Source organism: Phycicoccus sp. 3266 (assembly GCF_031456495.1).
GTDB lineage: Bacteria > Actinomycetota > Actinomycetes > Actinomycetales > Dermatophilaceae > Pedococcus.
Genome location: NZ_JAVDUW010000002.1, coordinates 115,214 through 170,710, shown reverse-complemented (window position 1 = coordinate 170,710; position 55,497 = coordinate 115,214). Strand labels below are relative to the sequence as shown.

General features: G+C 73.2%; 55 protein-coding genes (2 of these 55 only partly in view). 22 read left to right on the top strand and 33 right to left on the bottom strand.

Annotated elements, in window-relative coordinates:
* The 5 genes from radA to J2X64_RS10550 form a co-directional block, all read left to right on the top strand.
* Positions 1–1,178 carry the 3' portion of a DNA repair protein RadA gene (gene radA, locus J2X64_RS10570; RefSeq protein WP_310153622.1) on the top strand. The gene continues 205 nt to the left of window position 1, outside the view, so 1,178 of the gene's 1,383 nt are visible here — the last part of the coding sequence; its start codon lies beyond the left edge, outside the window; the stop codon is at positions 1,176–1,178.
* A gap of 43 nt (positions 1,179–1,221) precedes the next feature.
* Positions 1,222–2,298, top strand: a complete 1,077-nt coding sequence (gene disA, locus J2X64_RS10565) for a DNA integrity scanning diadenylate cyclase DisA (RefSeq protein ID WP_310153619.1) — start codon at positions 1,222–1,224, stop codon at positions 2,296–2,298.
* Entirely contained in the window at positions 2,295–3,233 is a 939-nt protein-coding gene (locus tag J2X64_RS10560) for an A/G-specific adenine glycosylase (protein WP_397444042.1), read from the top strand. The genes disA and J2X64_RS10560 overlap by 4 nt, the downstream gene beginning before the upstream one ends.
* Before the next feature lie 182 nt (positions 3,234–3,415).
* Positions 3,416–4,780 carry an MFS transporter gene (locus J2X64_RS10555; RefSeq protein WP_310153617.1) on the top strand — a complete coding sequence of 455 codons (1,365 nt, stop codon included), beginning with the start codon at positions 3,416–3,418 and terminating at the stop codon, positions 4,778–4,780.
* Positions 4,781–4,813: 33 nt separating this feature from the next.
* A complete protein-coding gene (locus J2X64_RS10550; protein ID WP_310153616.1) occupies positions 4,814–5,218 on the top strand; it encodes a VOC family protein in 405 nt (134 codons plus the stop codon).
* A 51-nt stretch (positions 5,219–5,269) separates the two neighbouring features.
* On the opposite strand, the gene J2X64_RS10545 is transcribed toward J2X64_RS10550, so the two are convergent.
* The 3 genes from J2X64_RS10545 to J2X64_RS10535 all read right to left on the bottom strand — a co-directional run bounded on the left by J2X64_RS10545 (position 5,270) and on the right by J2X64_RS10535 (position 8,373).
* On the bottom strand, positions 5,270–5,770 hold the full coding sequence (locus tag J2X64_RS10545; RefSeq protein WP_310153614.1) for an amino-acid N-acetyltransferase: 501 nt from the start codon (positions 5,768–5,770) through the stop codon (positions 5,270–5,272).
* Positions 5,763–6,932 carry an LCP family protein gene (locus J2X64_RS10540; protein ID WP_310153612.1) on the bottom strand — a complete coding sequence of 390 codons (1,170 nt, stop codon included), beginning with the start codon at positions 6,930–6,932 and terminating at the stop codon, positions 5,763–5,765. Before J2X64_RS10540 ends, J2X64_RS10545 begins: the two co-directional genes overlap by 8 nt.
* Positions 6,933–7,005: 73 nt before the next feature.
* Positions 7,006–8,373: a hypothetical protein gene (locus J2X64_RS10535; protein ID WP_310153611.1), complete on the bottom strand. Its 1,368-nt coding sequence runs from the start codon at positions 8,371–8,373 to the stop codon at positions 7,006–7,008.
* 144 nt (positions 8,374–8,517) lie between these two features.
* On the opposite strand from J2X64_RS10535, the gene J2X64_RS10530 reads away from it, so the two are divergent.
* On the top strand, positions 8,518–9,213 hold the full coding sequence (locus J2X64_RS10530; protein WP_310153609.1) for a DUF305 domain-containing protein: 696 nt from the start codon (positions 8,518–8,520) through the stop codon (positions 9,211–9,213).
* An 87-nt stretch (positions 9,214–9,300) separates the two neighbouring features.
* Here J2X64_RS10530 and J2X64_RS10525 read toward each other — a convergent pair whose 3' ends face one another.
* The gene (locus tag J2X64_RS10525; RefSeq protein ID WP_310153606.1) at positions 9,301–11,823 is read right to left on the bottom strand and encodes an ATP-dependent Clp protease ATP-binding subunit; all 2,523 of its coding nucleotides are present in this window, start codon (positions 11,821–11,823) and stop codon (positions 9,301–9,303) included.
* A gap of 309 nt (positions 11,824–12,132) precedes the next feature.
* Positions 12,133–12,645 carry a hypothetical protein gene (locus J2X64_RS10520; protein WP_310153603.1) on the bottom strand — a complete coding sequence of 171 codons (513 nt, stop codon included), beginning with the start codon at positions 12,643–12,645 and terminating at the stop codon, positions 12,133–12,135.
* 190 nt (positions 12,646–12,835) lie between these two features.
* On the opposite strand from J2X64_RS10520, the gene J2X64_RS10515 reads away from it, so the two are divergent.
* Positions 12,836–13,690, top strand: a complete 855-nt coding sequence (locus tag J2X64_RS10515) for a DUF4397 domain-containing protein (protein ID WP_310153600.1) — start codon at positions 12,836–12,838, stop codon at positions 13,688–13,690.
* Between the two features lie 52 nt (positions 13,691–13,742).
* Positions 13,743–14,417, top strand: a complete 675-nt coding sequence (locus J2X64_RS10510) for a class F sortase (protein ID WP_310153596.1) — start codon at positions 13,743–13,745, stop codon at positions 14,415–14,417.
* 103 nt (positions 14,418–14,520) lie between these two features.
* On the opposite strand, the gene paaK is transcribed toward J2X64_RS10510, so the two are convergent.
* On the bottom strand, positions 14,521–15,801 hold the full coding sequence (gene paaK / locus J2X64_RS10505; protein ID WP_310153594.1) for a phenylacetate--CoA ligase PaaK: 1,281 nt from the start codon (positions 15,799–15,801) through the stop codon (positions 14,521–14,523).
* Between the two features lie 102 nt (positions 15,802–15,903).
* On the opposite strand from paaK, the gene J2X64_RS10500 reads away from it, so the two are divergent.
* The 5 genes from J2X64_RS10500 to J2X64_RS10480 are packed head-to-tail and all read left to right on the top strand — an operon-like array spanning position 15,904 to position 20,840.
* Positions 15,904–16,767 (top strand): trypsin-like peptidase domain-containing protein, encoded by an 864-nt coding sequence (locus J2X64_RS10500; RefSeq protein WP_310153591.1) that lies wholly within the window; start codon positions 15,904–15,906, stop codon positions 16,765–16,767.
* A 54-nt stretch (positions 16,768–16,821) separates the two neighbouring features.
* The gene (locus J2X64_RS10495; RefSeq protein ID WP_310153588.1) at positions 16,822–17,856 is read left to right on the top strand and encodes a MoxR family ATPase; all 1,035 of its coding nucleotides are present in this window, start codon (positions 16,822–16,824) and stop codon (positions 17,854–17,856) included.
* Positions 17,835–18,731, top strand: coding sequence for a DUF58 domain-containing protein (locus tag J2X64_RS10490; protein WP_310153586.1), 897 nt, complete (start codon positions 17,835–17,837; stop codon positions 18,729–18,731). The genes J2X64_RS10495 and J2X64_RS10490 overlap by 22 nt, the downstream gene beginning before the upstream one ends.
* Entirely contained in the window at positions 18,728–19,711 is a 984-nt protein-coding gene (locus J2X64_RS10485; protein WP_310153583.1) for a VWA domain-containing protein, read from the top strand. The genes J2X64_RS10490 and J2X64_RS10485 overlap by 4 nt, the downstream gene beginning before the upstream one ends.
* A 1-nt stretch (position 19,712) precedes the next feature.
* Positions 19,713–20,840 carry a VWA domain-containing protein gene (locus J2X64_RS10480; protein WP_310153580.1) on the top strand — a complete coding sequence of 376 codons (1,128 nt, stop codon included), beginning with the start codon at positions 19,713–19,715 and terminating at the stop codon, positions 20,838–20,840.
* Positions 20,841–20,921: 81 nt separating this feature from the next.
* Here the strand turns inward: J2X64_RS10480 and J2X64_RS10475 are convergent, their stop codons facing one another.
* From J2X64_RS10475 to J2X64_RS10465, 3 genes are read right to left on the bottom strand one after another with little or no spacing between them, the layout of a single operon-like run.
* Positions 20,922–21,749 carry a DNA-formamidopyrimidine glycosylase family protein gene (locus J2X64_RS10475; protein ID WP_310153577.1) on the bottom strand — a complete coding sequence of 276 codons (828 nt, stop codon included), beginning with the start codon at positions 21,747–21,749 and terminating at the stop codon, positions 20,922–20,924.
* Between the two features lie 4 nt (positions 21,750–21,753).
* Complete coding sequence (locus tag J2X64_RS10470; RefSeq protein WP_310155835.1) at positions 21,754–22,146, bottom strand: nuclear transport factor 2 family protein; 393 nt, start codon at positions 22,144–22,146, stop codon at positions 21,754–21,756.
* 9 nt (positions 22,147–22,155) lie between these two features.
* Positions 22,156–23,106, bottom strand: coding sequence for a Ku protein (locus J2X64_RS10465; protein ID WP_310153570.1), 951 nt, complete (start codon positions 23,104–23,106; stop codon positions 22,156–22,158).
* An 84-nt stretch (positions 23,107–23,190) separates the two neighbouring features.
* Between J2X64_RS10465 and ligD (J2X64_RS10460) the strand changes: the two genes are divergently transcribed.
* A complete protein-coding gene (ligD, locus tag J2X64_RS10460) occupies positions 23,191–24,135 on the top strand; it encodes a non-homologous end-joining DNA ligase (RefSeq protein WP_310153567.1) in 945 nt (314 codons plus the stop codon).
* A complete protein-coding gene (gene ligD, locus J2X64_RS10455) occupies positions 24,128–25,003 on the top strand; it encodes a non-homologous end-joining DNA ligase (protein WP_310153564.1) in 876 nt (291 codons plus the stop codon). Before ligD (J2X64_RS10460) ends, ligD (J2X64_RS10455) begins: the two co-directional genes overlap by 8 nt.
* Here ligD (J2X64_RS10455) and J2X64_RS10450 read toward each other — a convergent pair.
* The 9 genes from J2X64_RS10450 to J2X64_RS10410 form a co-directional block, all read right to left on the bottom strand.
* Positions 25,000–25,458, bottom strand: coding sequence for a hypothetical protein (locus tag J2X64_RS10450; protein ID WP_310153561.1), 459 nt, complete (start codon positions 25,456–25,458; stop codon positions 25,000–25,002). The genes ligD (J2X64_RS10455) and J2X64_RS10450 overlap by 4 nt on opposite strands.
* A 212-nt stretch (positions 25,459–25,670) precedes the next feature.
* Positions 25,671–26,003: an Lsr2 family protein gene (locus tag J2X64_RS10445; protein WP_310153558.1), complete on the bottom strand. Its 333-nt coding sequence runs from the start codon at positions 26,001–26,003 to the stop codon at positions 25,671–25,673.
* 97 nt (positions 26,004–26,100) lie between these two features.
* A complete protein-coding gene (locus J2X64_RS10440; protein ID WP_310153556.1) occupies positions 26,101–26,301 on the bottom strand; it encodes a hypothetical protein in 201 nt (66 codons plus the stop codon).
* The gene (gene lysS / locus J2X64_RS10435; protein ID WP_397444041.1) at positions 26,298–27,821 is read right to left on the bottom strand and encodes a lysine--tRNA ligase; all 1,524 of its coding nucleotides are present in this window, start codon (positions 27,819–27,821) and stop codon (positions 26,298–26,300) included. The genes J2X64_RS10440 and lysS overlap by 4 nt, the downstream gene beginning before the upstream one ends.
* Before the next feature lie 44 nt (positions 27,822–27,865).
* Positions 27,866–28,753, bottom strand: a complete 888-nt coding sequence (gene nadC / locus J2X64_RS10430; RefSeq protein ID WP_310153554.1) for a carboxylating nicotinate-nucleotide diphosphorylase — start codon at positions 28,751–28,753, stop codon at positions 27,866–27,868.
* Positions 28,750–30,510, bottom strand: a complete 1,761-nt coding sequence (locus J2X64_RS10425; protein WP_310153551.1) for an L-aspartate oxidase — start codon at positions 30,508–30,510, stop codon at positions 28,750–28,752. Before J2X64_RS10425 ends, nadC begins: the two co-directional genes overlap by 4 nt.
* Positions 30,500–30,928, bottom strand: coding sequence for an aspartate 1-decarboxylase (gene panD, locus J2X64_RS10420; protein ID WP_310153550.1), 429 nt, complete (start codon positions 30,926–30,928; stop codon positions 30,500–30,502). Before panD ends, J2X64_RS10425 begins: the two co-directional genes overlap by 11 nt.
* A gap of 35 nt (positions 30,929–30,963) precedes the next feature.
* Positions 30,964–31,905 (bottom strand): pantoate--beta-alanine ligase, encoded by a 942-nt coding sequence (panC, locus tag J2X64_RS10415; protein ID WP_310153547.1) that lies wholly within the window; start codon positions 31,903–31,905, stop codon positions 30,964–30,966.
* Positions 31,902–32,798, bottom strand: coding sequence for a Rossmann-like and DUF2520 domain-containing protein (locus J2X64_RS10410; protein ID WP_397444040.1), 897 nt, complete (start codon positions 32,796–32,798; stop codon positions 31,902–31,904). The genes panC and J2X64_RS10410 overlap by 4 nt, the downstream gene beginning before the upstream one ends.
* Before the next feature lie 115 nt (positions 32,799–32,913).
* Between J2X64_RS10410 and J2X64_RS10405 the strand changes: the two genes are divergently transcribed.
* Positions 32,914–33,876 (top strand): SAM-dependent methyltransferase, encoded by a 963-nt coding sequence (locus tag J2X64_RS10405; protein WP_310153542.1) that lies wholly within the window; start codon positions 32,914–32,916, stop codon positions 33,874–33,876.
* On the opposite strand, the gene J2X64_RS10400 is transcribed toward J2X64_RS10405, so the two are convergent.
* A complete protein-coding gene (locus J2X64_RS10400; RefSeq protein WP_310153539.1) occupies positions 33,860–35,065 on the bottom strand; it encodes a cytochrome P450 in 1,206 nt (401 codons plus the stop codon). The genes J2X64_RS10405 and J2X64_RS10400 overlap by 17 nt on opposite strands.
* A 125-nt stretch (positions 35,066–35,190) precedes the next feature.
* On the opposite strand from J2X64_RS10400, the gene J2X64_RS10395 reads away from it, so the two are divergent.
* Both J2X64_RS10395 and J2X64_RS10390 read left to right on the top strand, forming a co-directional pair.
* Positions 35,191–35,748 carry a hypothetical protein gene (locus J2X64_RS10395; protein WP_310153537.1) on the top strand — a complete coding sequence of 186 codons (558 nt, stop codon included), beginning with the start codon at positions 35,191–35,193 and terminating at the stop codon, positions 35,746–35,748.
* 54 nt (positions 35,749–35,802) lie between these two features.
* Positions 35,803–36,975 carry an NADH-quinone oxidoreductase subunit D gene (locus tag J2X64_RS10390; protein ID WP_310153534.1) on the top strand — a complete coding sequence of 391 codons (1,173 nt, stop codon included), beginning with the start codon at positions 35,803–35,805 and terminating at the stop codon, positions 36,973–36,975.
* A gap of 6 nt (positions 36,976–36,981) precedes the next feature.
* Here J2X64_RS10390 and J2X64_RS10385 read toward each other — a convergent pair whose 3' ends face one another.
* From J2X64_RS10385 to J2X64_RS10340, 10 genes are all read right to left on the bottom strand, one after another.
* Positions 36,982–37,467: a DUF3180 domain-containing protein gene (locus J2X64_RS10385; protein WP_310153531.1), complete on the bottom strand. Its 486-nt coding sequence runs from the start codon at positions 37,465–37,467 to the stop codon at positions 36,982–36,984.
* Positions 37,464–38,348, bottom strand: a complete 885-nt coding sequence (gene folK / locus J2X64_RS10380; protein WP_310153529.1) for a 2-amino-4-hydroxy-6-hydroxymethyldihydropteridine diphosphokinase — start codon at positions 38,346–38,348, stop codon at positions 37,464–37,466. Before folK ends, J2X64_RS10385 begins: the two co-directional genes overlap by 4 nt.
* A gap of 58 nt (positions 38,349–38,406) precedes the next feature.
* Entirely contained in the window at positions 38,407–39,204 is a 798-nt protein-coding gene (gene folP / locus J2X64_RS10375) for a dihydropteroate synthase (RefSeq protein WP_310155830.1), read from the bottom strand.
* 53 nt (positions 39,205–39,257) lie between these two features.
* The gene (locus J2X64_RS10370; protein WP_310153526.1) at positions 39,258–41,000 is read right to left on the bottom strand and encodes a phosphatidylglycerol lysyltransferase domain-containing protein; all 1,743 of its coding nucleotides are present in this window, start codon (positions 40,998–41,000) and stop codon (positions 39,258–39,260) included.
* Positions 40,997–41,590, bottom strand: a complete 594-nt coding sequence (gene folE, locus J2X64_RS10365) for a GTP cyclohydrolase I FolE (protein ID WP_310153524.1) — start codon at positions 41,588–41,590, stop codon at positions 40,997–40,999. The genes J2X64_RS10370 and folE overlap by 4 nt, the downstream gene beginning before the upstream one ends.
* A 12-nt stretch (positions 41,591–41,602) precedes the next feature.
* A complete protein-coding gene (gene ftsH / locus J2X64_RS10360) occupies positions 41,603–43,702 on the bottom strand; it encodes an ATP-dependent zinc metalloprotease FtsH (RefSeq protein WP_310153521.1) in 2,100 nt (699 codons plus the stop codon).
* A gap of 177 nt (positions 43,703–43,879) precedes the next feature.
* Positions 43,880–44,416: a hypoxanthine phosphoribosyltransferase gene (hpt, locus tag J2X64_RS10355; protein ID WP_397444039.1), complete on the bottom strand. Its 537-nt coding sequence runs from the start codon at positions 44,414–44,416 to the stop codon at positions 43,880–43,882.
* Between the two features lie 79 nt (positions 44,417–44,495).
* Complete coding sequence (gene tilS, locus J2X64_RS10350; RefSeq protein ID WP_310153515.1) at positions 44,496–45,476, bottom strand: tRNA lysidine(34) synthetase TilS; 981 nt, start codon at positions 45,474–45,476, stop codon at positions 44,496–44,498.
* Between the two features lie 7 nt (positions 45,477–45,483).
* On the bottom strand, positions 45,484–46,545 hold the full coding sequence (locus J2X64_RS10345) for a zinc-dependent metalloprotease (protein ID WP_310153512.1): 1,062 nt from the start codon (positions 46,543–46,545) through the stop codon (positions 45,484–45,486).
* Between the two features lie 68 nt (positions 46,546–46,613).
* The gene (locus J2X64_RS10340) at positions 46,614–48,047 is read right to left on the bottom strand and encodes a D-alanyl-D-alanine carboxypeptidase (RefSeq protein ID WP_310153509.1); all 1,434 of its coding nucleotides are present in this window, start codon (positions 48,045–48,047) and stop codon (positions 46,614–46,616) included.
* Positions 48,048–48,141: 94 nt separating this feature from the next.
* Here J2X64_RS10340 and J2X64_RS10335 point away from each other — a divergent pair, with 94 nt between their 5' ends.
* Positions 48,142–48,693, top strand: coding sequence for an inorganic diphosphatase (locus J2X64_RS10335; protein WP_310153507.1), 552 nt, complete (start codon positions 48,142–48,144; stop codon positions 48,691–48,693).
* A gap of 113 nt (positions 48,694–48,806) precedes the next feature.
* On the opposite strand, the gene J2X64_RS10330 is transcribed toward J2X64_RS10335, so the two are convergent.
* Together J2X64_RS10330 and J2X64_RS10325 are read right to left on the bottom strand one after the other, a co-directional pair.
* Positions 48,807–50,186 (bottom strand): C40 family peptidase, encoded by a 1,380-nt coding sequence (locus J2X64_RS10330; protein WP_310153505.1) that lies wholly within the window; start codon positions 50,184–50,186, stop codon positions 48,807–48,809.
* A 213-nt stretch (positions 50,187–50,399) separates the two neighbouring features.
* On the bottom strand, positions 50,400–51,767 hold the full coding sequence (locus tag J2X64_RS10325; RefSeq protein ID WP_397444038.1) for a nitrate/nitrite transporter: 1,368 nt from the start codon (positions 51,765–51,767) through the stop codon (positions 50,400–50,402).
* Between the two features lie 47 nt (positions 51,768–51,814).
* Between J2X64_RS10325 and J2X64_RS10320 the strand changes: the two genes are divergently transcribed.
* Genes J2X64_RS10320 through J2X64_RS10310 form a run of 3 tightly spaced genes read left to right on the top strand, consistent with a single transcriptional unit; the run spans position 51,815 to position 54,652 of the window.
* Positions 51,815–52,726 (top strand): alpha/beta fold hydrolase, encoded by a 912-nt coding sequence (locus J2X64_RS10320; RefSeq protein ID WP_310153500.1) that lies wholly within the window; start codon positions 51,815–51,817, stop codon positions 52,724–52,726.
* The gene (locus J2X64_RS10315) at positions 52,719–53,108 is read left to right on the top strand and encodes a VOC family protein (RefSeq protein WP_310153497.1); all 390 of its coding nucleotides are present in this window, start codon (positions 52,719–52,721) and stop codon (positions 53,106–53,108) included. The genes J2X64_RS10320 and J2X64_RS10315 overlap by 8 nt, the downstream gene beginning before the upstream one ends.
* Complete coding sequence (locus J2X64_RS10310; protein WP_310155827.1) at positions 53,105–54,652, top strand: LLM class flavin-dependent oxidoreductase; 1,548 nt, start codon at positions 53,105–53,107, stop codon at positions 54,650–54,652. The genes J2X64_RS10315 and J2X64_RS10310 overlap by 4 nt, the downstream gene beginning before the upstream one ends.
* Positions 54,653–54,771: 119 nt before the next feature.
* Here J2X64_RS10310 and J2X64_RS10305 read toward each other — a convergent pair whose 3' ends face one another.
* Complete coding sequence (locus J2X64_RS10305) at positions 54,772–55,356, bottom strand: ATP/GTP-binding protein (protein WP_310153492.1); 585 nt, start codon at positions 55,354–55,356, stop codon at positions 54,772–54,774.
* Positions 55,337–55,497, bottom strand: the 3' end of a protein-coding gene (locus J2X64_RS10300; RefSeq protein ID WP_310153489.1) for a DUF742 domain-containing protein. Its footprint extends 211 nt past the window's final position; only the last 161 of its 372 coding nucleotides appear in the window; its start codon lies off the right edge, out of view; its stop codon occupies positions 55,337–55,339. Before J2X64_RS10300 ends, J2X64_RS10305 begins: the two co-directional genes overlap by 20 nt.

Below are 55,497 nucleotides of genomic sequence, written 5' to 3'. Positions count from 1 at the left end.
CGCGCCCCACCGGGGTCGGCGAGTTCGACCGGGTCCTCGGTGGCGGACTCGTCCCCGGCGCCGTGGTCCTCGTGGCCGGCGAGCCCGGCATCGGCAAGTCCACCCTCCTGCTCGACGTCGCGGCCCGCGCCGCCCGGCAGGAGACGGGCCGGACCGTCCTCTACGTCACCGGTGAGGAGTCGGCCGCGCAGGTGCGCATGCGCGCCGAGCGGATCGAGGCGATGGCCTCGACGCTCTTCCTCGCCTCCGAGACCGACCTCGCCACCGTGCTGGGGCAGGTCGAGGCGGTGCAGCCCGACCTGCTCGTCGTCGACTCGGTCCAGACCATCGCGAGCGGCGAGGTCGAGGGTGCCGCCGGCAACGTCAGCCAGGTCCGCGAGGTGACGGCATCGCTCATCGCGGTGGCCAAGGCCCGCGGCATCGCCACCCTGCTCGTCGGCCATGTCACCAAGGACGGCTCCATCGCAGGTCCGCGGGTGCTCGAGCACCTGGTCGACGTCGTCGTGCAGTTCGAGGGCGACCGGCACTCCCGGCTGCGCCTCGTGCGTGCGGTGAAGAACCGCTACGGCCCCACCGACGAGGTCGGGTGCTTCGACCTCTCCGACGTGGGGATCGTCGGGCTCTCCGACCCCAGCGGCCTCTTCCTGTCGCGCAACACGCTCTCCGTGCCCGGCACCTGCGTCACGGTCACCCTCGAGGGCCGGCGACCGCTCATGACCGAGGTCCAGGCGCTCGTGGCGAAGTCGGAGATCCCCACGCCGCGACGGGCCACCAGCGGCCTGGACTCCGCCCGGGTGTCGATGATCGTGGCGGTCATCGCCAAGCGCGCCGGCGCCCCGATCGGCGGCAGCGACGTCTACCTGTCGACCGTGGGTGGCGTCCGGCTCACCGAGCCCGCGTCGGACCTGGCCGTCGCGCTGGCGATGGCGAGCGCGGTGAAGGACCAGCCGCTGCCGCCGGATGCGGTCGCGTTCGGCGAGCTCGGGCTCGCCGGGGAGCTGCGCCCGGTCACCGGCATACCGCGCCGGCTGGCCGAGGCGGCGCGCCTGGGGTTCCGGACGGCGTACGTGCCGGCCGGCACGGCGGGCAACGGCCCGGCGCCCGAGGGGATGACCGTCGTGGAGTGCCCCGACATCCGCTCCGCGGTGCGCTCCGCACTGCAGTCCCCACCCGGTTAGACTCCCGCCAGACCGACCGGCAGAAACACAAGGGGCCCTGAGAGTGGAACTTCGCGAGGACGATGCGCTGCGCGCCACCCTCGCCGCCGTGGCACCCGGCACCGAGCTGCGGGACGGCCTCGAGCGGATCCTGCGTGGGCGCACCGGCGCCCTGATCGTGCTGGGCCACGACCGCGTGGTCGAGAGCCTGTCGACCGGCGGCTTCCCGCTCGACGTCGAGTTCTCGGCGACGCGGCTGCGCGAGCTCGCCAAGATGGACGGCGGCATCGTCCTGGACCGCGAGGCGTCGCGGATCCTGCGCGCCGCCACCCAGCTCGTCCCCGACCCCTCGATCGAGACGAGCGAGTCCGGCACCCGGCACCGCACCGCCGAGCGCGTGGCCAAGCAGACCGGGTACCCCGTGATCTCGGTGAGCCAGTCGATGCGGATCGTCGCGCTCTACGTCGACGGGCGCCGGCACGTGCTCGAGGACTCCAGCGCCATCCTGTCGCGCGCCAACCAGGCCCTGCAGACGCTCGAGCGGTACAAGGCCCGGCTCGACGAGGTCACCGGCACGCTGTCGGCCCTCGAGATCGAGGACCTCGTCACCGTGCGCGACGTCGCCAGCGTCCTGCAGCGCCTGGAGATGGTGCGCCGGATCCGCGACGAGATCTCCGGCTACGTCGTCGAGCTCGGGGTCGACGGCCGCCTGCTCACGCTCCAGCTCGAGGAGCTCACCGGCGGCCTCGGCAACGACCGCGAGCTCGTGATCCGCGACTACCTGCCCGAGGCGCGCGCCGAGCTAACCCTCGACCAGGCCATGGAGGCCCTCGAGGCGCTCACCTCCACCGAGCTGCTCGACCTGTCCGCCGGCGCCAAGGCGGTCGGGTTCACCATCGGCGGCGACGCCCTCGACTCCGCCGTCAGCCCGTGCGGGTACCGCCTGCTCAGCAAGGTGCCGCGCCTGCCCGGTGCCATCGTCGACCGCCTCGTCGACCACTTCGGGAGCCTGCAGAAGCTGCTCGCCGCCAACCTCGAGGAGCTCATGGACGTCGAGGGCGTCGGCGAGGGCCGCGCCCGGGCCGTCCGCGAGGGCCTGTCGCGCCTCGCCGAGTCGAGCATCCTCGAACGCTACGTGTGACCCGTTCGGCGGCTCCCGGGCTGCTGCACGCCCCTGAGCTGCTGCACGCCCCTGAGCTGCTGCACGAGCGGGTCCTGCCCTGGTACGCCTCCGCCACCCGAGACCTGCCCTGGCGCCGTGACGACGCCACCCCGTGGGGGATCTTCGTCTCGGAGGTCATGCTCCAGCAGACCCCGGTGGTGCGCGTCCTGCCCGTCTGGCAGGAGTGGGTGCAGCGGTGGCCCACGCCGGCGGACCTCGCCGCCGAGGCCCCTGGCGAGGCGGTGCGGGCGTGGGGCCGGCTGGGCTACCCCCGACGGGCCCTGCGACTGCACGCCGCGGCGACGGCCATGGTCTCGCGCTTCGACGGCGCCGTGCCGGGCACTGAGGCCGAGCTGCTGACCCTGCCGGGGGTGGGGACCTACACGGCCGCTGCGGTCGCGACCTTCGCGTTCGGGGAGCGCACCACCGTGGTCGACACCAACGTCCGCCGGGTGCTCGCGCGGGCCGTGGAGGGCATTGAGTACCCCGCCACCTCACCAACGCGGGCCGAGATGACCCGCGCCGAGTCGCTCGTGCCCGTCGCCCCTCGGGAGGCGCGCACCTGGAGTGTGGCCGTGATGGAGCTCGGCGCCCTCGTCTGCACCGCCCGGACGGCCAGGTGCGACCAGTGCCCGCTCGTGGACGTGTGCGCCTGGCGACTCGCAGGCCACCCACCCCACGCCGGCCCGGCGCGGCGCGGGCAGTCCTGGCACGGCACCGACCGGCAGCTGCGCGGCAGGCTGCTCGCCGCCCTGCGGCACAGCACCGAACCCGTCCACCGGTCCACTCTCGAGGCGCTGTCGGACGACGTGGTCCAGCGAGAGCGCTGCCTGGACTCGCTCGTGGCCGACGGCCTGGTCGAGCCCCTCGACGACGACCTCTTCGCCCTGCCCGGCGGGAGCCCCTCGACATGACCGACGGGCCCGGCGCGACCGGTCAGCAGCCCCCCGGACCCCGGAACCACCGGGGTGGCGCCGGCTCCCGCGAGCACCGTGGCGGGGACGGCTCCCGGGCGCAGGCCGGCGGGAGCGGTGGGGCCGGCTCCCCGGCCTCCGAGGGTTCCCGGAGGGGTGCCGGATCGTTCCGCCACCGGGCGGTGCGGACCGGTCGCGCCATCGGCCGGGGAACGGTTGCCGGTGCGCGGCTGGCCGGGCGGGGTGGCCGTGCCGGGGCCCAGCGGGCACGCGCCTACACCGCGTCCGCGGGCGCCGGCGAGACCGGGCTGGCCCGGCTCATCGAGCTGCACTTCGTCAACCTCATGGGCGACGCCGCGCTCACCGTCTCCCTCGCCGGCACGATCTTCGCGATCCCGACCGACGAGGCCCGCGGCCAGGTCGCGCAGTTCCTCGCGCTGACGATGGCGCCGTTCGCCCTCCTGGCGCCGTTCATCGGGCCGCTGCTCGACCGCTTCCGCCACGGCCGCCGCTGGGCCATCGGGACCACCCTGGCCCTGCGCGCGTTTCTGTGCTGGGTGCTCGCCGGCGCGGTCGCCGACCACTCGGCCTGGCTCTTCCCGGCGGCGCTGGGGTGCCTCGTGGCGTCCAAGGCCTACGGCGTCACGCGGGCGGCTGCCGTGCCCCGCCTGCTCCCGGCCGGCTTCAGCCTCGTCAACGCCAACTCCCGCAGCGCCCTGGCCGGCGTGGCTGGGATGGCGATCGGTGGCGGCCTGGCGGGCGCTGCCGCCCGGATCGGGCCGCAGTGGTCGCTGCGGCTGGCGTTCCTCATCTACGTCGTGGCGACCATCCAGGCGATCCGGCTGCCTGCCCGTGTCGACTCCAGCGCCGGCGAGCACGACATCGCCGACACGGTGCCCCTGCACCTGCCGCGCACGGCCACCCACGAGCAGCGCGCCGGCTTCCTGTCTCGGATCCGGGCCCGGGTCGCCGCCCTCCCCCCGACGGTTCTCGCTGCCGTGTGCAGCGCCATCGGTGCACGGCTGCTCACGGGTTTCCTCACCCTGTTCATGGCCTTCCTCATGCGCGAGCACCCCATCCCCGGCCACAACGGGACCGTCGTGCTCGGCCTCGTCGTGGGCGCCGCGGGAGCCGGCAACGCCCTGGGCACGGTCGTCGGGAACGCGCTGCGCAGCCACCGGCCGGACGTCATCGTCGCGGTGGCGCTCATCGCCGAGGTCCTCGCCGCCCTGGCCGCCGCGGTCTTCTACTCCCTCGGCACCCTGCTCGCCCTCGGCCTGTGCGCCGGTCTCACCGCGCAGCTCATCAAGCTCAGCAGCGACGCGGTGGTGCAGCGCGACATCGAGGAGTCGGTGCGCACACGGGTCTTCGCCTGGTCCGAGACGGTGCTGCAGATCGCCTGGGTCATCGGCGGCGGCATCGGGATCGCGCTGCCGCTCGTGCCCCAGCTCGGCTTCGGCGTGGTCAGCGGGCTGCTGGTGCTGGTGTTGGCGGCGACGGTGCGGATCCGCCTCTCCGCGCGACGGGCGCGTGTCGGCGGCTCCTGAGACGGTGGTGGGCCCCGACCGAGGAGGTATGCCGTGACCGACGGCCGCACGCCCGCACCCCGCCCCCACCTCACCGGGTGGCTCGGCACCGTGCTCGACAGCCCGGACCCGCAGGCACTCGCCCGGTTCTACCGGGAGCTGCTGGGCTGGCCGCTCGACACCGACACCCCGCAGTGGTGCACGATCCCCGTCCCGGGCGCGAGGGCCAACCTCGCGTTCCAGCGGGAGGACGACTACCACCGGCCGGTGTGGCCGGGCCGTCCCGGCGAACAGCGGATGATGTCCCACCTCGACGTAGGCGCCCGGGACCTGGCTGCGGCCGTGGCCCACGCCGAGGCCGCCGGGGCGACGCTTGCGGCCCACCAGCCGCAGGACGACGTCAGGGTGATGCTGGACCCCGACGGCCACCCCTTCTGCCTGTACGTCGACGCGGGCTGAGCCCCCGCCCGTACGCGCTGGTGACGCTCTCGGTGCGCGCCGGCCTCCGCCTCAGAGGGTCCGCAGCATGCGGGTGTTGCCGAGGGTGTTGGGCTTGACCCGCTCGAGGTCGAGGAACTCGGCCACGCCCTCGTCGTACGAGCGCACCAGCTCGGCATACACCTCGGGGTCCACGGCCCGGCCCTCGATGACCTCGAAGCCGTGGCGGGCGAAGAAGTCGACCTCGAAGGTGAGGCAGAACAACCGGCTCAGCCCCAGCGCCCTCGCGTCCTCGACCAGCGCGTCGAGCAGCCGGCCGCCGACGCCGGACCCCTTGGCCTCCGGACGGACGGCGAGCGTGCGGATCTCGGCGAGGTCCTCCCACATGACGTGCAGGGCGCCACAGCCGACGACGAGGCCGTCGAGCTCGGCGACCCGGAACTCCTGGAGCGCCTCGTAGTAGGTGACCGCGTCCTTGGAGACGAGCACCCGCGACTCGGCGAGGGGGCGGACGATCTCGCGGATCGTCCGGATGTCCGCCGCCCGCGCCGGCCGGACGACGACGTCAGGCACGGAGGTGGCCGTCGCGCATGTCGGCGAAGATCGACTTCGCGCCGCCGCCGAGCAGGACGACCGACTGGCCGTCGCGGGTGCCGACGTCACCCGGCACGACCTTGTTGGGGATCTTCGCGGCCGGCGAGAGGTACAGGCTCGCCGACAGGTTGAGGACCTCCTCGACCGTCAGGTCGGTCTGCAGGTGAGGACCCATGCGGGACAGCAGCTTCGCGAGCTGGGCGGCCCCGGCCTTCTGCGCCATGGCGACGCCGGACTTGATGAGGACCCCCTGGTTGGCCGACCGGCCGAAGTCGCCGTTGGGCAGGTGCTTGCGCTCGCGGGCGAAGGCGAGGGCGTGCTTGGCGTCGAGGCGGTTGGTGCCCGGCTTGACGATCCGGAACCCGTCGACGCTCGTCAGCGACTTGCTCGCCACGACGACGACGCCGCCAAGGGCCGAGATCATGGCCCGGAAGCCCTTGAAGCCGGTGATGACGTACCCGTCGATCTGGACCCCGGAGACCCGGGAGACCGAGTGCACCATCCCGGAGACGCCGCCGAAGACGAGGGAGGCGTTGATCTTGGCGTTGCCGCCGCTGGCCAGCGGGACCCACGAGTCACGCGGGATGCCGACGATGCCGCCGACCCCCTTGGCCGGGTCGACGCCGATGATGTGCAGGGCGTCGCCGCGGCACTTGGTCACCGGCTGGGGGTTGCGGGCGTCGGAGCCGATGGCGAGCACCCGCATCGTCTTCGACGCCGGCCGGCCCACCGCGAGCGATGGCCACCAGCCGCCGACGACCGACCAGCCCTTGCCGCGCTTGACCAGCAGGGTGAGGTCCTTGCCGGTCGTCACCGTGGCGATGGGCGTGCCCTTCCACGTCCCGGTGGTGCCGACGACCTTCGGGGGCGCGGCCACCGGCTTGCGCCTGCCGAGTGCCGTCGCCACCGCGCCCGAGGCAGGGACGGTCCCACCGAGGTAGAGCGCGGTCAGGGCGGTGAGCAGGTCGGCCGGCAGGCCGGCACCGGTCACCCGCGGCTTGGGCGGGGCGGTCGTGGTCGTCGTGGAGGAGGTGCTGGGGGCGGCGGGCTTGGGCTTCGCCTTGGAGCAGGCAGCCAGCACCAGCGAGGCTGCGGCACCACCCAGGACCACGGAGCGACGGGGAAGGTTCTCGAAACGCACGGTCTCCAGAGTAGGGGGACGCGTCGGCGGCCCGGACCACGAGGGTCCGGGCCGCCGTCGTCGTGTCGTGCGCCTACTTCACCTGGTAGACGGGCTGGCTCTGCACGTTGAGCCGGCTCATCTTCACCTGCGAGGCCTTCTTCAGGTCCTTGTCGGTGATCCGCAGGACGTCGAACCCCTTGCCGAGGTCGGAGGAGTAGACGGTGCCGTTGTAGTAGTACGACGACCACGTGCCACCCCCGTCGCGGGCGCCGGCGGCGACAGGTCCGCGCTCGAAGTAGCCGATCTCGTGCGGGTTGCCGGAGTCGGTGAACTCCCAGAAGCTCGTCCCGCCCATGTACCAGGACTGGACCATGACGTCGCGGCCCTCGCCCGGGATCAGCGACCCGTTGTGGGCGACGCAGTTCTCGCTGTCGAACTGGTGCCGGGGGATCTTGTAGTACGACCGGAAGGTCAGCTTGTTGTCCTTGCTGAGGTCGTAGATCCCGTTGGCGCCGCGGTTCGGGCCGATCGCCGCGTTGCAGGTCGCCGCCCCGCCGCCGCCGAGCTCGTCGGTGAAGACGACCTTGGTGGCGTCCTGGTTGAAGGTCGCCGAGTGCCAGAACGCGAAGTTCTCGGTGTCGCGCACGCGGTCGAGCACCTTCGGGGCCACCGGGTTCGCGATGTCGAGGATGATCCCGTCACCCATGCACGCTCCCGCCGCGATCTTGCGCGACGGCAGGACGGTGATGTCGTGGCAGCCCGTGGTGTTGGTGTAGCCGCCGTCGGGGAACAGGTTCGGCTCGGCCACGACCCGGGCCGTCGTCGGCGCCTTCCTCGGCACCTCGACGATCGAGATGGAGTCGTGCGGCGGCTGGCAGTCGGGGTAGGACGCGCTCGGCGAGTAGCTCGACACGTAGAGGTAGTCGCTCTTGGCGCCCGGCAGGAGCGTGTGCGTGTGCGAACCGCACGACGTCTCGACCGACTTGATGTACCGCGGGTTCGACACGTCGGAGATGTCGAAGATCTTGATGCCCTCCCACGAGGACTCGATCGTGGCCGACTGCGGTGTCGACCGGCACGAGTCGTCCGAGCGCGAGGAGTCGGTCGACAGGTAGAGCAGGTCGCCCGACACGCTGACGTCGTTCTGCGAGCCGGGGCAGCTCACCTGGGCGACCATCCGGGGCTTCTTGGGGTTGGTGACGTCGTAGACGACGAACCCGTTGTAGTTGCCCACGAACGCCATGTCGTCCTGGAACGCCATGTCGGTGCCGGTCGCCCCGGCGAGGGGACCGCTGCTGGGGATGTTGACGAGGTGCTCGACGTTCTGGCTGCGCCCGACCTGGTCCGTTCCCAGCTGGGTGCCGGACATGCCGACACCGTCCGCGGCCCACGCCGCGGTTGCTGGGACGCTCAGGGCGAGGGCGGCCAGGGTGGCGAGCACCGTGGAACGCGTTCTCATGCGGAGGCTCCTGCCGTCGCACCCGTTCCGGCACCCCTTCAGTGCCGGACTCGGGCGTGCCACCCACCCTCGTCAGGCGCTGTTCCGGGTCACAAGAGGGGTTTGCCCTGTATCCGGTAAAAAGTCACGCGTTAGGGTGCATTCGTGTTGACTTGCCTCCGCACGCGTCGTCGACCGCTGGCCCTCGTGCTCCCGCTGCTCGCCGCCACCGCCGTGGCCGGCTGCTCGGGGCAGCAGGACCCCACGCCCTCCTCGACCGCGACCTCCCCCACCGCCCCCGTCCTGCAACCGGGCCGCCCCGGCGCGCCGAACGCGTCGCTGACCGGCTCTGCCGCACTGCCGTCCGCGACCGGGAAGCCCGACGCCGACGACGTGAGCTTCATGCAGGACATGATCGTCCACCACGCCCAGGCCATCGTCATGGTCGAGCTCGCCCGCGACCACCTCGCCGACACCCAGGTGAAGGCGCTGGCGGACCGCATCGCCGACGAGCAGCGGCCCGAGATCGACGCCATGGCGCGCTGGCTGCGCGACCGGGGCCAGTCCGTGCCGCTGCAGGCCACGGACCCCCGGCGCGGGTCCGGCATGCACGACCACGCAGGCATGCCGGGGATGGCGAGCCAGGACCAGCTCGACGAGCTCTCGAGGGCCCGTGGTGCTTCCGCGGACCGGCTGTGGCTGCAGCTCATGACCCGCCACCACGAGGGCGCACTGGCGATGGTGGTGACCCAGCACCGCGACGGCCGCGACGACGTCGCCACCCAGATGGGCGACGAGATCCACGTGACCCAGTCGGTGCAGGTCGGCTACATGCGGGACATGCTCCAGCGGCTGGTCTGACCCGAACACGACGAAGGGGCGGCACCCGTTCGGGTGCCGCCCCTTCGTGCGGTTCCGGTATGCCGCGCGGCACACCGGCTCTGTGGCTCAGCCCTCGCTGGCGTCGCCCACGGTCTGCACGACCGGGAGGTCGAGGCTGCCGGGGTGCGGGGTGCCGGTGAAGGTGAACGTCTCCGCCTTGCCCTCGCCCTCGGTCTTGACCAGGACCAGCTCGCCGGCCTTGAGCTCGCCGTAGAGGATCTTCTCGGACAGGACGTCCTCGATCTCGCGCTGGATCGTGCGCCGCAGCGGGCGGGCGCCGAGGACCGGGTCGTAGCCCTTCTTCGCCAGGAGGTTCTTGGCGTCGATGGTGAGCTCGATGCCCATGTCCTTGTCCTTGAGCCGCTTGTCGAGCTTGGCGATCTCGAGGTCGACGATGGCGACGATCTCGGCCTGCGTGAGCTGCGGGAAGACGATGGTGTCGTCGACCCGGTTGAGGAACTCGGGGCGGAAGTGCTGCTTCAGCTCGTCCGTCACCTTGTTCTTCATCCGCTCGTAGTCGCTGCGGGAGTCGGGGCCGGCCGAGAAGCCGAGCGAGACGCCCTTGGCGATGTCACGGGTGCCGAGGTTCGTGGTCATGATGATCACGGTGTTCTTGAAGTCGACCATCCGACCCTGGGAGTCGGTGAGGCGGCCGTCCTCGAGCACCTGCAGCAGGCTGTTGAAGATGTCCGGGTGGGCCTTCTCGACCTCGTCGAACAGCACCACCGAGAACGGCTTGCGCCGCACCTTCTCGGTGAGCTGGCCGCCCTCCTCGTAGCCGACGTAGCCGGGAGGCGAGCCGAACAGCCGCGAGACGGTGTGCTTCTCGGAGAACTCGCTCATGTCGAGCTGGATCAGGCTGTCCTCGTCGCCGAAGAGGAACTCGGCGAGCGTCTTGGCCAGCTCGGTCTTACCGACACCGGTCGGGCCGGCGAAGATGAACGAGCCACCGGGACGACGCGGGTCCTTCAGGCCGGCGCGGGTGCGGCGGATCGCCTGGGACAGCGCCCTGATGGCGTCGTCCATGCCGACGATGCGCTTGTGCAGCTCGTCCTCCATGTGGAGCAGCCGCGAGGACTCCTCCTCGGTGAGCTTGAAGACCGGGATGCCCGTCGAGGCAGCCAGCACCTCGGCGATGAGCTCCTCGTCGACCTCGGCCACGACGTCCATGTCGCCGGACTTCCACTGCGACTCGCGCTCGGCCTTCTGGGCGAGCAGCTTCTTCTCGTCGTCGCGCAGGCGGGCGGCCTTCTCGAAGTCCTGGCCGTCGATGGCCGACTCCTTCTCGAGCCGCACGGAGGCGATCTTCTCGTCGAACTCGCGCAGGTCCGGCGGTGCGGTCATCCGGCGGATGCGCAGTCGCGCGCCCGCCTCGTCGATGAGGTCGATCGCCTTGTCCGGCAGGAACCGGTCGTTGATGTACCGGTCGGCGAGGTTGGCCGCGGAGACCAGCGCGGCGTCCGTGATGGACACGCGGTGGTGCGCCTCGTAGCGGTCGCGCAGGCCCTTGAGGATCTCGATCGCGTGGCTGAGCGTGGGCTCGGCGACCTGGATCGGCTGGAACCGGCGCTCGAGCGCCGAGTCCTTCTCGATGTGCTTGCGGTACTCGTCCAGGGTGGTGGCACCGATGGTCTGGAGCTCGCCGCGGGCCAGCATCGGCTTGAGGATGCTGGCGGCGTCGATCGCGCCCTCGGCGGCACCCGCACCCACGAGGGTGTGGATCTCGTCGATGAACAGGATGATGTCGCCGCGGGTGCGGATCTCCTTGAGGACCTTCTTCAGCCGCTCCTCGAAGTCACCGCGGTAGCGGCTGCCGGCGACGAGCGCGCCGAGGTCGAGGGTGTAGAGCTGCTTGTCCTTGAGGGTCTCGGGGACCTCGCCCTTGACGATGTCCTGGGCCAGGCCCTCGACGACCGCCGTCTTGCCGACACCGGGCTCGCCGATGAGGACGGGGTTGTTCTTGGTGCGGCGGGACAGCACCTGCATGACCCGCTCGATCTCCTTCTCGCGCCCGATGACCGGGTCGAGCTTGCCCTCGCGGGCGGCCATGGTGAGGTTGCGGCCGAACTGGTCGAGCACCAGCGAGCCGGCAGGAGTGCCCTCCTGCTGGACGCCCGCGCCGACGCCGGCGGTCGCGCCGCCCTCCTTGCCCTGGTAGCCGGAGATGAGCTGGATGACCTGCTGGCGCACGCGGTTGAGGTCCGCGCCCAGCTTGACGAGGACCTGGGCGGCGACGCCCTCACCCTCGCGGATGAGCCCGAGCAGGATGTGCTCGGTGCCGATGTAGTTGTGGCCGAGCTGCAGCGCCTCGCGCAGGCTCAGCTCGAGGACCTTCTTCGCACGCGGCGTGAAGGGGATGTGGCCGCTCGGGGCCTGCTGCCCCTGGCCGATGATCTCCTGGACCTGCTCGCGGACCGACTCCAGCGAGATGCCAAGGCTCTCAAGGGCCTTGGAGGCGACACCCTCACCCTCGTGGATGAGGCCGAGCAGGATGTGCTCGGTCCCGATGTAGTTGTGGTTGAGCATGCGCGCCTCTTCCTGCGCGAGCACGACCACCCTCCGGGCCCGATCGGTGAACCGTTCAAACATCTCTTCTGCTCCTGCCTATCGAGATCATCTCGATGCTATCCGTGCTGCCTGACCGTGGCGCGTCCCATTCGGCGACCGATACGCGATCGGGACGAACGGGCCACCCCTCCCACGTCCGTACTGCGGGCCGGTCAGGTGGCTCACCGTGCGCAACGCGGCGGTTCCCCACCCTGTTCCCGGCCCTGAGTCGAGTCGGCTCAATTCCGCCGTGGGCGGACAAAGGGCTCCGTCGCCGTGGGCGGACGAAGGGCTCCGTCGCCGTGGGCGGACATAGGGCTCCGTCGCCGTGGGCGGACGACGGCGATGCCGTCACGCGGCGGGGCCCTTCCTGCGGACCTCCTCCACCTGCTCCATGGCGGCGCGCAGCTCGCCGAGCCAGGTGTCGGACCGCTCGCCGACGAGCTTGACGCACCACGCGAGGGCGTCCGCCCTCGACCGGGCGACACCGGCGTCGACGAGCGTGTCGAGCACCCGCCGCTCGGGCTGGCGCAGCCGGGTCATCACGGGTGCCGCGAGGTGGGTGAACAGCGACTCGTGGCCGCCGACCCGCACCCCCCAGCTCACCTTGCGGCCGGACAGGTGCTCGAGCTCGCGGGCGATCTCGATGCGGCGCTCGCGGGTCTCCTCGCGGAAGGTCTTGGCCCGGCCGCGGGCCGCGACCTCGCGGTCGGCGTCGTCGGCGTCGTCGGGCAGGTCGGGGGCGGCGAGGTCCCCCCAGATGATGAGCTCGTCGCGGTCGCGGCTGACCTCGACGGGGCCGGTGAACCAGTCCTGCGGGAGGCGGCCGGCCAGCCATGCCTCGGCAGTGGTGCGTGTTGTCATGTAATCATGATTACTGAGCTGCACGGCATGCGGAAGAGCTATCGCGTCCGCCCACGGTGAACACGTCTCAGGGGACAAACTTGTTCACCGCCAAACTTTCGTGAAGAGGTTCCAATCCGGCCCCTGGCCGGGCGCGAATCCGGGGCAAGAGGCACCCGCCGGGGGCTGCCTCGTCCGGAAAGGAACCGTCATGAGCGCTACCAGGACCACGACCGTCCGAGCCGTGCTGGCCGCCGGGGCCGTCGCCGCCGTCACCGCCGGGCTGGCCGCCCTCCCCGCGTCGGCCGCCTCCACCGCCACCGTCACGGTGGTGCACGGCATCCCGAAGACGCCGGTGGACGTGTACGTCGACGGGAAGAAGGCACTGTCCGACTTCCAGTTCAAGACCGTCACGAACCCGATCAGCCTGCCGGCCGGCTCGCACCAGATCGCCGTCCGCCCGGCCGGTGCCGCCAGCACCTCCAAGCCCATCCTCACCCTCGCCCCGACCCTGCCGGCCGGTGCCAACGCGACGGTCGTGGCCTACCTGACGGCCGACGGCAAGCCCGCCCTCAAGCCGTTCATCAACCCCACGACCGCCGTGCCCGCAGGCATGGGCCGGCTCGTCGTGCGGCACACCGCGGCGGCTCCCGCCGTCGACGTCCTCGCCGGCGGCAAGCCGATCATCACCAAGCTCACCAATCCGAACGAGAAGATGCTCATGGTGCCGGCCGGCACCGTGTCGGCCTCGGTGGCGGCCGCCGGCACCACCAAGCCGGTCATCGGCCCGGTCGACCTGCCCGTGACCTCCGGGAGGACGCTGGTGGTCTACGCGATCGGCAGCCTCCAGGACGGCAGCCTCACCGCCGTGACGCAGAGCTACGCGAGCGGCGGCGGCGCCGCCCCGAGCTCGGTCAACGCCGGCACGGGCGGCCAGGCGGCCGACCGTGGTCCCGCGACCGCCCTGCTGGCGCTCTCCGGCCTGGCCGGCGCCGCGCTCGTCGCCGGTGGCACGCGGACGGCCGCGCGACCGCGACCGTCCGTCGCTGACGCACGCAGGACCTGACAGGGACATGTCGGACACCGGGCGCCGGTCACGGCGGGGCACCGTCCCCGTCGTGGCCGGCGTCCTGCTGCTCGCGGCCACCGGTCTCGGGGTCGCCGTCAAGGTTTTCGACCAGCCGCTCCCCGACGCAGGAGCCCTCCCCGCTCCCGCCGTCACCGCCACGCCCCCACCGGAGAGCGCCGGACCGAGGACCACCGGCTCGCCCACCGCGTCGCCGCAGGCGTCGACCGGCTCGACCGGCTCGACCGGCTCGACCGGGCCGACCATCGCGACCGACCGGTCGTTCGAACCCACCATGGTCCGGGTCCCGGCTATCGGCGTCTCGGCCCCCGTCGTGCCCACGTCGGTGGACGGTCGCGGGGCGCTCGGCATCCCCGAGGACCCGCGCGAGGTCGGGTGGTGGTCCGGCGGCGCGGCACCGGGGTCGCCGTACGGCACGACGCTGCTCGCGGGCCACGTCGACTCGGCGAGCAAGGGGCTCGGCAGCCTCGTCGACCTCGGCCGGGCGCCCATCGGGGCCCGGGTCACGGTGACCGGAGCGGACGGCAGCTCCCAGTCCTACCGGGTCGTCGCCCGCCGGTCCTACCCCAAGGCGACGCTCCCGACCCGCGAGCTGTTCCGCCAGGACGTCCCGGCCCGGCTGCTGCTCGTCACCTGCGGCGGGCAGTTCGACCGGAGCACCGGCCACTACGAGCGCAACGTCGTCGTCGTCGCCGTCCCCGCCTGAGGCTCGGGCCGTCGGCGGTCAGGACCGCCGGGCGGCCAGCTGCCCGACCCGCCGCCCCCTCAGGTCCGACCCGCCGCCCCCTCAGGTCCGACCCGCCGCACCCTCAGCGCAGGTGGCGCTGGTCGCTGATCCGCTTGGCCTTGCCGAGGGACCGCTCGAGGCTGTGCGGGTCGAGCACCTCGACCCGCACGGTCACCCCGACCCGGTCCTTGACCCGGGTGGCGAGCTCGCGCGCCATACCGGCACGCTCGTCCGGACCCGAGGAGGAGGACGCGGCCTCCACCTGCACGGTGAGCTCGTCCATCCGCCCCGGGCGGGTGAGGACGCACAGGTAGTGCGGGGTCAGCCCCTCGATCGTCAGCAGGTGCTCCTCGATCTGGGAGGGGAACACGTTGACGCCGCGCACGATCATCATGTCGTCGGTGCGGCCGGTGATCTTGGCCATCCGCCGGAACTGCGGGTGCGCGGTGCCCGGCATCAGCGTCGTGAGGTCGCGGGTCCGATAGCGCACCACCGGCATGGCCTGCTTGGTGAGCGAGGTGAAGACCAGCTCCCCCTCCTGGCCGTCGGGCAGCACCTCGCCCGTGATCGGGTCGACCACCTCCGGGTAGAAGTGGTCCTCCCAGATGTGCAGGCCGTCCTGGGTCTCGCCCGACTCCTGCGAGACACCCGGGCCCATGACCTCGGACAGGCCGTAGATGTCGACGGCCCGGATGTTCGAGCGGCGCTGCACCTCCTCGCGCATCGCCTCGGTCCACGGCTCCGCGCCGAAGATGCCGATCTCGAGCGAGGTGTCCTTGGGGTCGACCCCCTGCGCCTCCATCTCGTCGAGGATCGCCAGGAAGTACGACGGCGTCACCATGATCACGCGCGGCCGGAAGTCGACGATGAGCTGGACCTGCCGCTCGGTCATGCCGCCGCTGACCGGGACGACGGTGCATCCGAGTCGCTCGGCTCCGTAGTGCGCGCCGAGCCCACCGGTGAACAGCCCGTAGCCGTAGACCACGTGCAGCACGTCGCCCGGCCGGCCTCCCGCCGACTCGATCGAGCGCGCCATCACCTGCGCCCACGTGTCGATGTCGTCCTTGGTGTAGCCGACGACGGTGGGGCGACCCGTCGTGCCGCTGGAGGCGTGGATGCGCACCACCTGCTCCCGCGGGACCGCGAACATCCCGAACGGGTAGTTGTCGCGCAGGTCCGCCTTGGCGGTGAAGGGGAAGCGGGCGAGGTCGGACAGCTCACGCAGGTCGTCCGGGTGCACGCCGGCGTCGTCGAAGGCCTTGCGGTAGTGCGGCACGTTCCCGTACGCGTGGGCGAGGCTCCAGCGCAGCCGGTCCAGCTGGAGGGCGCGCAGCTCTTCGACGGTGGAGACGACGGTGTCCATGGCCGCATCCTCGCACCGGCCGGCGCCCTGCGAACCTGAGAACTTCCCGTGAAAGGGCTGCACCCGTGTCGCGCGGGGAGGTTCGGACGTACGCTCGCAAGGGTGGACCGGCTGGGGCTCCCTGCGGTCGACCGGGAGCCCAGGGGGGAGACGGTCGACGTCCCCGCACGCCGCCCCTGGTGGGACCGGCTGCCCCGCCTCCACGGCCGTGCCCTCGTGGCCGCCGTCGTGCTCCTCGTCGCCCTCCTGGCCGTCGGCACCTGGGCCCTCACCCGCGGTCCGGGCACGCCGCCGCTGACCAAGGCCGACGTCAACGCCGCGGTGCGCAGCGGCATCGCCGACGCGGAGAAGCGGGCACGGCAGGCACCGCCCGACGCGGCCACGGCATACGACACCGCCCGGCCGTCCCTCGTCACGGTCGAGGGCAGGCTCGCGGACGGCACGTCCACGGGCGCGGGCACCGTCATCGCGCAGGACGGCACGGTGCTCACCGCCCTGCACGTCGTCGCGAAGGCCTCGAGCGTCGAGGTGACGTTCGCCGACGGCACCCGCTCGCCGGCCACGGTCGAGAAGCAGGACGCGGCCTCCGACATCGCCGTGCTCATGCCCAGCCGGCTGCCGCAGGTGCTCGTCCCGGCGGTCCTCGGCGGCGGGGTCCAGGTCGGCGACCCCGTCTTCGCGCTCGGCAACCCGCTGGGGCTCACGCACTCGCTGTCCGCGGGCGTGGTGTCGGCCACCGGTCGCACCGTCGAGGTGGAGCAGGGACGCACCCTCAAGGACCTCATCCAGTTCGACGCGGCCGTCAACCCCGGCAACTCCGGTGGCCCGCTGCTCGACCGGGACGGGCAGGTCGTCGGCGTCGTCACCGGCCTGGCCAACCCCTCGCGCCAGAGCTTCTTCGTCGGCATCGGCTTCGCCGTGCCCATCGCCACCGCCGGCGGCACCGCCGGAGCCCCGCCCCAGTGACGACAGCGCCCGCCCGACCGTGACGACCCCGTCGTGAACCCCGAGGAGCACCGCATGGACCCGCACCGACCCGAGCCCGGCCGGCAGCACCCGCTCGAGCAGGCGCTCTACGAGGTGAAGAAGACCATCGTCGGGCAGGACCAGCTGCTGGAGCGGATGCTCGTCGCGCTGCTCGCCCGGGGGCACCTGCTGGTCGAGGGCGTGCCGGGCCTGGCCAAGACGATGGCGGTCAAGACGCTGGCGCAGGCCGTGGGCGGGCAGTTCCAGCGGATCCAGTTCACCCCGGACCTCGTGCCCGCCGACGTGGTCGGTACGCGCATCTGGAACCAGAAGGAGGGCGACTTCCAGGTCTCGCTGGGCCCGGTGTTCGCCAACCTCGTCCTCGCCGACGAGATCAACCGGGCGCCGGCGAAGGTGCAGAGCGCGCTGCTCGAGGTGATGCAGGAGCGGCAGGTGACCATCGGGCGCGAGACCTACCAGGCGCCCGACCCGTTCCTCGTCATGGCGACCCAGAACCCGATCGAGTCCGAGGGCACCTACGCCCTGCCGGAGGCCCAGGTCGACCGGTTCATGCTCAAGGTCCTCATCGGGTACCCCACTGCCGCAGAGGAGTTCGTCGTCGTCGAGCGGATGACGACGACGTTCGAGAAGGCCCAGCAGGTGCTGACGACCGAGCAGCTGGTGGAGTACCAGCGCCGCACCGACCGCGTCTACGTCGACCCCGCGGTGATCGAGTACGCCGTGCGGCTCGCGAGTGCGACGCGTGCGCCCGCCGAGGTGGGGCTGGGCGAGCTCGCCCGGTTCATCTCCTTCGGTGCCAGCCCGCGCGCGTCGATCAACCTGGTGCTGGCCGGCAAGGCGCTGGCCTTCCTGCGCGGGCGCGACTTCGCCCGGCCGCAGGACGTGCGCGACCTCGCCCGCGACGTGATGCGCCACCGCCTGGTCCTGTCGTACGAGGCGCTGGCCGAGGGCATCTCCGCCGACGACCTGCTCGGGCCGGTCCTCGACGCGGTCGGTATGCCGGACGTGCCGCTGCGCGACCGCCGCCACCACACCAGCGAGGCACCGTGGACACCGCAGCCACGCTGACCCCGGAGAGCCTGCTGCGCCGGCTGCAGTGGCGGGTCGTGCGGCGCCTCGACGGGCGACTGCAGGGCGACTACCGCACGCTCTTCCGGGGCAGCGGCCTGGACTTCACCGACCTGCGCGAGTACGAGGCCGGGGACGACCTGCGGCACATCGACTGGAACGTCACGGCGCGCATGGACACCCCGTACGTCCGCGAGTACGTCGAGGACCGCGAGGTCACCGCCTGGCTGCTGCTGGACCGCTCCGCCTCGATGTCGTTCGGCCCGGTGGACCGGCAGAAGTCCCTCGTGACGGCGGAGGTCGCCACCACGCTCGCCTACCTGCTCGCCCGCGGCGGCAACCGGATCGGCGCGCTGCTGCTGGACTCCGGGGTGCGGACCATCCCACCGGGCTCCGGGCGCAACCAGGTGCTGCGCATCTCCCGGGCGCTGCTCGAGCCGCCGCGCGAGCCGGCCGACCGCGCCACCACCGACCTCGGGGTGCTGCTCCACGCCGGCCTCGGCGTCGCGCGGCGGCGCTCGCTCGTCGTGGTGGTCTCCGACTTCATCAGCCAGCCCGGGTGGGAGCGCCCGCTGTCGCTGCTCACCCGGCGGCACGACGTCGTGGCGCTGCAGGTCGCCGACCCCCGCGAGACCGACCTGCCGGCGGTGGGCATGGTCTACGTCGAGGACGCCGAGACCGGTGAGCAGATCTTCGTCGACACCAGCGACCCCGTGTTCCGCCGCCGCCTCGCCGAGGTGGCCGCGCAGCGCCAGGAGGACCTGGTGTCCACTGCCCGCAGGGCGGGCACCGACCTGCACCGCGTGGCCACCGACGACGACCTCGTGCGCTCGCTCGCGCGGATCTCCGAGCTGCGTCGCCGGAGGCGCGGATGACGTTCGTCTGGCCGCTCGCCCTGCTGGCCCTGCTCGTGGTCCCCGTCCTCGTCGTGGCGTACCGGGGCCAGGAGCGTCGGCGCGCCGCGGGGCGGGCCCGCCTGACCGAGCAGGGCTTCGTCGTGCCGGAGACCTCGCAGCCCGGGCGCGGGCGGCACGTCGCCCCCGCCCTGCTGCTGGCGGCCCTGACCCTGCTGCTGCTGTCGCTCGCGCGCCCCGAGGCAACGATCACCGAGCCGCACCGCGAGGGCACGGTCATCCTTGCCTTCGACGTCTCGACGAGCATGGGCGCCAAGGACGTCACCCCGACCCGGCTCGAGGCGGCCAAGGCCGCCGCGACCTCGTTCGTGCGCCGCCAGCCCAGCGGCATACGCCTGGGGGTCGTGGCGTTCGGGGACAGCGCGGTCGTGGCCCAGCAACCCACCGACGACCGGACCATGGTGCTCGCCGCGATCGACCGGCTCAGCCCCCAGGGTGGGACGTCGCTGGGGCAGGGCATCGTCGCCGCCCTGGGCGCCATCGCGGGCAAGCCCATCACCGTCCCGCAGACCGACGACGGCTCGCTCGACGGCGTCGACATCGGCTACGACGGGTCGGCGGCGATGGTGTTGCTGTCGGACGGCGAGAACACCACCCCGCCCGACCCGCTCGCGGCCGCCGACCTCGCGTCCGCCGCCGGCGTGCGCGTCTACCCGGTGGGGCTGGGCAGCCCGCAGGGCACGGTCCTGCAGGTGGACGGGTTCTCCATCTCGACCGCGCTCGACGAGGCCACGCTGCAGCAGATCGCACAGCGGACCGACGGGCAGTACCGGTCGGCCACGGACGCGGCCGCGCTGGCGAAGGTCTACGACTCGATCCACCTGGCCTGGACGGCGCGCAGCGAGAAGCGCGAGGTCACCTCGTGGTTCGCCGCCGCTGCGGCGGTGCTGCTGCTCGCCGGAGCGGCCCTGTCCGTCCTGCGGTCGGGGCGGGTGGTCTGACATGCGCATCGGGCTTCCCTACGCACTGCTGGCGCTGCTCGCGGTACCGGCACTCGCCGCGGCACACGTGTGGCAGCTGCGCCGCCGCCGGCGCCAGGCGATCCTGTTCTCCAGCGTCTCCCTCCTGCGGACGGCGCTGCCGCGGCAGCGCCGGTGGCGCCGCCACGTCCCGGTCGCGCTCGTGCTGGCCGCGCTGGCCCTCCTCGCGGTCGCCGGGTCGCGGCCCCAGGTCCGGGCGCAGGTGCCGGTGTCGAGCTCGGCGGTCATCCTCGCCATCGACGTCTCGGGGTCGATGTGCTCGACCGACGTGCGCCCCAACCGGCTGACCGCCGCCCAGCAGGCGGTCCGTCAGTTCATCGACCGGCAGGACGGCGACCTGCGCATCGGGCTCGTCGTCTTCTCCGGGTTCTCCGAGCTCGCCGTCGCACCCACGACCGACCACGACCAGCTCCGCCAGGCCGTCGACGCGCTCACGACCGGCCGCGGCACGGCGATCGGCTCGGCCATCCTGAAGTCGATCGACGCCATCGCCGAGATCAACCCCGAGGTCGCACCGTCCGACCCGACGGCCGCGATGCCGCAGACCGACCCGGCGCAGCCGGTGCCCACCGAGCCCGCGCCCGGCTCGCCGACGCCCGGGCCACCCAGCGGCGTGCGCACCGCGCCGGAGATCGTCGTGCTGCTCACCGACGGCGCCAACACCCGTGGCGTGACGCCCGCCGCGGCGGCGCAGCAGGCGGCCCAGCGGGGCGTGCGGGTCTTCCCCATCGGGTTCGGCACGACCCAGCCGACCCAGATGGTCTGCACCCGCCAGCAGCTCGGCGGGGGCGCGCTCGACGGCCCGCCGGGAGGCTTCGGGGGCGGCTTCGGCGGAGCGGTCGGTCCCGGTGGGCGCAACTTCCTCGTCGTCGACGAGGCCGCGCTCAAGAACGTCGCCGACACCACCGGCGGCCGCTACTTCAAGGCGGAGGACGCCGGCCAGCTGCAGGACGTCCTCAAGGACCTGCCCGCCCAGGTGGACCGGCAGGAGCGGACCGTCGACATCAGCGTCGGGTTCGCCGCACTCGCGGCCCTGGTGCTGGTCCTGGGGCTCGCCCTCGGGGGCAGGTGGGCCGCCCACCCGCAGTGAGTGGCGGCGGCCGGCGCCGTCGCGCGGACGACGGGTGTGTCTCTCGACGGCGTCGCCGGGCGGCAGCTGCTGGGGCGATGCTCAGCGGCGGCGCTGGCAGCGGCCGCACCAGAACAGGTTCCGGCCGGCCACGACCTGCGTGCGGACCCTCGAGCCACAGACGCGGCACGGCTCGCCCTGGCGGCGGTAGACGTAGGACGTGCGCTCGAGGAGCGGGGTCGCGGATCCGCCGGCCAGCTCGGCCCGGACCTGCTCGACCTGCTCCTCGACGGTGACGATGCGACCGGTCGCCACCCCCATCGGGAGCAGGTCGACGAGGTCGCGCCAGATGGCGTCCCAGGTGGTGCGGCGGATCTCGCGCCCGGGGCGGAAGGGGTCGACCCGCTGCCGGAACAGGACCTCGCAGCGGTAGACGTTGCCGACCCCGGCGAGCACCGACTGGTCCATGAGCAGCTCGGCGATCGTCTTGCCGCTGCGGCTGATCCGGCGCCAGGCGATGTCCGGGTCGGGCTCGGGCCGCAGCGGATCCGGGCCGAGGCGGGAGGTGACCGCCTCGACCTGCTCGGGCGTGATGACGGCGCAGAGGTTGGGCCCGCGCAGGTCCGCGACGTGCTGGTCGGTCTGCAGCCGCAGCCGCACCTGTCCGGTGACCGGTGTCGCGCCGGCGTACTCGTGTCCGTCGACGGAGAACTTCCCGATCAGCCCGAGGTGGACGTGCAGCCACGCATCGCCCTCGAACTCCACGAACAGGTGCTTGCCCCACGAGGTGGCGTGCACGAGCTCGCGGCCGGACAGCAGCGCGGCCCCCGCGGCGAACCGCCCCTGCGGGCTGGTCGCCTCCGGGTGGGTGCCTGCGAAGGCGCGGTCGAGGTCACGCGCGAGGGCGTGGAGCGTGTGGCCTTCGGGCATCGACTCACACGTCCGCGGCGACTGGCGGTACGTCGGGGGCCGGGACCGGCGTGCCCTGGTGGTGCAGGAGCTGCCAGCGCCCGTCCCGCCGCACCCACACCGACGACCGGTGGGCGCGCCCGTTCGCGGACACGGAGATGTAGGTCAGCAGCACGACGCCCGGTGCCAGGGCCGTCGGCACCAGTTCCTCGGCGCGGATGGCGACCGGGCCGGCATGGGCCTCGGCCTCCATCAGGTCCAGGACCGAGTCGCGGTCCCAGACCCTCCCCGACTGCCCGACCTCGCGGAAGTCGGGGTGCAGCAGCAGCCCGGCGCTGAGCCGGTCACCGCGCACCGACCCGGTGAGCAGGGCACGTTCGCAGTCCTCGACGACGGACAGGTCGTCGGCGGTGGGCATCGCGCTCACTCAGCTGGCCTTCTTCGCCGTCTTCTTGGCGGCCGTCCTCGACCCGCTCTTCGCCGTGGTCTTCTTCGCCGCCGTCGACTTCGCAGCGCTCGTGGAGGACGTCGCCTTCTTCGTGGCCGACCGCGACGCGGCGGTCTTCTTCGCCGCTGTCTTCTGCGGGGCGGGCGACTCGCCGCGCGACGCCTTGGCCTTGTCGACGGACCGCTTGAGCGCGGCGAGCAGGTCGACCACCTCGCCCGACTCGTCCTTGGTCTCCGGCGTGAACTGCACCTCACCGCCCTCGACCTTGGCCTTGACCAGGGCCTGCAGCGCGGCCGCGTAGTCGTCCTCGTACTCGTCCGGCTCGTAGTCCCCGGCGAGCTGCTCGATGAGCAGGTCGGCCATCGCGAGCTCCTGCTTGGTCGCCTTCTGGTCGTCGTCGAGGGTGGCGAAGTCGGGCTTGCGGATCTCGTCCGGCCACAACATCGTCTGCATGACGATGACGCCCTCGTGCACCCGCAGCACCGCCATCGTCATCCGGGTGCGGATCGAGACGGTGACGACCGCCATGCGGTTCTCGCGCTCGAGCGCGTCGCGCAGCAGGACGTAGGGCTTGGTCGCCGCCTTGTCCGGCTCGAGGTAGTACGACTTGTCGAACAGCATCGGGTCGATCTGCTCGGCCGGCACGAACTTCTCGACCGAGATCTCCTTGCTGCTGGTCGCCGGCAGGTCCTTGAAGTCCTCGTCGGTGAGGACGACCATCTCGCCGTCCTCGGTCTCGTAGCCCTTGGCGATGTCGTCGTAGGACACCACCTCGCCGTCGATCGAGCAGATCCGCTGGTACTTGATCCGCCCGCCGTCCTCGCGGTGCACCTGGCGGAACTGCACGTCGTGGTTCTCGGTGGCGGAGTACAGCCGGATGGGCACGTTGACCAGCCCGAACGACACCGCGCCCTTCCAGATGGCTCGCATACCGACGATCTTCGCGTATGCCGCGTGGCGGCGCCACGTCCCTTTTCCGCAGCTCCCCGGTGACTGCGCTGACAGAATGACCGGATGCGTCCCATGCTGGCCACCCCGGCCACGGCCCTCCCCACGGGGGAGGACTGGCTGCACGAGGTGAAGTGGGACGGCATGCGCGTGCTCGCCGACGTCCGCGACGGCCGGCTGACGCTCACCTCGCGTGCGGGGAACGACGCCACCGCCAGCTTCCCCGAGCTGGCCGGCCTGGCCGACCTCTACGACGACATGCTGCTCGACGGCGAGGTCGTCGCGCTCGACGGCGGGCGGCCCTCCTTCGGCGCCCTCGCCGAGCGGATGCACGTGCGCGACCGCCGCAAGGCCGAGCGGCTGGCGGCGACGCGCCCGGTCACCTTCATGGTGTTCGACCTGCTGCGGCTGTACGGGTCCGACCTCACCGGCCAGCCGCTGTCGGCCCGGCGCGAGCTGCTCGAGCGCCTCGACCTCGACGGCCGGCACTGGCAGGTGCCGCCGGTCTACGACGACGGGCAGGAGCTGTTCGACGCGACCCTGGAGCAGGGGCTCGAGGGTGTGGTGAGCAAGCGGCGGTCCTCCCCCTACCTGCCCGGGCGACGGTCGGCCGACTGGCTCAAGTCCCCGCACCGGGCCACGCACTCCGTCGTCGTCGGCGGCTGGCGCCCGGAGCAGACCAACGACTCTGGCCGGCTCGGGGCGATCCTCGTCGGCACCCCCGACGGCGCCGGCGGCTGGTCCTTCCTCGGCCGGGTCGGCAGCGGCATCGCCGGCCGCGCGGCCACGTTGCTGGCCGAGGAGATCGGCACCGGGACGATCCCGTCGTCACCGTTCTCCACGCCGGTCCCCCGGGTCGACGCCGTCGGCACGACCTGGGTCGAGCCGCGCGTCGTCGTCGAGGTGCGCGCGCTCGAGGTGACGAAGGACGGCCGGCTGCGCCAGCCGGCATACCTCGGGGTGCGCCCGGACCTCACGCCCGCGGACCTGCAGGAGGTGGACGGTGCCTGAGGGGGAGGTGACCCGCGTCGAGGTGGCCGGGCGGCGGCTCAGGCTCACCAGCCTGGACAAGCTGCTCTACCCGCACACGGAGACCACCAAGGGCGAGGTGCTCAACTACTACGCCCAGGTGGCCGACGTGATCCTGCCCCACCTGTCGGGGCGCCCGGTGACGCGGGTGCGCTGGCCGCACGGCACGTCCGACCAGAGCTTCTTCGAGAAGAACCTCCCCTCGGGGGCGCCGTCGTGGCTGCCGCGGGTGCAGGTCGACGACGTGACCTACCCGATGGTGGAGGACCTGTCGCACCTGACCTACCTGGTCAACCTCAACTCCATCGAGCTGCACGTGCCGCAGTGGCGCGTGGACGCCGACGGCACGCGGCTGCACCCCGACCGGCTGGTCGTCGACCTCGACCCGGGGGCCCCTGCGGGGCTGGCCGAGTGCGCCCGGGTGGCGCTGCTGGTGCGTGAGCGGCTCGGCGAGCTGGGCCTCGAGCTCTACCCGGTGACGAGCGGCAGCAAGGGGATGCAGCTCTACGCGACGATGCCGGGCGACCTCACGTCGGACCAGACGCGCGACCTCGCCCAGCAGCTCGCGCAGGAGCTGACCAAGAAGCACCCGGACCTGGTCGTCTGGAAGATGACCAAGTCGCTGCGCCCGGGGAAGGTGTTCCTCGACTGGAGCCAGAACGTCGCGGCCAAGACGACCATCTGCCCGTACTCGCTGCGCGGCAAGGACGCCCCCACCGTCGCCGCGCCCCGCACGTGGGACGAGGTCGAGCAGGGCGCCGAGGGCGGGAAGTTCGAGCAGCTCGACCTCGAGGAGGTCCTCGAACGGCTGGACTCCGACGGCGACCTGATCGAGGACCTGCTGGCCTAGCCGGCCGCGTGCCGGGCCGGCGACGGCGGTCGGCGACGCAGTCGCGGGCAGCCGGTGCACTCGTGCGTCCCCGGCAGGACGTACAGGTAGCAGCAGGACCCGCGCTGCGGGGGCCGCTGCCCGCGGGCCCGCGCCAGCGCCATCGCCCAGACGTCGCGCACCATCTCGAGCCGCTGGTGGGTCCCGAGGTGCACCCCCGGCCGGTACGTCAGCGCGAGCTCGGTGGCCGCCGAGAGGTATGCCGCGCGCGCGGCCTCGAGCCGCTCGTCGAGCAGCATCGGGGTCACCGGGGCCTCGCGCAGCTGGACCACGACGGGGTACAGCTGCCGCGGCTCGAGGGCGAAGCTGAGCCCGGCCCGGAGCGGGTCGAGCACGTGGGCGGTGTGCGCGGCCGCGTGGGCGGCAGGCACTGCGGCGACCTCGAGCAGCCACTGCAGGACGAACGCCGCCGGCATGGCGGGCGGGGTCGCGGCGGCGTACTGGCGGGCGGTCGACGCGGACAGGGCCGCACGCCAGGGGCCGGTGGGGTCCTCGCCCGCGCGCTGGCCGGCGAGGACGTCCGCCCAGCGCCACGGCAGGTCCGGGTCGTCCGGACCTGCCGCGCGCAGGGTGGGGTGGGACAGGACCGGCCGGAGCCGGTCGACGAGGGAACGGGCGGAGATGGCGGTCAGTGCGCCTTGTCGTACGCCGCCTGGATCTCGGCGGAGATGCGGCCACGGTCGCTGACCTGGTGGCCGTTGGCGCGCGCCCACTCGCGGACGTCGGCGAGGTCGCGCTTGGCGCCGCCCGACCGGCTCGCGGTGGATCGGGCGGGGGCCCGGCGGCCCGACGCACGGCGGGCGTGCCCGACGTAGGGCGCGAGGGCGTCGCGCAGCTTCGCCGCGTTCGCGGCACTGAGGTCGATCTCGTAGGTCGTGCCGTCGAGGGCGAACGACACCGTCTCGTCGGCCTCGCTGCCGTCGAGGTCGTCCTCGAGGACGATGTTCACACGCTGGGCCATCTGGGTTCCTCTCAGGGGAAAAGGAAATCCGTACGAGAGAAAGATAGCCGGGAAAAGGGCGACCGCAAAAGCAGGACGGTGATTTCCCGGGTTTTACTCAGTCGTTTTCCGGCGGGGCCGTGGAATTGTCCGTCGCCTTTTCCCGGGATTGTTCCTTTTCGTGCTCGCGGTCCCACTGGGAATGCGCGAGTCGTTCCTTGCGGTCGCCCTCGATCATGTTCTTGATGACCACCCAGAAAAGGAATCCGACGCCCGCGGACGGGATGATCGCCGCGATGTACGGCCAGACCCCGCTCACCGCGCCACCTCGGGCTTCAGGTGCGGGAACAGGATGGTCTCGCGGATGTTGGCGCCGGTGAACAGCATGATCATCCGGTCGATGCCCAGGCCCAAGCCACCCATGGGCGGTGCGCCGTACTCCAGCGCCCGCAGGAAGTCCTCGTCGAGCTGCATCGCCTCGTGGTCGCCGCCGGCGGCCTTGACCGACTGGGCGGTGAGGACCTCGCGCTGCACGACGGGGTCGACGAGCTCGGAGAAGCCGGTGCCGCGCTCGACGCCGGCGATGATGAGGTCCCACGCCTCGATGTGACCGGGCTTGGAGCGGTGCGGCCGGGCGAGCGGCTGGGCGACCGCCGGGTAGTCGCACAGGAACGTCGGCTGCAGCAGCGTGGGCTCCACGAGCTCGCCGAGCAGCTCGAGGAAGACCTTGTCCTTGTCCCACGCGGGGTCGACCGGCACGTCGTGCTTCGCGGCATACCCGCGCAGCGTCTCGAGGTCGGTGTCGATGTCGACGGTCTCGCCGAGGACCTCGCTGACCGCGTCGTAGACCGGCAGCCAGCGCCACTCGGCGTCGAGGTCGACGGTGCCGCGCTCCGTCTGGACCGTGCGCGAGCCGAGGGCGTCGGCGACACCGAGGTAGAGGTCACGCATGAGGGCGCCGATGGTGGTCTGGTCGCCGTACGCCTGGTAGGCCTCGAGCATCGTGAACTCGGGGCTGTGGGTCGCGTCGACGCCCTCGTTGCGGAAGATGCGGCCCATCTCGTAGACGCGGTCGACACCGCCGACGACGGCCTTCTTGAGGTTGAGCTCCAGGGCGATGCGCAGCGTCATGTCCTGGTCGAAGGCGTTCATGTGGGTCCGGAACGGGCGAGCAGCCGCGCCGCCGTGGACCAGCTGGATGATCGGCGTCTCGACCTCGAGGTAGCCCTGCCTGTCCAGCACTCCACGGATCGCCGACAGCGCGCGCGCCTTGGTGCGCACCATGTCCCGGGACTCCTGGCGCACGATGAGGTCGGCGTACCGCTGGCGGACCCGCGCCTCCTCGGACAGGTCGTGGTGCAGCACCGGCAGCGGGCGCAGCGCCTTGGAGGCCATCTGCCACGTCTTCGCCATGACCGAGAGCTCGCCACGCTTGGAGGAGATGACGCGGCCCTCGACGAAGACGTGGTCGCCGAGGTCGACGTCGGCCTTCCACGCCGCGAGCGACTCCTCACCCACCTCGGCGAGGCTGAGCATCACCTGCAGGCGGGTCCCGATGCCCTCCTGGAGGGTCGCGAAGGCGAGCTTGCCGGTGTTGCGGATGAAGATGACGCGGCCCGCGACGCCGACGAGGTCGTCGGTCTCCTCGCCGGCCTCGAGGTGGCCCCACTGCTCACGGACCTCGCCGAGGGTGTGGGTGCGGTCGACCCAGACCGGGTAGGCGTCACGGCCCTCGGCGAGCAGGCGGTCGCGCTTGTCCCGCCGGACCTTCATCTGCTCGGGCAGGTCGGTCTCGGGGGTGGCGACGGTCGTCTGGCCGGGGGTCTGGGTCACCCGCAAAGGGTACCCAGCGCTCCTGCGCCGCCCTCATCCGCGGGTCGGGGTCAGTCGTCCTCGTCGTCCACGAGGTCGAGGGCGAGGTCGAGGATCGGGCTGGAGTGCGTGAGCCCACCGACCGAGAGGTAGTCGACGCCGGTCTCGGCGTACTCGCGCGCCTCCCCCAGCGTCAGGCCGCCGGTGGCCTCGAGCTCGACGTGCTCGCCCGTGGCACGGACGGCCTCGACCGTCTCGCGCAGCAGCGCTGGAGTCATGTTGTCGCAGAGCAGGAACCGGGCACCCGCGTCCACGGCCTCGACCGCCTCCGCCACGGTGGTGACCTCGACCTGCACGGGGACGTTCGGGTGGGTGGCGCGCACCGCGGCATACGCCTTGGACAGCGAGCCGGCGGCGAGCTTGTGGTTGTCCTTGATCATCGCCACGTCGAACAGGCCCATGCGCTTGTTGGTGCCCCCGCCGGCGCGGACGGCGTACTTCTCCAGCGCGCGCAGACCGGGGGTGGTCTTGCGGGTGTCGAGGACGGTGGCGCCGGTGCCCTGCAGCCGCTGCGCCCAGTCCCACGTGTGGCTGGCGACACCGGACATCCGGCACACGATGTTGAGCATGGTCCGCTCGCCGACGAGCAGGACGCGGGTCGAGCCGCGCAGCACCGCGACGACGTCGCCGGCGCCGACGAGGTCGCCGTCCTGGTGCGGGCAGTCGACCTCGAGCGGGTCCGCGCCGAGGCGCCGGGCCACCTCCTCGAAGACGAGGGCGACCGCCGGGGTGCCCGCGAGGACGCCGTCGGCGCGGGCGACCAGGTGCGCGGTGCTCACCTGGTCGGCCGGGATGGTGGCGTCGGTCGTGACGTCGACGCCCTGCGGGCCGAGGTCCTCCTCGAGCGCGGTGCGGACGACCGCGAGCGCGGCCTCGCGGGGGAACTGCAGGTCGGTCACGCCGGTGCCTCCGTCTGGACGGGTTCGTAGGTGGTGGTCACGACGCCGTCCCGTCCGCGGGAGGCCACGGTGTGGCCGCGCCAGCGGGCGTCGTCGAGGTCGGGGAAGTCGCCGCGCACATGGCCGCCGCGGGTCTCCTCGCGCAGGGCCGCGACGGTCGCAAGGAGCTGGCCGACGTGCAGCAGGTTGGTCGTCTCCCAGGACTGCGGGCCGGGCTCGGCGGTGCCGTCCTGCAGGGACTCCTCGGCCAGCCGCGCGAGGTCCGCGGTGGTCGCGGCGAGCGAGTCGGCGGTCCGCACGGCTCCCGCACCCGTGGTCATGGCCGTCTGCAGCCGGACGCGGGCGACCTCGTCGAGCAGGGCCGCGGCACCCGGGGGGCGACCCGCCTGGCCGGCCGGCACCGGCGGCAGCTCGCCGGCGGCGAGCCGCGTGGTGAGGTCGTCGGCGATGCGCGAGGCGAAGACCAGCCCCTCGAGCAGGGAGTTGGACGCGAGCCGGTTGGCCCCGTGCACACCGGTGCACGAGACCTCGCCGCAGGCGTACAGGCCCTCGACCGACGTGCGGCCGTGCAGGTCCGTGCGCACGCCGCCCGACGCGTAGTGCTGGGCGGGTGCGACGGGCAGCAGGTCGGTGGCGGGGTCGAAGCCGAGCTCACGGCACCGCGCCACGATCGAGGGGAACCGGCGCTCGAGGAACTCGCGGCCGAGGTGGCGGGCGTCGAGGTAGACGTGGTCACTGCCCGTGTCGCGCATGCGCTGCACGATCGCGCGCGCCACCACGTCGCGGGGTGCGAGGTCGGCCAGCGGGTGCAGCCCCTGCATGAAGGGCACGCCGTCGCGGTCGACCAGGACTGCACCCTCGCCGCGCACGGCCTCGGAGATGAGCGGTTGCTGCCCGCTCGCGCCCGGGCCGAGCCACAGCACCGTCGGGTGGAACTGCACGAACTCGACGTCGGCCACCGCGGCGCCCGCCCGCAGGGCGGCGGCGAGGCCGTCGCCGGTGGCCACCGAGGGGTTCGTCGTCGCGGCATACACCTGGCCCAGGCCACCGGTCGCGAGGACGACGGCACGCGCCCGGGCGGCGCCGACGCCGTCGCGCTGGCCCTCGCCGATGACGTGCAGGGTGACCCCGCACGCCCGCCCGTCGGCGTCGAGCAGCAGGTCGAGGACGAGCGCGTGCTCGATGACCTCGATGCCCGGGTCGTCCACCACCTGGTGCAGGGCGGCGATGAGCGCCCGCGAGATCTCCTTGCCGGTGGCGTCGCCGCCGGCGTGCGCGATGCGGTCGCGGTGGTGCCCGCCCTCGCGGGTCAGCTTGAGCTCACCGGCCTCGTCGAGGTCGAACTCGGCGCCGAGCGCCACGAGCTCCCGCACCCGCTGCGGCCCCTCGGTGACGAGCGCCCGCACGGCCCCGACGTCGCAGATCCCCACCCCGGCGACGAGGGTGTCGTGCAGGTGCTCCTCCGGGGAGTCGGCCGGGTCGAGCGCGGCCGCGATGCCGCCCTGGGCCCACTGGGTCGAGCCCTCGGAGAGCACGGTCTTGGTGACGAGCAGCACGTGGTCGACCCGCTGGCGCAGGCGCAGGGCCGCCGTGAGGCCGGCGATGCCGGAGCCCACGACGATGACGTCGGCCTGGGCGGTCCAGCCCGGTTGGGGAGCGCGCAGACGGCCGGGGACGCGCAGTGTGCCGCGGGGCTCGGTGCCGGCGGGCACGGGGCCCGGCACGTCGCCCGGCACCTCGCCGGCCTCAGGCGCCATGGCCGCGGTGCGTGACGGCCGAGGTGTGCAGCCCGAACCCGTCGGGCACGTCGCCGGCGTCGTGCCCGACCTCGACGATGCGGTTCTGCCGGTCCACGAAGACGACCTGCGGCTCGAACGTCCGCGCCTCGGTGTCGTCCATCGCGGCGTACGCGATGATGATGACGGTGTCGCCGGGCGAGATCAGCCGGGCTGCCGCGCCGTTGATGCAGACGATGCCCGAGCCGCGCTCCCCCTCGATCGCGTAGGTGGTGAGCCGGTTGCCGTTGTGGACGTCCACGACGTCCACCTGCTCCCCCGGGAGCAGCCCCGCCGCGTCCATGAGGTCGCGGTCGATGGTGAGCGACCCGACGTAGTGCAGGTCGGCCTGCGTGACGGTGGCGCGGTGGATCTTGGCGTAGAGCATGAAGCGCTGCATGTCGGGTCCTCGGGAAGTGCCGGCCGTGGTCGCCGTCAGGCCGGTGTGGCCGAGTCGACGTCGGAGAAGACGTCGAGCGCGCCCCCACCGGGGCCGACGGAGATGGGCATGTTGTCGATGAGCCGGGTGGTGCCGACCCGTCCGGCGACCGCCAGGAGCGCCTCGCCGCGGTACCACTCGGGCACGTCCTCCAGTGTCGTCGGGTGGACCAGGACGAGGTAGTCGATGAGGGCCAGCGGCTCGCGCACCAGCACCGCCCTGGCTGCGCGGCGCACCGCCGACGGGCCCTCCGGCGCGGCAGCCGCTCCCGCCTTGAGCGCCTTCGACAGGCACAGCGCGACCTCGCGGTCGGTCTCGGTGAGGTAGGCGTTGCGGCTGCTCATGGCCAGCCCGTCGGGCTCGCGCACCGTCGGGACCGAGACGACCCGGACCGGGAAGTCGAGGTCGCGCACCATCCGCCGGATGAGCAGGAGCTGCTGGGCGTCCTTCTGCCCGAAGTAGGCGCTGTCGGCCGCCGTGAGGTGGAACAGCTTGGCGACGACGGTCAGCATCCCGTCGAAGTGCCCCGGCCGCGCCTGCCCCTCGAGGACGGTGCCGAGCGGGCCCGCCGAGATGCGCACGCCCGGGTCGCCGTCCTGGTAGACGACGTCGGGCGTGGGCGCGAAGACGAGGTCGACCCCGGCGCTGCGGCAGATCTCCATGTCGGCGTCGAAGGTCCGCGGGTAGCGCGAGAGGTCCTCCTTGGGCCCGAACTGCAGCGGGTTGAGGAAGATCGTGACGATGACGTGCGCCGCCTCCTGGCGGGCCAGGCGGATCAGGGTGGCGTGGCCGTCGTGCAGGGCGCCCATGGTCATGACCACGGCGACGTCTCCGTCACCGAGCCGGGACCGGGCGGCGCGCAGCTCGTCGCGGGTCCGCGCCACCACCGGGGCGGGGAGCTCCTCGGTGGCCCGGGGTGCGGTGTCCTGGTCGGTCATGGGCGCTCCTCGTCGCGCGCGAGGATCTCCAGCAGGGGCTCCGCGGCGTGGGGTCGTAGCCGTCCGGACGCCAGGGCGCGCTCGGCGGTGGCCCGCGCGAGCGCGACGTACGTCGGACGGACGTCGGGGGTCAGGGTTCGCAGCTGTCTCAGGTGCTCGGCAACCGTACCGGCGTCGCCCCGGGCCACCGGGCCGGTGAGAGCGGCGTCACCACGGCGCAGGGTGTTGTCCAGCGCCGCCTCCACGAGCGGGCCCAGCATCCGGTCCGGCGCCTCCACACCGGCGGCCCGCAGTGCCTGCAGCGCCTGGGAGACGAGGGTGACGAGGTGGTTGGCGCCGTGGGCGAGGGCCGCGTGGTACATCGGCCGGGCCGCCTCGTCGATCCACACGGGCTCGGAGCCGACCTCGACGACCAGCGCCTCGGCGACCGCGCGCAGCGGCTCGGGGGCGGTGATGCCGAAGCAGCAGTCGACGAGGCGGTCGAGGTCGAGCGCGGAGCCGGTGAAGGTCATCGCCGGGTGCAGGGCCATCCCGAGGACCGCCTGTCCCGCCGGCCCGAACACCTCGAGCCCGTGCCGCCCCGAGGTGTGCACCACGAGCTGGCCCGGCCGCCAGGCGTCCGTCGCCGCGAGCCCGGCGACGAGGTCGGCGAGCGCGTCGTCGGGGACCGCGAGGACGACCAGCTCGGCCCTGCGCACCACCTCGTCCGGGGGCAGGACCGGGACGTCGGGCAGCAGCTCGGCGGCCCGCGCGAGCGAAGCCTCGCTCACGGCCGACACGGCCACGACGTGGTGACCGGCCCGCGCCAGCGCCGCGCCGAGGACGGAACCGACGCGGCCGGCGCCGACGACACCGACCGTCAGGCGCGCCGGGCGCTCGTCGCTGCTGGTCACGCGGCCCAACCTATCCCCGCCGGCGCACCGTGCGGGCCCGGCCCCCGACGACGCCGAGGCGTGGGTCGGACGCCCCTCGACCCCACGTCCGCGACCGCGGCCCTAGGTTGGGGCCGTGGTGCGGACCTGGGCGGCGGCGTGGCAGGACGCGCTCTACGGGCCGGACGGCTTCTACCGCGCCGGCGGCGGCCCCGCCGCCCACTTCACGACCGCCACCCACGGCCCGACGGGCCGGGTCCTCGCGCGGGCGCTGCTGCGGCTCGCCGACGAGCACGGGCTCACCGGCGTCGTCGACGTGGGGTGCGGGGGTGGCGAGCTGCTGCACCACCTGTATGCCGTGGGGCAGCGCGAGCGACCGTCGGCAGCGCCGATGCAGCTCACCGGCGTCGACGTGGGCCCGCGCCCGGACGGCCTGCCGGAGGACGTGCGGTGGCTCGTCTCGCCCGGCGGGCCCGCCCTGCCCGACGAGCTCGACGACCTGCGGGACGTCCTCGTCGTGGCGCACGAGTGGCTCGACGTGGTCCCGTGCACCGTCGCGGAGGTCGACGACGGCGGCACCCTGCGCGAACGGCTCGTCGACCCGGCAAGCGGGGCCGAGTCGTGGGGCGACCCCCTGGCCGGAGAGGAGCTGGCCTGGGCCGAGTGGCACTGGCCCACAGCCGCGCCCGGCGACCGGGTGGAGGTGGGACTCTCCCGCGACCGCGCCTGGGCCGGGCTGCTGGGACGCGTCGGCAGCGGGCTGGCCCTCGCGGTCGACTACGGGCACACGGCCGCCACCCGGCCCACGCACGGCACGCTCACGGCATACCGGCAGGGGCACCTGGTCGACCCGGTGCCGGACGGGACCTGCGACCTCACCGCGCACGTCGCCATGGACTCCCTCGCGCACAACGACCTCGTCGACCAGCGCACCGCGCTGACGCGGCTCGGCGTCGACGGGCGGACACCGCCGGTCGAGCTGGCGCGGACCGATCCGGCCGGGTACCTGCAGGCGCTGCAGGAGTCGAGTGCGGCCGCCCGGCTCACCGCGCGCGGTGGGTTCGGCGACTTCCTCTGGGCGTTCAGCCGGCGGGGCTGACGACCAGCCGCTCGAACCCGCGCAGCACGAACGTCGGCCGCTGCACCGCCTCGACGAGCTCGAGCCGCGGGTGCCGGGCCAGGAGCGTGCGCAGCGAGATCGCGAGCTCGAGCCGGGCCAGCGGCGCGCCGATGCAGAAGTGGATGCCTGCGCCGAACGCCAGGTGCGGGTTCGGGTCGCGCGTGGGGTCGAACCGGTCGGGGTCGGCGAAGACCTTCGGGTCGCGGTTGGCGGCGCCGAGCAGGGCGGCCACCTTCTCGCCCGGCTCGAGGTCGACGCCCGCGACGGACGCCGGCTCCTTGGCCGTCCGCTCGAACAGGTGCAGCGGGCTGTCGTGGCGCAGGAACTCCTCGACGAGCCGCTCGACCGCGGCGTCGTCCCGGGGGTCGACCTGCGGCCGGTCCGGCGCGGTCAGCCAGGAGTGCAGGCCGTTGCCGAAGCCGTTGACGCTCGCCTCGTGACCGGCGTTGAGGAGCAGGACCGCCGTCGCCACGAGCTCGTGGGCCGACAGCCGGTCCGAGCCGTCGCGCGCCTGGACGAGGTCGGTGAGCAGGTCCTCACCGGGCGCCTTGGCGCGCTCGGTCGCGAGCTCCTCGACGTATGCCGCGAAGGCCGCCGCGGCGTCGCGCGCCGCCTGCTCCTCCGCGGGCGTGCGGTCGACCTCGTACATGCGCACGATCGCCTGCGACCACGGCCGCAGGTGGTGCCGGTCGGCCTCGGGCACCCCGAGCAGCTCGGCGATCACGAGCACCGGCAGCGGCTCGGCATACTCCTCGATCACGTCGAACGGCCCGCTCTCCGGGAGCTCGGCGAGCAGCCCTGCCGAGAGCTCCTCGATGCGCGGCGCGAGCCGCTGCACGTGCCCACGGCCGAAGGCGCCGGCCACGAGCCGGCGCAGGCGGGTGTGCTTGGGCGGCTCGCTGTCGAGGATCGAGTCGGCGTGCAGCCAGTTGAAGGTGTCCCAGTCGTCCTCGGGCGTGCGCGGGCCGAAGACGCGGCCCAGCCGACGGTCGCGCAGGACGGCCCCGGCCTCGGCGTGGCCGGTCGCCAGCCAGGTGCCCATCCGGCTGTGCCAGGCGATCGGCGCCCGCTCCCGCAGGGCGGCCATCGCGGGGTAGGGGTTCGCGACGACCGACGGGTCGCCGAGGTCGAGCAGGTCGGCGGCGTCGAGCGAGGACTTCGTGGGCACGGGAGCAGCCTGCCCCAGCGGCTGGCGCGATGTCAGCCCGGGGCCACCACCTGCACGTTTTGGGCCGATCCCGCTGTCCACGGCACACTGGATCGCTGCTGAACCTCGAAAGGACCCCCGTCCCCATGACCTTCCAGCACCGTGCCCGCGTGGTCGCCGGCCTCGCTGCCGTCGCCTCGTTCGCCCTCGCCGGCTGCGGCGGTTCGCCGAAGAACGCCGACGTGACCGTGACCGTCACCCCGACCGTCACCGCCAGGGCCGCAACGGCGACGAAGACGCCGGCCCCGAAGGCCACCAGCGACGTCAAGGGCCGCGCCTTCGACTACGGCACCGTCACCAAGGTCGGGACGGTGGCCGGCACGACCGTCATCGAGCTCGACCGCTGGACCTGGAAGGGCCTGGACGACGGCAAGCTCGCGCAGCAGGGCGTCCCGACGAAGCCGTTCAGGGGCAAGGTCCCGTACGAGAACCAGAACGACAAGCTGACCTACTCGATCCCCGTGGTCGACGGCGCCAGGATCCTCGTCCACCACTGCATCGCCGCCGACCAGCCGCTGCAGACCAAGTCCGCCGACGCGGCCGCGCTGGCGAGCCTGCCCGACCGCGAGAACACCGTCCTGGTCAAGCTCGACGACCAGGGCCGCATGGTCGCCGCCGACAACATCCCCGGCTGCCCCGGCTAGCAATCCCGGGCCGCCCCGGGCTGGCACCCCTCGCGGCGGACTAGCCTGCAGGGCATGAGCACCACCGGCGACCAGCGCGAGCTCACCGTCGGCATGGGGGCGGGCGGCCTGGCCACCGCCGACATGGTGCTCAACATCGGCCCGCAGCACCCGGCGACCCACGGGGTGCTGAGGCTGCGGATCGTGGTCGACGGCGAGCGCATCGTCAGCGCCGACCCGATCGTCGGGTACATGCACCGCGGGGCCGAGAAGCTGTTCGAGGTCCGCGACTACCGGCAGATCGTCGTGCTCGCGAACCGGCACGACTGGCTCTCGGCGTTCGCCAACGAGCTCGGCGTCGTCCTCGGGGTCGAGCGGATGCTCGGCATGGAGGTCCCCGAGCGGGCGGTCTGGGCGCGCACGCTGCTCGCCGAGCTCAACCGGGTGCTCAACCACCTGATGTTCCTCGGCTCCTACCCGTTGGAGCTCGGCGCCATCACCCCGATCTTCTACGCGTTCCGCGAGCGCGAGGAGCTGCAGGCGGTCATGGAGGAGGCGTCCGGCGGCCGGATGCACTACATGTTCAACCGTGTCGGCGGCCTCAAGGAGGACCTGCCGGCCGGCTGGCTCGACCGGGTCGACCGGGCCGTGGCCGCCGTGCGGCGCCGCCTGCCCGACCTGGAGTCGATGCTCGTCGGCAACGAGATCCTCGAGGCGCGCACCCGCGGGGTGGGCGTCCTCACGCCCGGGACCATCGCGGCACACGGCGTCTCGGGGCCCATCGCGCGGGCGTCCGGCGTCGACGTGGACCTGCGCCGCGACGAGCCCTACCTGGCGTATGCCGAGCTGTTCGCCGAGGGCGGGCCGGGCCGGGTCGTGACCCGCGCCGACGGCGACTGCCTGGCGCGCCTGGAGGTGCTGCTCGAGCAGGTGCACGTCAGCCTGGACCTCGCCGAGGCGTGCCTCGACCGGCTGCGGTCGCTCCCCCGCGGGCCGGTCAACGTCCGGCTGCCCAAGGTGCTCAAGGTCCCCGAGGGCGACCTCTACACCGCCACCGAGAACCCGCTGGGCTTCAACGGCTACTACCTGGTGTCGCGCGGGGAGAAGACGCCGTGGCGGCTCAAGCTGCGGTCGGCGTCGTTCAACAACGTGTCGGTGCTCGGCGAGGTGCTGCCGGGCAACCTCGTCTCCGACATGGTCGCGATCCTCGGCTCGATGTTCTTCGTCGTCGGCGACGTCGACAAGTAGCGCCGGTCAGTCGTCGCTGCGGCCCTCGCGGCGGCGACCCTCGTCCCCGTCGTCGATGCGGCACATGCGCTGCGTCAGCATGCCGGCGACCGCGAGCAGGGCGGCGGCCACGCAGACCGTCAGCAGCCGCCAGAGCGCGTCGCGGTACCCCGGCAGGTCGAGGTCGGCGACGGCGTGCGGGACCAGCCCGGCGTACCACCCGAGCACGGCCGACCCGGTGAGCCCCGCGGCCTGCGCCAGCACGAGCGTCCGCGCGGCCCGGATCGGGCTGAGCGTCTTGGTCGCCCGCCCCCGCAGGAAGCGGCGCACGGGGAGCCCGGCGGCCAGGACGAGGACGGCCATGATGACCAGCAGCACGGCCGACACCCACGAGGGGGCGGACAGCAGGTGCCCGCGCCCGAGGTAGACCCGCCACCCCACGAACGACACGAGCCCGACGACGAGCGCGATCGCCACGAGCTGCGACCAGCGCAGCCCCGTGCCCGAGTTCACCACGGGCCCTCCAGCAGGTCGACGTCCGGTCCGGGACGCACGCCAGAGGTGTCGAGGCCGGCCACGACGTCGCCCACCCGGCGCACCTGCCCGTCCACGCGCAGGACCGCCTCGGGGTCGGCCTGCAGCCACGGCACGAGCACGAACGCCCGCTCGTGCGCCCGGGGGTGCGGCAGCGTCAGCGTCGCGGAGTCCATGACCACGTCGGTGTCGAACACCGGGTCGCCGTACTGCACGAGGTCGAGGTCGAGCGTCCGCGGCCCCCAGCGCACCTCGCGGGTGCGGCCGTGTTCGCGCTCGATGTCGTGCAGGCCGGCCAGCAGGCTGGACGGCGCGAGGTGCGTGGTGCCCGTGACGACCGCGTTGAGGTATGCCGGCTGCTCCGGCCCGCCGACGGGGTCCGTCTCGACGAGGCGCGAGACCGCCGTGACGTCGAGCAGGCCGTGCAGCGCGACGGCGGCGTCCTGGAGCGTGTCGACCGAGTCCCCGACGTTGGAGCCGAGGGCGACCACGACAGGAGTGCACCGCTCGCGGCTCACGACCACCTGCACGTCGGTGAACGGGACCCCCACGGGCGCCTCGGGCTTGTGCACGGTGACCTCGACCGCCTCGACCAGCGGCCGGGCCAGGACGCGGTCGGCGATGCGGGCCGCGAGCGCCTCGATCAGCTCCAGCGGCTCGCCCTCGACGAGGGCCACGACGTCGGCTGCGACCTCGGCGTAGTTCACCGTGTCGGCGAGGTCGTCGCTCGACCCGGCGGGGGCCAGGTCCACGTCCATCGTCACGTCGACGACGAAGACCTGGCCGTCGCGCTTCTCGAAGTCCAGGACCCCGTGGTGCCCGCGCGCGGAGATCCCCTTGAGGACGATCTGGTCACTCATCATGACTCCCGCGAGATGTCGGAGCGACGAAGGAGCGGACAGCTTCGTGGGGTGATGTTCATCGTGCCTCCTCGATGGCCCGGGCGACGCGCATCGCGTCGAGGGTGGACGGCACGTGGTGGACGCGCACCCCCCACGCCCCGAGCCGGGCTGCGTGCATGGACGTGGCGGCGGTCGCCACGTCGCGGTCCAGCGGTTCGCGCGGCGCGCCACCCTCGGGCACGCCGAGCCGGCCCAGGAACGTCTTGCGCGACGTCCCGACGAGCACGGGGTGGCCCAGGCCGAGGAGCTCCTCGAGCCGCGCCAGGAGGGCCCAGTTGTGCGCCGAGAGCTTGGCGAACCCGAACCCGGGGTCGAGGACCAGCCGGTCCTCGCGCACCCCCTGCGAGGTGAGGGCGTCGACCCGGGCGAGCAGCTCGTCGCGGACGTCGCCGACCACGTCCCCGTAGACGGCGCGGGACTGCATGTCGGCGCTGTGGCCGCGCCAGTGCATGACGACGAACGGCGCACCGGCGTCCGCGACGACGGCGGCCATGCCGTCGTCCGCGAGACCGCCGCTGACGTCGTTGACCAGAGCCGCCCCGGCCTCGAGCGCGGCGGCCGCGACCTCGGCCCGCATGGTGTCGACCGAGACGACGGCACCGTCCCGGACGAGGGCCCGCACGACGGGAAGCACCCTCCGCAGCTCCTCCTCGACCGAGGGGCGCTGCGCGCCGGGTCGGGTCGACTCGCCCCCGACGTCGAGGACGTCGGCGCCCTGTGCGAGGAGCTCGTGCCCGTGGGCGACGGCCGCCTCCGGCTCGAACCACTGGCCACCGTCGCTGAAGGAGTCGGGGGTCACGTTGACGACTCCCATGACGACGGGCAGGCCGTCGGTACGCCGCAGCGGCCAGTCCTCGCGCGTCAGGCTCACCTGGCCCCCACGGCCTCACGGGCACCGTTGAGGCGCCCGAGCTTCGGCCAGACGAGGAACGCCTCGGCCTCCAGGGAGGCGAGCGCCACCCGGGGCAGGTCCCCCGCTGCCGGGTAGACGAGGAAGCGGGGCTGCCACTGGGGCTGGAACTTGGCGTTGAACCGGTACAGGCTCTCGATCTGCAGCCAGCGCGAGGCGAACAGCAGCACCCGCCGCCACAGTCGCAGCACCGGCCCGGCACCGAGCCGCTCACCCCGCTCCAGGGCCGAGCGGAACGCGGCGAAGTTGAGCGAGACCCGCCGCACGCCGAGCTCGGGCGCCCGCTGCAGGGCGGTCGCGATCATGAGCTCGTTGACGCCGGCCTCGGCGGTCGAGTCGCGCCGCATGACGTCGAGGGACATGCCGTCGTCGCCCCACGGCACGAACTGCAGGAACGCGCGCACGACCCCCTCGTGCCGCGCGGTCACGAAGACGCAGTCCGGGTCGGCGACCGGGTCGACGAGCCGTCCGAGGGCCATCGAGAAACCGCGCTCGGTGTCCGAGGAGCGCCACGCCGACGCGTCCTTCATCGCCTCGTCGCGCACCACCGGGTCGACGTCGCGAACGCGGGTGACGTCCACGGCATACCCGGCGCGCTCGATCCGGCCCACCATCTGGCGCACGTTGCGCATGGGCCGGCCCTGGAGGGTGAAGGTCGTCGTGTCGACGACGGCCTCGTCGCCGAGCTCGAGCGCGGTGAAGCCGGTCTCGCGGACCCACACGGTGCCGGCCTGCTCGGAGCAGCCGAGGACCGCGGGGGTCCACGCGTGGTTGCGCGCCTCCTCCAGGAACGCCTCGATCGCGCCGGGCCAGGCCTCGGGGTCGCCGAGCGGGTCACCGCTGGCGAGCATGACGCCGCTGACGACGCGGTAGGCGACCGCGGCCTTGCCGGTCGGCGACCACACGACGGACTTGTCGCGGCGGGTGTTGAAGTACGCGAGGGAGTCGGCGTGCCGCTGCATGAGCATGCGCAGCCGCTCGTCGTCGTCGTCGGTCAGCTCGGGGCGCGGCTCCGCCGGCCGCAGCGCGAGGTAGATCGTCGTGAACGCCGTCATGAGGCCGAGGCCGAGCAGCAGCGAGCCGAGGATGTCGTCCTCCCGGTGGTGGGTGAACTGCAACGGCCCGCTCACCCCCACGGCGCCGTAGAGCAGCTCGCGGACCAGGTCGGGGAAGGATGGGAAGCCACCGACGATGTGGCGGCGGTTCATCCAGATCGCGGCGGTCCCGGCCAGGAACGACACGGTGCCGAGCACGAGGAACGCGCGCACCGCGCGCCAGCGGGTGCTGGGGTCGCCGAGGGCGAAGAACTCGCGCCGGTTGCGCACGAGGAGCGCGAGCGCGGACAGCGAGACCAGGGTCGACACCGGCTCGACCTTGGCCGCGTGCAGGACCACGGAGATCCCGAGGAGCGCGACCGCGGCGCGCCAGGCCCGTCGCTTGCGGCGCTTGAGCGAGTGGCCCAGGACGAACAGCAGGACCCCGGACACGACGGTCGCGGCCGCGGCGGCGTCGGACAGGGCGCCCGGGAGCACCTCGGTGAGCTCGAGCAGCCGGTGCCGCCAGCTGTGCAGCAGGCCGGTCAGCAGGTCGAGCAGGCCGATGAGGTACGTGAGGTTGCCGAGGAGGGCCGGCGCCTTGCTGGGCGTCAGGATGCCGGGGAGCCGGGTGGTGGTGGTGTGGGTGCTCTCGCGACCGCTCACCGCTTGCCCCCGAGCAGGAGCGACATCGCCTCTGCCCGCGTGGCGGGGTCGCGCAGCTGGCCACGCACGGCCGAGGTGATGGTGCGGGACCCGGGCTTGCGGATGCCGCGCATCGACATGCACAGGTGCTCGCACTCGACGACGACGATCACGCCCTGGGCCCCGAGGTGGGTGACGAGCGCGTCGGCGACCTGGGTCGTGAGCCGCTCCTGCACCTGGGGGCGCCGGGCGTACATCTCCACCAGGCGCGCCAGCTTGGACAGGCCGGTGACGCGGCCGTCCTTGGCCGGGATGTACCCGACGTGGGCGACTCCGTGGAACGGCACGAGGTGGTGCTCGCACATGGAGTACACCTCGATGTCGCGCACCAGGATCATCTCCTCGTGCTCGATCTCGAAGGTCTTGCTCAGGACCTCGGCCGGGTCGAGGGCGAGGCCGGCGAAGAACTCGCCGTACGCGCGCGCGACCCGGGCCGGGGTCTCCACGAGGCCCTCGCGGTCCGGGTCCTCACCGATGGCGATGAGCAGCTCGCGGACCGCGGCCTCGGCACGGGCCTGGTCGACCACGTGCCGTGGCGTGTCTGGGGACATCGGACCGGCGCCTCAGTGCTGCCCGGAGCCCGGGTCGACCGGGTCGCTCCCGGGCGTCTCGATGACCTGGGTGGGCGGGTGCTCCTCGGACGACTTGACCGCACCCGCCTCGGCGGCGCGGTCGATGGCGACGGCCGTGTGCCGGTCGCTGCCCGCGGACTCGAGTCCGCTGCTGCCGTTCTGCGCGGCCCGCTCGGCCGGCGTCAGCACCGGGGGCTGGTCGGACAGGAACCGGGTCTCGCTCGACAGCCACGTCGGGCGCAGCGGGCGCTTGCGCACCGGCGAGAACAGCTCGGCGAGCTCCTTGGCGTTGAGCGTCTCGTGCTCGAGCAGCTCGAGGACGAGGTGGTCGAGGATGTCGCGGTTGTCGTTGATGACGTGCCACGCCTCGTCGTGCGCGTTCTCGATGAGCTTGCGCACCTCCTCGTCGACGACGCTGGCGATCTCCTCGGAGTAGTCGCGCTCGTGGCCCATGTCGCGGCCGAGGAAGACCTCGCCCTGGCTCTGGCCGAGCTTGATCGCGCCGATCCGCTCGCTCATGCCGTACTCGGTGACCATCTTGCGGGCCATGCCGGTGGCCTTCTCGATGTCGTTCGCCGCACCGGTGGTCGGGTCGTGGAAGACGACCTCCTCGGCGACGCGGCCGCCGAGGGCGTACGCGAGCTGGTCGAGGATCTCGTTGCGGGTGGTGGAGTACTTGTCGTCGGTCGGCATGACCATCGTGTACCCGAGCGCCCGGCCGCGCGGCAGGATCGTCACCTTGGTGACCGGGTCGAGGTGGTTCATCGCCGCGGCGACCAGGGCATGGCCGCCCTCGTGGTACGCCGTGATCTTGCGCTCCTTGGCGGACATGATCCGGGTGCGCTTCTGCGGACCGGCGATGACGCGGTCGATGGCCTCGTCGAGGGCGTGGTCGTCGATGAGCTTCTTGTCGCTGCGGGCCGTGAGCAGGGCGGCCTCGTTGAGGACGTTGGCCAGGTCGGCACCGGTGAAGCCCGGGGTGCGGCGGGCGACGGCGAGCAGGTCGACGCCGGTGGCCATCGGCTTGCCCTGGGAGTGCACCTCGAGGATGCGGTGGCGGCCGATCATGTCGGGCGCCTCGACCGCGATCTGGCGGTCGAACCGGCCCGGGCGCAGCAGCGCCGGGTCGAGGATGTCGGGGCGGTTGGTCGCCGCGATGAGGATGACGTTGGTCTTGACGTCGAAGCCGTCCATCTCGACGAGCAGCTGGTTGAGCGTCTGCTCGCGCTCGTCGTGGCCACCGCCGAGGCCGGCGCCGCGGTGGCGGCCGACCGCGTCGATCTCGTCGACGAAGACGATGGCGGGGGCGTTGGCCTTGGCCTGCTCGAACAGGTCGCGGACGCGGGAGGCGCCGACACCGACGAACATCTCGACGAAGTCCGAGCCGGAGATCGAGTAGAACGGGACGCCGGCCTCACCGGCGACCGCGCGGGCGAGCAGCGTCTTGCCGGTGCCGGGCGGGCCGTAGAGCAGGACGCCCTTGGGGATCTTGGCGCCGACCGCGAGGAACTTGGCGGGCTCGGACAGGAACTCCTTGATCTCGTGGAGCTCCTCGACCGCCTCGTCGACACCGGCGACGTCGGCGAAGGTGACCTTGGGCGTGTCCTTGGTCGCGAGCTTGGCGCGGGACTTGCCGAACTGCATGACGCGCGAGCCGCCGCCCTGCATCTGGTTCATGAGGAACCAGAAGATCGCCAGCAGGATGATGATCGGCAGCAGGGAGCCGAGCAGGGCCAGGACCGGGTTGGTGTCCTTGATCTGCTGGTCGACACCACCGGGCGGCGGGTTGTCCTTGAGCAGCTGGATGATGCCCGGGCCGGCCGCGTCGACGTACTGGGTGCGGACCTTGGTTGCGTCCTTGACGTTCTTGCCGTCGGAGTACGTCTGCCCCTTCTTGAGGTCGATGTCGACGACCTCGTTGTTGGTGACGACGACGCGCTCGACCTTCTTGTCGGAGATGAGCTGCTGCGCGGCCGAGGTGTCGATCCGGGTGTAGCCACCCGCATCGCTGAAGCTGAACACCGTCAGGGTGATCGCGACGACTGCCACGACCCAGAACAACGGGGCTCGAAGGATGCGCTTGAAGTCCATGTGTGTAGCGGGGCCGGCGGCCCCGTGCCTCCTGCTCGGTCACGCTTCGTGCCGTCACCCTGCTGGGCGCGGCGTCACCACGACGGTACTACGCGGTACCCCCGTGGTTCGTGCTGGTCAACGACCCGGATGGCGGTGGTGTTCCGACGTCCGGCACGGGTCCACGGCGCGTTCGCCTCAGGCGTACACGTGCGGGGCGAGGGTGCCCACGACCCGCAGGTTGCGGTACTGCTCGGCGTAGTCGAGGCCGTAGCCGACGACGAACTCGTTGGGGATGTCGAAGCCCACCCACTTGACGTCGATCTCGACCTTGGCCGCGTCCGGCTTGCGCAGCAGCGTGCAGATCTCGACCGAGGCGGGCGAGCGGGACTCGAGGTTCGAGCGGATCCACGACAGGGTCAGGCCCGAGTCGACGATGTCCTCGACGATGAGGACGTGCTTGCCCGAGATGTCGGTGTCGAGGTCCTTGAGGATCCGCACGACGCCGGAGGACTTGGTGCCCGATCCGTAGGACGAGACGGCCATCCAGTCCACGGGCGCGGTCCCCGGGAGGGCGCGGGACAGGTCGGCCATCACCATGACGGCGCCCTTGAGCACGCCGACGAGGAGCAGGTCCTTGCCCTGGTACTCGGCCCAGATCTCCGCGGCCAGCTCCTCGAGCCGGGCCTGGATCTCCTCCTCGGTGATGAGGACCTTCTCCAGATCTGCTCCCATGTGGGCAGCGTCCACGGCTCTTCTCCTGGGGTGTCAGCGACGCGGGTGTCGTGCGGGATGTCGTGCGGGGATGCCCGGCCTATTCAACCGGAGCCCGCGCGGCGATGGATACCCGACCACCGGATCGGGTGACCTGCAGCGGTCCGGGCGCGCTCACGGGGCCCTGTCCGTGCCAGTGGGTGAGCAGCGCGTCGCACGCGTCGGTGTGCCGGCTGCCGAGCTGGCCGGCCGGCGCACCGGCTGCCAGCAGCAGGCGCCGCCACACGCGGGTGCGGACCGGACGGGCGAGGGCGGCGAGCTCGGCGACGTCCCAGGGCCCCGGCCCCAGCTGCGCCACCGCCTCGTCGGCGAGGCCGTCGAGCAGGTCGGCGTCCTCGCGCAGCTGGTCGGCCGACCGCGCCAGTGCGGCGGCGACCCCGGGGCCCAGGTCGCGCTCGAGGTCCACGAGGGCGCGCCGGGCCCGCACCCGGGTGTATGCCGGGTCGTCGTTCATCGGGTCCTCCCACCACTGCAGCCCCTCGGCACGGCAGGACGCCCGGGTCTGCTGGCGGGTGACGCCCAGGAGCGGACGGCGCAGGAGGCCGCGGGCACGCGGCATACCGGCGAGGGATCGGGCGCCGGCGCCCCGGGTGAGCCCGAGCAGCACCTGCTCCGCCTGGTCGTCCAGCGTGTGGCCCAGGAGCACCAGCCGCGCACCTTCGCTGGCAGCGGCCGCGGCCAGCGCGTCGTACCGGGCGCCACGGGCGGCGGCCTCCACGCCCTCGCTGCCACGGGGGACGTCCACCCGCACCCAGGAGACCGGGGCCAGGCCGAGGCCGTCACAGGCCGCCGCGGCCTGCCGGGCCACCTCGGCGGAGCCGGGCTGCAGGCCGTGGTCGACGACGACCGCTCCCCCGCGCACGCCCAGCCTCGGCGCCTCGAACGCGAGCGCCGCGGCGAGGGCGAGGGAGTCCGCCCCGCCGCTCACGGCGGCCAGGACGACGTCGCCCGGGTCGCACTCGCACAGCGCGCCGCGGACGGCGACACGGACCGCAGCGGTGGCGGGGTGAGGGCCGCTCACGACCGGGTCAGGCGTGGACGCGGGCGACCCACGCGGCCGGGTCGTCGATCTCCTCGGGCCGTGGCAGCGTCTCGGGCGAGTCCCAGATGCGGTTGAAGCCCTCGACCCCGACCGTGTCGACGACGCCGCGCACGAACGCCGCACCGTCGCGGTACTGGCGCATCTTCGCCTCGAGGCCGAGCAGGCGGCGCAGCAGCCGGTCGACCGCGCCGGCGCCCTTGCGACGGGCGTCGAAGCGGCTGCGGATGTGGGCGACCGAGGGGATGACCTGGGGGCCGACCTCGTCCATGACGACGTCGGCGTGGCCCTCGAGCAGGGACATCACGGCGGTCACCTCGGCGAGCGCGCGGCGCTGCTCGGGGGTGGCGACGAGGTCGACGAGGCCGGTGCCGCCGGCCTTCACGGCGTCGGGCAGCGACGTCGCGAGCCGCGAGAGGGTCTCCTGGAGCGACTCGGGGTCGGGCACGAGGTCGACCGCGAGCGTGCGGACGCGCTCGACCATGTGGTCGCGCAGCCACGGCACGGCCGTGAACTGCACGCGGTGGGTCTCCTCGTGCATGCAGACCCAGAGCCGGAAGTCGTGCGGGTCGAGGCCGAGCTCGCGCTCGACCTGGACGATGTTGGGCGCGACCAGCATGAGCGCGGGGGTGCCGTCGGGCGCGAGGTCGTACTGGCCGAGGACCTTGCCGGCCATGAAGGCGAGCAGCGCACCCGCCTCGCCGCCGCTGACCTTGCCGGTGATGGCGCGGGCGGTCTCGCCCGGGACCCGCTTCTGGGACGCGGCGATCTTGCTCATCACCGGGTCCATGAGCGCGGCCATCGAGTCGGCGTTGAGGCTGATCCACGTCGAGCGGTCGACCACGACCGGGGCGGGTGCGTCGCCGGGGGCGTGCAGCCGTGCGGTCTCGGCCACGGGGGCCTGCGCCCTGGCGGCGCTGGCGCGCACCGAGGCGACGACGTCCGCGGCCTCGCCGGGCGTGACCCGGGGGCCCGCGGCCACGAGCCGCCGACCGGTCGCCTTGGCGAACTCCCAGTCGACGTACCGCGTCGTCGGTGTCTGCACGCTCATCCCCTCACCGTAGTCGTGGGTGCGCGACCCGGCCCGCGTCCTGCGGGAACGGTGGTCGGCGACCGGGGTCAGCGACAGCCGCAGGTGGCGAGCCGTGTCACGAAGCGGTCCAACGCGGCCCGCGCCTCCAGCGTTCCGACGCCCGGGCGCAGCCCGTCGGCGAGCACGACGTACGACAGCACCCGGCCGTCGGCGTCGATGACGGTGCCGGCGATCGCACTCGCCCCGGTCAGCGTCCCGGTCTTCGCGCGGGCGATGCCGGCCACGACGTGCGTGGTCTTCGTGGTGAACCGGTCGTGCAGGGTGCCGCTGAGGCCGGCGACGGGCAGCTGGGCCACGACGTCCTGCATCCCGGGCACCGAGCCGTCCGCGCCGCGCTGCAGGACGTCGGAGATCACCCGGGGAGGGATGGCCTGGCCCGAGGTGAGGCCGCAGGTGTCCTTGAGCGTCACCTCGGTGAGGTCGATCCCGAGGTCGGTGTCGGTCTTGCGGACGAAGGCGACGGCCGCGGCGAAGGTCGCCGGGCTGCCCGCCTTGACCGCGGCCTGCCGGGCGAGGCCCTCGGTGAGGGCGTTGTCGCTGTCACCGAGCGCGAGGGCCAGCACGTCGCCGATCGGGGCCGACTCGACCCTGGCCAGCTCACCGGCCCCCTCGGGTACCGGCGTGGACCAGGTCGACTCGGGGGCCAGCCTGGCGGTGAGGCCGACCTTGGCCAGGGCGGAGACGAAGGCCGCGGCGGTCGCCGCCTCCGGGTCCCTCGGCGCGGGCTTGTAGGGGACGGCTCGCTGGCCGGCGAGGCCGATCATGCTGACGCCGCCGGTGAACCCCGCGTCGATGTCCGCTCGGCTCCATCCGGGCGCCCAGCGCGCGCCCCGGGCGTAGGAGGTGTCGAGGCGCAGCGTCACGCTGGTGGTGCCGCTGGGCTGCAGGGCCGCAGCGACCTGCTCGGCGAGGTCGGCCAGGCCGGCCCGCCCCTCGACCGCGGCCGGGTTGCCCTTGCCCCGGGCCAGCATGGTGTCGCCGCCGGCGACCAGCACCAGGTCCTGCGGCGAGGCGCCCTGCACGACCCGGGTCGCCATCGTCGCCCTGGTGTCCAGCGTCGTGGAGATCGCCAGGGCGGTGAGCAGCTTGGCCGTCGAGGCGGGGACCCGCGCCCGGTCGGCGTCCTTGGCGTACAGCGTCTGGCCGGTGAAGGCGTCCCGGACGACCGCACCCGGGCGACCGCCCAGCCCCGGGTCGGCCACGGCGGCCGCGACCGCGCGGGCGACGCCGGTGGCAGCGGGGATCGGGGCGTCGGCCGAGGCAGGCGGGAGCGGCTGGGCCGCGGCGTCGACGGTGGGGACCGTGACCGAGGGTCCGGTCGTGGCCCCGGCCGTGGCGGTCGGCGTGGGGGTGGGACGGGCGCGGGTGAGGACCCCGGGCACGACGTCGAGGACGTCGAGCGTCGCGTAGCCGAGGAGCAGGACGAGCACCGCCGCGAAGGCTGCCAGGACCCGCCGCACTCGACCCCCTTGGCTCTCGACTTGCACCATGCGGAACACTTGTCCGCGAGCCTAGGTCATCGACCTGGAGGCACAGAGGAAAGGGGCCAGCGTCGTGGAGTTCGACGTCACCATCGAGATCCCGCAGGGAGCTCGCAACAAGTACGAGGTCGACCACGCGACGGGCCGCATCCGCCTGGACCGGCTGCTGTTCACGTCCACGCGATACCCGGCGGACTACGGCTACGTCGAGGACTCCCTCGGCGAGGACGACGACCCGCTCGACGCCCTGGTCCTGCTGGAGGAGCCGACCTGGCCCGGCTGCCTCGTGCGGGCGCGGCCCATCGGCATGTTCCACATGCGCGACGAGGCGGGCGGCGACGACAAGATCCTGTGCGTCCCGGCCGGCGACCCGCGCCAGGCGCACATCACCGAGCTCGAGCACATCAGCGAGTTCGACCGCCTGGAGATCCAGCACTTCTTCGAGACCTACAAGGACCTCGAGCCGGGCAAGTCCGTGGAGGGCGCGCACTGGGCCGGTCGCGAGGCCGCCGAGCAGTGCGTCCGCGAGGCGATGAAGCGCGCGACCGACGCCGACTTCACCACCGCCCGCTGGACCCTGCCCGGGCACACCGCCCAGAGCGAGGCCCGTCCCGTCAAGGACTGACCGGCCGCGACCGACCGGCGGCTCGCGGCAGGACCGCAGCACCCACCACGCACCGGACCCCCGGACGACTCGCGTCGTCCGGGGGTCCGCTGCTGTGGGCCGTGGGGCGCCGGTCAGGGGCGGCCGCCGTAGGGCAGCAGGTCGCTGCGGTAGATGGAGGCGTACCGGACGACCGCGCCCGTGTGCGGCGCCTCGATCATCTGGCCGTTGCCGACGTACAGGCCCATGTGGTGGCTGCTGGGGCCGTCGGAGCCGTAGAAGACGAGGTCGCCCGGCCGCAGGTCGCTGATCGCGACCCGGCTGGTCTCGGCCCACTGCGCGCCGGTGTAGTGCGACAGGTAGACCCCGGCCTGGCGCCAGGCCATCATCGTCAGCCCGGAGCAGTCGAAGGAGCTCGGGCCCGCGGCACCCCAGCCGTACGGCTTGCCCAGCTGGGCCTGCGCGTAGGCGATGACCGCTCCGACGCCACCGCTGCTCGGCGGCGGGGGCGGCGGGTCGGCCGGCTGCGGCGCGGGCGGGGTCGGCCGGCTGGGCCGGCTCGGCTGGGAGGCCTGCTGCTCGGCCGCCTTCTGGGCTGCCTCGGCGGCGGCCTTCTGGCGCGCGGCCTCCCGGGCCGCGGCCTGGGCGGCAGCCTGCGCCGCCCGGCGGGCAGCGGCGTCACGGGCCTGCTGGGCCCGCTGGGCCGCCAGGCGCGCCTGCTCTGCGGCGGCCGCTGCCGCTGCGCGGGCCGCGGCTGCCGCGGCGAGGCCGTCCTGGCGCTGCTTCTCCATGGCGACGGACGTCTTGCGCAGGGACGCGAGCTGGACGGTCATGGCCTGCTGCTCGTGCTGGATCCGGCTCGCCTCGGCGGTCGCCTGGTCGGCGCGGGCCTGCGCGGCGTCGCGCGCCTCCTGCGCGGAGGTGGCGGCCTGCGCCTGCTGGTCGCGCGCGGTCGCGGCCTGGGCCCGCATGGTCTGGGCCACGACCGAGGTGGCGGCGGCCTTCTGCAGCGCGCGGCTGCGGGCGTCGCTGACGGCCTCGATGGCGGTGGCGCGGTCGACGAGGTCCTGGGGTCCGGTGCTGGACAGGTACGCGTCGAGCTCGCCGAGGTTGCCGCCGGACTGGTAGACGGACGAGGCGTACCGGCGCACCTCCAGGCTCGCCGCGTCGGCCTGGGCCTGGGCGGCGGACGCGCGCTTGGCGGCTGCGTCCGCCTCGGCCGTCGCCTGGTCGAGGGCGAGCCGGGCCCCGTTGTACGCCTCGGCCGCGGCGCTGGCGTCGTCCTGGACCTGGCTGAGCTGGGCACTGGCGGCGGCGTACTTCGCGTCGAGGGCGGCGACCTGTCCGGCGGTGCTGGACACCTTCGCCCTGGCCTTGTCGACCTGGGACTTCGACGGGTAGACGGGGCCGGGGTCGGCACTGGCCGTCCAGGCGGTGCCGAGGCCGAGGGCGCCGACCAGGGACATCGCGGCGCCCACGCGCAGTGCGCGTCGGGGGGAGGTGGTGCCTGGCACGGGGAGATGCCTCTCTCGTCACGGTGCTTCACTGGGGTCAGCCGGACGAGACTACGACCGCCTTTTCACTCCGAACCCATTCGTCACACCAATCCCACCGCTTTCGCCCTCGCGCGCGAAATGACAGCCGTGCAACTCGGCGAATGACACCGATGTCTTTCAGCAGGTCGACACCGTCCTTCGGACACGTGTCCAGCAACCGTCACGAATTGGTCACGAAATCGGCGTTTGTGCAGGTGGGAGGCCCGGATCGGCCGGCTGGACCGGCTTCCCGGCCCGCAGCGCGGCATACGCCTGGGGGTCACTGTCGCGCAGGTGGCGCCGGGCGCGCCGCCGGTAGCGCAGGATCTGGGCGACGCCGATCCCCCACACGAGGTACTGCACGGCCATCGCCGCGCGGAAGGTGTCGACCGTGTACGTCTCCGGGCCGCCGGGCGCGACCCGGTCGAGCACGATGCCGATGAGGGTGACCGTCGACAGCGACGCGAGGAACCCGCCGACGTTGACGATCCCGGTGGCGCTGCCGAGCCGTGTGGGCGGGTTGAAGGTGCGGGCGAGGTCGAAGCCGACGAGCGACCCCGGTCCCCCGACGGCGGTCACGACGACGAGCACCACCAGCAGCGGCAGCGGCGCGCGGCCCGGCCACAGGAGCACGACCGCCCAGACCGCCATGATGAGCAGCACGATGCCGAGGATCAGGGTCGAGCGGGAGAACGGGTACCGCGTCACGAAGCCGCCGATGAGCGGGCTGGTGACGACCGTGGTGACGGTCATGAGCATCAGCAGTGTGCCCGCCGCCTCGGGCGAGAGCCCTTGTCCCGCAACGAGGAACGGGTACCCCCACAGCAGCGCGAAGACCGTCGCACCGAACTGCGCGGAGAAGTGGGACCACAGCCCGAGGCGCGTGCCCGGCGCCCGCCAGGCCGCCCGGAGGCTGCGGGCGATCGCGCGCACCTTGATCCGGTCGAGCTCGTGGTCGGGGTTCGGGGAGTCGCTGACGAGCACCAGCGCCACGACGCCCGCCACGACCCCGGCACCCGCGGCGGTCAGGTAGGACGGCGTCCAGCCCCACTGGTGCAGCGCGTAGACGAGCGGCGACGCGGCGACGAGCGCGCCCATCTGCCCCAGGAGACCGGTCAGCTGCGACACCATCGGGATCCGCATCGGCGGGAACCACAGCGCCACGATGCGCAGGAGCGGGACGAACACCATGGAGTCGCCCATGCCGAGCAGCACCCGGGCCCCGATGCCCGCGGCGAACGAGTCGGCGAACGCGAACGCGAGCTGCGCCACCGTCATCAGTCCCATGCCGGTGAGCAGCAGCCGCTTGGGCCCGAACCGGTCGAGCAGCGCACCCACCGGGATCTGCATGGCGGCGTAGACGAACAGCTGGACCATGGTGAAGACGGACAGCTGCGTCGCGGCGATGTGGAAGCGGTCGCTGGCCAGCAGCCCGGCGACGCCGAGCGAGCTGCGGTTGAAGACCGCGAGCACGTAGAGCGCGACGGCGCTGCCGTAGACCACCCAGGCCCGGCCACCGCCCATGGGGTGCTGGTGGTCTCGGCTGGTCACGGCCCCCATTGTCCCGCAGCCGCGCGACGACCCGCGGGCCGGGCTAGGTTGCCGGCATGCGCGAGCTCAGCAGGAACGGGCTGACCTTCGACGTCAGCGACGACGGCCCCGACGACGGCTCGGCCGACCCGCCGGTCGCCCTGCTGCTGCACGGCTGGCCGCAGGACCGCCACGCCTGGTCGCGAGTGACCCCGCTCCTCACGGCGGGCGGCCTGCGCGTCGTCGCGTTCGACCAGCGCGGGTACTCCCCGCGCGCCCGCCCCGCCGGCCGCGCGGCATACCGGATGGGCGAGCTCGTGGCCGACGTCGTCGCGGCGGTCGACGCGTGCGGGGTCCAGCGGGTGCACCTCGTGGGGCACGACTGGGGTGGCGCGGTGGCGTGGGCGGCGGCGGAGCGGCACCCGGAGCGGTTCGCGTCGCTGACCGTCCTGTCCACGCCGCACCACCGGGCGTTCGCCGCGGCCCTGCGCCACCTCGACCAGGCCTCGCACAGCTGGTACATGGCCGCGTTCCAGCTGCCCTTCCTGCCCGAGCTGGTGCTCGCCGGGCAGCTGGAGGGGGTGCTGCGGCGCAGCGGCCTGCCGCCGGAGGACGCGCGTCGGTATGCCGCGCGCTTCCGCGAGCGGGGCGCCGGCAGCGGCGGCCTGGCCTGGTACCGCGCCCTGCCCCTCGGCGCCTCGACGCTGTCCGGACTGCCGAACCCGTTGCGCCGCAAGGCATCCCGCGGCGTGAGCGAGGCACCCGGGGCCGGAGCCGGGCAGCACCGGATCACCGTGCCGACGACGTACCTGTGGGGCGCGCACGACCCCGCCCTCGGCCGCCGCGCCGCCGAGGCCAGTGGCGACTGGGTGGCGTCGGACTACCGGTTCGTCGAGCTCGACGCCGGCCACTGGCTGCCCGAGACCCGACCGCAGGAGGTCGCCGCGGCGGTACTGTCGCGAGCAGGAGGTGCTGCGCAGGATGCCTGACCCGAAGCTCGCGCAGGTGGCCCAGCGGGCCACGGACCTCGACCGCGCCGCTCGGTTCTACGAGCGGCTCCTCGGCTCCCCTCCTCTGGCGCGGTTCGACCCGCCCGGCCTGCTGTTCTTCTCCCTCGGCGACGGCACCCGGCTGCTGCTCGAGGCGGGCGCCCCGTCGGCCCTGGTCTACGTGCGGGTCGGGGACGTGCGCGAGACCGTCGAGCGGCTGCGGGCGGACGGTGTACCGGTGGAGAGCGAGCCGCACGTCATCTTCAGCCACGAGGACGACACGCTCGGGCCGGCCGGAACCGACGAGGAGATGGCGTTCGTGCGCGACAGCGAGGGCAACCTGCTCGGCCTCGTCGCCACCAGCCCGAAGGGGCGGGCCTGACCGGGCCCGCGGGGCTCCCGGACCCGGCCCTGGTCGTCCTCGTCGGCCCCACCGGCTCGGGCAAGTCCACCTGGGCGGCCCGGCACTACCGCCGCACCGAGGTGGTGTCCTCCGACGCGCTGCGTGCGGTCGTCGGCAGCGGCGAGTACGACCTCGAGGCGTCGGCGGACGCGTTCGCCGTGCTCCACCAGGTCGTCGCGGCCCGCAGCCGGCGCGGGCTCACGGTCGTCGTCGACACCCTCGGGCTCGACCCGGACACCCGGGACCGGTACCGCGAGATGGGCCGCGCGGCGGGGCTCCCCTGTGTCGCCGTCGTCCTCGACACCCCGGGCGCCACCTGCCGGGAGCGCAACTCCCGTCGCGACCGGCCGGTGCCGGCGAAGGTCCTGGCCCAGCAGCTGGCCCGGATGCCGCGCGTCGCCGAGGATGTCGCGGGCGAGGGGTGGGACGTCGTGCTCCACGTCGACGGCTCCGACCCCGGCACGGGACCTGCAGCCGCCGGCACGGGCGGCCCAGGCACCTCCGGCCCCGAGCCGGCCGTCCCCGCGACCGCGCCGGGCGCGGCGTCGGCCTGGCACCGCGGCCCGCGCACCGCACGACCCGGCGTGCGCCAGGGCCTGCCGGAGCTCGTCCTGCAGGTCTCCCGCTTCCCGTGGGGACAGGACCCGGTCGGGTGGCTGCGCACGGTCGCGCTGGCCGCCGACGAGGCCGGCTTCTCCGGGCTGGCGCTCATGGACCACCTCGTGCAGGTCCCGCAGGTCGACCGCGCCTGGGAGCCGATCCCCGAGCCGTGGGTCACCCTCGGCCTCCTCGCCGGCCTGGACACCTCGCTGCGGCTCGGGACGCTCGTCTCCCCCATGACCTTCCGGCCCGCCGGGGTCCTCGCCAAGGCCGCGGCCACCCTCGACGTGCTCAGCGGCGGGCGGGCGTTCGTGGGCGTCGGCGCGGGGTGGTGGGAGCGCGAGCACCTCGGGTTCGGCGTCCCCTTCCCACCCTCCTCGACGCGCCTCGACCTGCTCGAGGACGGCATCGAGACGATGCGCGCGCTGTGGGCCAGCGGCACGAGGGCGTATGCCGGGCAGCGGGTCTCGCTGCCCGAGACCACCGCGTACCCGCGCCCCGTCGGTCCGCTGCCGGTCGTCGTGGGTGGCGGGGGCGAGCGGCGCACGCTGCGGGTCGCGGCCCGGCTCGGCGACGCGTGCAACGTGTCGAGCGACCGGGCCACCGTGCGGCGCAAGGTCGAGGTCCTGCACCGTCACTGCAGCGAGGTGGGCCGGGACCCGGCGGAGGTGGCGGTCACGGTGCTCGACGTCCCCGTCGTCGGCCGCGACCGCGAGGACACGTGGCGCAGGGTGGAGCGGCTGCGCGGCCGCACCGCCGCCGCGGCATACGCCCGCACGCACCACGCCGGGGAGCCCGCGAGCCACGTCGAGCGCTACCGGCAGCTGGCCCGGGAGGGCGTGGACACCGTGTTCGTAGCGCTGCCCGACCTCGCGTCGCCGGACGACCTCGAGCGGTTCGCACCGGTCCTGCGCGGCAGCTGACGGTTCCGCGCTCGGGTGCGACCCGGGGGGTTCGACGCAGGGACGGGCACGACACGGAGTCCGACACGACGAAGGGCCGGGACGCACGTGGCGTCCCGGCCCTGTCGGCCGTGCTGGGGTCAGGCCGTGGCCGCGACCCCGGTGAGCTGGGTCAGCGCGAACTCGGTGATCCGCACGAGGGCCTGCTTGGCGGACTCGCGGTCGCGGGCGTCGACCGTGATGACCGGGATGTGCGACGGGATCGCGAGCGCCTCGCGGATCTCGTCCGGGCCGAAGTCGCCGGCACCGTCGAACTGGTTGAGCGCGACGATGAACGGCAGGCCCTTGGCCTCGAAGTAGTCGACGGCGGCGAAGCTGTCGTCGAGCCGGCGGGTGTCGACCAGGACCACGGCGCCGATCGCGCCCTTGACCAGGTCGTCCCACATGAACCAGAAGCGGCGCTGGCCGGGGGTGCCGAACAGGTACAGGACGAGGTTCTCCGCGAGGGTGATGCGGCCGAAGTCCATCGCGACGGTGGTCGTGTGCTTCGACTGCACCTTGGAGATGTCGTCCTGCCCCTCGGACTCCTGGGTGACCAGGGCCTCGGTGCGCAGCGGGTCGATCTCGGAGACGGCCCCCACGAAGGTCGTCTTGCCGACGCCGAACCCGCCGGCCACGACGATCTTCGTCGAGGCGCTGTTGCGGTTAGAGGGCGCGTAGTCCACTGAGAGTCCTTTCGATGAGGGCACGGCGCTCGTCCGTCGTCGTGTTCTCGGAGATGGTGGCTCGGGTCTTCAGGTGCCCGGCGGTGATCAGGTCTCCCAGGAGGACCCGCGCAACGCCGAGCGGGATGTGCAGCTTGGCCG

What these genes read in the sequence shown, in the direction of transcription:
- J2X64_RS10535 (WP_310153611.1), bottom strand. Translation starts at nt 8,373, where the DNA reads ATGAGAACGCGTTCCACGGTGCTCGCCACCCTGGCCGCCCTCGCCCTG.
- J2X64_RS10525 (WP_310153606.1), bottom strand. Translation starts at nt 11,823, where the DNA reads ATGTTTGAACGGTTCACCGATCGGGCCCGGAGGGTGGTCGTGCTCGCG.
- J2X64_RS10520 (WP_310153603.1), bottom strand. Translation starts at nt 12,645, where the DNA reads ATGACAACACGCACCACTGCCGAGGCATGGCTGGCCGGCCGCCTCCCG.
- J2X64_RS10515 (WP_310153600.1), top strand. Translation starts at nt 12,836, where the DNA reads ATGAGCGCTACCAGGACCACGACCGTCCGAGCCGTGCTGGCCGCCGGG.
- paaK (WP_310153594.1), bottom strand. Translation starts at nt 15,801, where the DNA reads ATGGACACCGTCGTCTCCACCGTCGAAGAGCTGCGCGCCCTCCAGCTG.
- J2X64_RS10495 (WP_310153588.1), top strand. Translation starts at nt 16,822, where the DNA reads ATGGACCCGCACCGACCCGAGCCCGGCCGGCAGCACCCGCTCGAGCAG.
- J2X64_RS10485 (WP_310153583.1), top strand. Translation starts at nt 18,728, where the DNA reads ATGACGTTCGTCTGGCCGCTCGCCCTGCTGGCCCTGCTCGTGGTCCCC.
- J2X64_RS10480 (WP_310153580.1), top strand. Translation starts at nt 19,713, where the DNA reads ATGCGCATCGGGCTTCCCTACGCACTGCTGGCGCTGCTCGCGGTACCG.
- J2X64_RS10475 (WP_310153577.1), bottom strand. Translation starts at nt 21,749, where the DNA reads ATGCCCGAAGGCCACACGCTCCACGCCCTCGCGCGTGACCTCGACCGC.
- J2X64_RS10470 (WP_310155835.1), bottom strand. Translation starts at nt 22,146, where the DNA reads ATGCCCACCGCCGACGACCTGTCCGTCGTCGAGGACTGCGAACGTGCC.
- J2X64_RS10465 (WP_310153570.1), bottom strand. Translation starts at nt 23,106, where the DNA reads ATGCGAGCCATCTGGAAGGGCGCGGTGTCGTTCGGGCTGGTCAACGTG.
- ligD (WP_310153567.1), top strand. Translation starts at nt 23,191, where the DNA reads ATGCGTCCCATGCTGGCCACCCCGGCCACGGCCCTCCCCACGGGGGAG.
- J2X64_RS10450 (WP_310153561.1), bottom strand. Translation starts at nt 25,458, where the DNA reads ATGCCGGCGGCGTTCGTCCTGCAGTGGCTGCTCGAGGTCGCCGCAGTG.
- J2X64_RS10445 (WP_310153558.1), bottom strand. Translation starts at nt 26,003, where the DNA reads ATGGCCCAGCGTGTGAACATCGTCCTCGAGGACGACCTCGACGGCAGC.
- J2X64_RS10425 (WP_310153551.1), bottom strand. Translation starts at nt 30,510, where the DNA reads ATGGCGCCTGAGGCCGGCGAGGTGCCGGGCGACGTGCCGGGCCCCGTG.
- panD (WP_310153550.1), bottom strand. Translation starts at nt 30,928, where the DNA reads ATGCAGCGCTTCATGCTCTACGCCAAGATCCACCGCGCCACCGTCACG.
- panC (WP_310153547.1), bottom strand. Translation starts at nt 31,905, where the DNA reads ATGACCGACCAGGACACCGCACCCCGGGCCACCGAGGAGCTCCCCGCC.
- J2X64_RS10395 (WP_310153537.1), top strand. Translation starts at nt 35,191, where the DNA reads ATGACCTTCCAGCACCGTGCCCGCGTGGTCGCCGGCCTCGCTGCCGTC.
- J2X64_RS10390 (WP_310153534.1), top strand. Translation starts at nt 35,803, where the DNA reads ATGAGCACCACCGGCGACCAGCGCGAGCTCACCGTCGGCATGGGGGCG.
- folK (WP_310153529.1), bottom strand. Translation starts at nt 38,348, where the DNA reads ATGAGTGACCAGATCGTCCTCAAGGGGATCTCCGCGCGCGGGCACCAC.
- folP (WP_310155830.1), bottom strand. Translation starts at nt 39,204, where the DNA reads ATGGGAGTCGTCAACGTGACCCCCGACTCCTTCAGCGACGGTGGCCAG.
- folE (WP_310153524.1), bottom strand. Translation starts at nt 41,590, where the DNA reads ATGTCCCCAGACACGCCACGGCACGTGGTCGACCAGGCCCGTGCCGAG.
- ftsH (WP_310153521.1), bottom strand. Translation starts at nt 43,702, where the DNA reads ATGGACTTCAAGCGCATCCTTCGAGCCCCGTTGTTCTGGGTCGTGGCA.
- hpt (WP_397444039.1), bottom strand. Translation starts at nt 44,416, where the DNA reads ATGGGAGCAGATCTGGAGAAGGTCCTCATCACCGAGGAGGAGATCCAG.
- J2X64_RS10345 (WP_310153512.1), bottom strand. Translation starts at nt 46,545, where the DNA reads ATGAGCGTGCAGACACCGACGACGCGGTACGTCGACTGGGAGTTCGCC.
- J2X64_RS10325 (WP_397444038.1), bottom strand. Translation starts at nt 51,767, where the DNA reads ATGGGGGCCGTGACCAGCCGAGACCACCAGCACCCCATGGGCGGTGGC.
- J2X64_RS10320 (WP_310153500.1), top strand. Translation starts at nt 51,815, where the DNA reads ATGCGCGAGCTCAGCAGGAACGGGCTGACCTTCGACGTCAGCGACGAC.
- J2X64_RS10315 (WP_310153497.1), top strand. Translation starts at nt 52,719, where the DNA reads ATGCCTGACCCGAAGCTCGCGCAGGTGGCCCAGCGGGCCACGGACCTC.